The organism is Pectobacterium betavasculorum (assembly GCF_000749845.1).
Classification (GTDB): domain Bacteria; phylum Pseudomonadota; class Gammaproteobacteria; order Enterobacterales; family Enterobacteriaceae; genus Pectobacterium; species Pectobacterium betavasculorum.
The window spans coordinates 1-57,671 of the sequence record NZ_JQHM01000017.1; the positions used below are offsets into that span (position 1 = coordinate 1).

The window sequence follows — 57,671 nt, forward strand, 5'->3', positions numbered from 1 at the left end:
TATACCCGTCATACTTCAAGCTGCTTGTGCGTTGGCTGCCTTTGCTCACCCCAGTCACTTACCTGAGTAAGCTCCTGGGGATTCTCGCAGTTGCCGCCTTCACGCAACTCGAATTATTTAGGGTATATCTCCGTAATAACGGATCCCCTTTCTGACTCGGTGCCGGTAATAAGGAAGTGGCTTCATGCCTGCATTTATTGTTTCGCTTTGGCACCAGATTTTTCTGTCGTTACCTCTCTTCGTTCTTATCGCGCTCGGCTATAGCCTGATTCGCTACGGTAAATGGCCGACCACCGTGACCGATGGCATGACGCGCTTTGTCTTCTCTGTGGCAATGCCCGCGATGCTGTTCCGCCTGATGTCGGATTTCTCCAAACGCCCGGTGGTGGATGCCCGGCTGCTGATCGCTTTTTTCGGCGGCTGCCTGCTGGTGTTTGTTCTTGGCCGTATTGTGGCGCGTAAAGTTTTTCATCTCGACGGTGTCTCCGGTTCGCTTTTCGCACTAAGCGGCATCTTCTCCAACAACGTGATGCTGGGACTGCCGATTGCCACACTAATGCTGGGTGAAGAGGCAATTCCGTCCGTCGCGCTGGTCGTGGTGTTTAACGGACTTATTCTGTGGACGTTGGTAACGGTGTCGGTGGAATGGGCGCGTAATGGGGCGCTGTCGCTACAGGGCTTTACCAAAACCGCACTAGGCGTGCTGAAGAACCCGCTGATTATCGGCATCTTGTCCGGTACGGTATTCAGCCTGACGGGCTTACCGTTGCCGTCGTATGTCGATCAGCCGCTTGCCATGCTGGGGCAGATTGCCGCGCCGCTGTCGCTGGTGGCGCTGGGAATGGGGCTGGCGGAATACCGCGTGCGCGACGGCTGGCAGATCAGCACCGCGATTTGCACGATCAAACTGCTGGTTCAGCCGCTGGTGATCTGGGGGATTGCCGTCGCGCTTGGCCTGCCGGAAATGGAGACGCGTGCGGTCGTGCTGCTTGGGTCGATGGCGGTGGGCGTTAACGTTTATCTGATGTCGCGCCAGTTCGATGTACTGGGCGGCCCGGTGGCATCGAGCCTGTTGCTATCAACGGCGATGGCGGCATTAACCACGCCGTTGATTCTGACGCTGATGGGTGTGCGGCTATAGCCATCCACGCTTGGCTGAGGAAGCCTGTGGTTAGGCACTCTGTTAGTGTTATGTAATGTTTCGTGCGCGTTTGCTCTCGTGGTTTTCTGCAACCGTTGTCGCATGCGCCCGACACGGTGCGGCTCAATCGCCGCCGCCCCGTGACCCCCGGCTTTTCGCGGCGTCCATGCCGCTCATCCGGCGGTCACGCCCACCTCAGCGTAATTCTTTACGCGCGTAAGATAATAAAAATCAAAAGAGCAGACCCGTTGATCAGGGGTTCTGTTTAATCGGCGGCGGTGGTGTGGTTCTCTGTGAGCGCTGTAAATCCTTCTGTAGCTGCTGCTGGCGCTGTTGTTGCAACTGCTGATTGCGCTGCTGGAGCTGCTGATTCAATTGCTGTTGCTGCAATTTCTGGCTCTGCTGCATATTCTGCTGCAACTGTTTCTGGCTGCTGATGCCGTTCTCAAACTGCTGCTGAGGTGTGGGCGCTTGCGGCGTGTTAGCGCTTGCCAGAAGCGGCAGGCCGAGCAGCACAGCACAGGCCAATAATGTCTTAGGGTGTTTCATTAAACCTCCACACAAGCCTTCGGCCTGTCGATAAGCCATTTGTGAAACGCAAACAGCGATAATGAGATAGAAGAGTAAAGCGTTTGCGCCATGGATGGCGCAATCCGAGCGTACAGGGATGTATTCACAGCGTCTTTACGATCTATCCATTATCGCTGCTCGAACGCCTTTTTCCGTAAGATCAAGTGTAATCGCTGTGGATGAAAACGTCGTGCAGAGTAATCCGCAATCCTGCGTGCACAGGTTTTGGGTTGCCCTGTGGGAATGCGTTATACTGCGGCGGAATTTTTCTTCGTGGTTGACGCTATCTCATGTTCCATATCGCGCTCTATGAGCCTAAAATTGCACCGAACACCGGCAATATTATCCGATTGTCTGCCAACAACGGCTGTACGCTTCATTTAATTGAACCGCTAGGGTTTGATTTTGAAGAGAAGAAACTGCGCCGCGCAGGACTGGATTACCATGACCTAGCGAACGTCAGCCGTCATAAAAACTATCAGGATTTTCTGGCCGCGGTTCCCGGAAAACGTATCTTCGCCTGTACGACTAAAGGCAGCCGTCCCTACGATCAGCCGACCTACCAGCCGGGCGATGTGTTGCTGTTTGGATCGGAAACGTCAGGGCTACCAGACGAGATTCGCAACGGCTTCGAGTCAGATTTTCGTATCCGCATTCCAATGCAGTCCGACAGCCGCAGCCTGAATCTGTCCAATGCGGTAGCGATCATCAGCTATGAAGCCTGGCGGCAAAATGGTTTTGGTGGCTGCCTGTAGTTAGCTGTAGTTACATGTAGCTACTCTGTTCTACTGCTGCGCGATGGTGATTTCTTCGATAGCGGATTCACCAAAAATACCACTTCTCCGCGATAATACGGTGAAGTGGCAAGGCGTTGTTGCCACTGTTGCTCCCACTTGCCGTTTTGTACCAGCCCCACCCGGAAAGGCAGAGTCAGCTTCATCAGCGCGGGCAGGTACTCGGCGTAGTGGGTAATGGTGCTGCGCCCCTGATAGGTCTGCACCACCACTTCATCCAACTTACCCTGTAAGCGGTTCAGCGCAGAGACATCACCGGTTTTCGACCAGTCGAGCAAACCCGTGATACTGAGCTGACAATCTTCGGGTAAACGCTTGCGCAACTGTGTCAGAAATGCGACATAGCCTGCCAGTTGATAACTTTTCGCGTCAAAATCGATCTGGATTCCGACAACTTGATTGCCGTGGCGCCGCCACTTTTCCCGTAACTTTAGTATCCGGTTCAGGTGACGATCGGAAAGCTCCAGCGTGGTCATACGGAAAGCCAGCCAGACGCGGTTAACGCGCAGCTGGCTGGGCGGAATCCCCTGACGCAGGAAAACGACTTTGCCCTGACGGCGGGCGATTTCTCCCTGATGCAGATACAGCGTCTGTGCCTGATGCAGAATCGGCTGTGGTCGCACCGCTGCCCACAGCCAGAAATCCTGATAGCGTGTCGCATCGACGATGGTGGGGGCCGTGTTGATGGCTGAAAGTGCAACGTTAACGGAAGCGGCCTGCGTACAGAACGAGAGCAGGCCAGCCAAGGCAATTAACGGCGTTACCAGTAATAATCGAGCTTTTCTGCCCACTCGCTGCCTTTGTACTTGGTTTTCAGTTGGGTAAACCAGGCTTTACGCGTTGCCTTGCTGATTTCCTGTGGGCCACAGTCGTTATAGCCGCTTGGCGCATAGCAGTAGACCGCGCGATACAGGGCGTAAGTCTTGTCTTCCGGCGGCGCTTTTGGATCGGCTATCACCCGTACATAACCATCCAGACGATTATATTCAGTGCCCGCGAACTGGGTAGGTGCATTGGTGAGTCCGCTCAGCATAGTGCTTTCACCCCAGTCGAAATCCACGCTGTTATTGGTGCGGAGGAAAAACTCGCCGAGGCAGTTAATCGCGCGGGCATCATTAGGACGCTGGTTCAGCGTCGTGACCACGTCTCCCAGCGCTGGACACTGGTAGCCTTCCTCGGTGTCGCTGCCGTCCCAGTCAAATGCCGTCAAATCTTCCTGATTCCAACTCTGGTTTTCGCTGCTGACCAGCGGCGTGATGTCTTTTCTCAACTTAACATCTTTGAGATAGCTGGCGTAATCACCGTGGGTCAGTGATTTAGTTAATAGCGTATGTAGCGCGATAGCCCGTTCTTCATGGGTTTGCTGTGAGCCAGTTTGCTGACGGAGCAGATCGGCGTTAGCGCTGGTTTTCAGCACCGCAGAACGAAAACGCAGATTCTTCACCGGGCTGTCAGCGGTAAAGATGCGCTCCGGGTGTCCCGCTTTGACCAACGTTTCCGCCAGTGCCAGCTGTAGGAACTGATTTTGGCTATATCCCATATTGTGCGTTAACAACTGACGCCAGTGCGCTTCAGCCTCATCCCAACGCTCCAGACGTACCAGCGCTCGACCGCGTAATACTTGCAGGCTGAAACGCACGGTATCTGTCAGATCGTTCGCCTGTGTCGCGGGAACGCTGTTAACCACGGCGGTGTAATCTTTTTGACCATAAAACAGCTGCGCTGCCTGAAGGTAGCTGAACGCTTCCTGCATGTTGTCCTGCTCGAACAGCGGCTTCTGCGCGGTCAGCTCATCAGTGGATAATGCGGGTAATACCATCCATCCTTCATCTGAACGCAAGCGTTTGAGATCTTGCACCATCGTCAACGGCGCACTGCCCGGTGCACTGGTGAACTGCCGATTTTCCAGCAGCTTGTTGTCGATCTCATCGCTCAACTCAAGGAGGGTTTCGACGTCGGAGGTATTGTCCAACTCGTGTTGGTACGTTTTCGCTAAGGCATTCACATCGTCCATTATCCAGTAAGCGCGGCGGTATAACCCGTTAGCGGATTCGATGTATTGCCCGTCTGGATACTGTTTCAGATAGTCGCCAATCTGCTGAACGGCCAGTTGTGCGGCGGCTTTATCGGCTTTGCTGGCATCGAACATGTTGTATTCATCTAGCGCGTTTTCCATGGCTTTATTGATTGCCACACGAATCAACATATAGCGTGAGGTTTCCGCGACCCACGGCTGCGGTGAAGACGTTAACGCCTGAAATCCGCTTTCTGCCTCATCGAAGTGGCCCTGATAAAACGCCAGAACTGTGACCAGATATTGCTTGAGTGCGCCAGCATGCCCCTCATCCGGCAAACTGGTGAGGCCGGCTACCAGCGCCTCTTTTGCATAAAGCGCGTTGAGGAGATTCACACGCTGATGTGCCAGCAGCGTGCGCTGCTCATCAGTGAGCTGTGTATCAGCCAGCAATACGTCAAAAAATGCTTCCAGCGTGGAGAGATCATTGGAAATATGCCGTCCTTCGTTATCGTCAGCCGAAAACGTGGAAATAGTGCCCTGAACGGGTAAAGGAAGATTGAGTCGCTTTGCTTTGTTGAGCGTTGAAAGGTAAGGCGCATCTGCTGTGACATCTTCCCCCGACGGCAAAACCGCTTCCGTGGCCGCAATCCCCATGACTCTGTAGGCCGTGAAAGGGTCGATACGTGAACGCGTTTGATCGGGTAAAGGGTGGGGTAACGGAAGCGACATGTTATGAAGGCGACTTTGCAGCAGCATCAGATTAGCACGCGTGTCGTTGCCCGGCTGCAAATAGGGTAGGGCGGATACGCCACATTCTGAGTCGGAAAAGCCGCAAACTCCATCGCTGGAACTGAATGCCTGACTGCTCATTAACGCGCTCAGTACGCCAGCCAGCAGCGCTACTCCTTTCATGGTTAGTATCCTTCATTCAACACGGGTCTTGCCTGTTTTCGGCATGAGTGGGATCACTCTACGCAATCGCGTAAAAAACTCAATGCTGGGGAGATAAGCATAATGTGACAGGTGCCCGTGCGGGCACCTGAGAGGATGTTGCGGTAGGAACGATTTTGCCTGATTTATCGCTGATGCAACGGCAGCCAGATGATTAAGCGTAACCCGCCTAGTGGGCTGTCCTCCGCTTTTACCCAGCCTTTGTGCTGCATAATGGCGGTTTCCACGATGGCAAGCCCTAAACCGCTTCCGCCAGATGCGCGGTCACGTGCTTCATCCGTACGGTAGAAGGGGCGGAAAATCTGTTCACGATCTTCCGGGCTAACGCCGGGGCCATCGTCATCCACTTTGATGGTGATGCCCTGATTATCCACTGAGAAGGCCACTTCGATGTGGTTGTGGGAATAGCGTAGCGCGTTGCGCACGATATTTTCTAACGCACTGTCGAGCGAGGCAGGGTTGCCAAAGAGTGTCCACGGTCCCGGAGGATAGGGCACTTCCAGCGTTTTGCCCATCTGCTCGGCTTCAAAGGCGGCATCGTCCAGCACATCGCCCCACAGTTCATCGGCACGCAGGAACTCACGGGTCAGTTCGTTCTTGTGTTGATTACGTGAGAGTACCAGCAGATCGTTAATCATGCTGTCGAGCCGCTGCGTTTCCATCTCAATGCGGTTCAGCTCATTGCCTTCACCTTGACGCCGACGCAGCAGCGCCGTCGCCAACTGTAAGCGTGTCAGCGGCGTGCGCAGCTCGTGAGAGATATCCGACAGCAGCCGTTGCTGTGCGGTAACCATTCGCTCCAGCGCGCTAACCATCTGGTTAAAGCTGACGCCCGTCGCCAGAAACTCCTGCGGGCCGGACTCTAACTCAGGATGCTGACGTAAGTTGCCTTTGGCGACTTCGTCGGCAGCGTGTTTGAGCTTACGTGCGGGTTTCGCCAGGCTCCAGGCGAGCCAAAGCAACAGCGGTGAACTGATCAGCATCGTGAAGATCAGCAGCAGCAAAGGGCGGTCAAACAGCAGACTAATAAAATCGGACTGCGGACTGCTGGCAGGACGAATCAAGTAAAGCTGGTAGTTGTCATCACCATCGCGGATTGCAAAGGGACCGAGAAGCTCAATGCGGCCATAATTCTTCTTTTGCGGATGGTCGGCGTTATCTGACAGCCCGATAAAATTACGCACGATCGGGGTTTCGTGCTTCTCTGCGCCGAAAATACGACCTTCGCTGGTGACCAGGAAAAGACGTTGCCCCGGCGGAGCCCACTTTTCCAGCACCCAAAACAGCCGCAACCACCAGCGCAGATCGTTGGCTGGTGTGTTGGCGAGGTCTGCTTCAATGTGCTGTTCCAGCATGATGCCCTGCCGCTGCTCATTTTCCAGCAGGGCGGTAAGCTGGCGCGAGTCCAGCTTGGGCACCATCAGTACCAGCATGAGTACCAGCGCCAGCGTTAACCAAAAAATGGCAAAGATACGGGCGGTCAAACTATTGATCATGCAGCCGATACCATCAAATAGCCTCGTCCACGCAGCGTTTTAAACCAGGGTAAGCCATCCTTACGTTCTGGCAATTTACGCCGCAGGTTCGAGATATGCATATCGATCGCACGGTCAAACGGCGTCAGTCGTTTCCCCAGCACTTCCTGACTTAAATGTTCGCGCGAAACCACCTGTCCCAGCCGCTGTGCCAGCAGATAGAGCAGCGTGAACTCCGTGCCCGTCAAATCCAGCACGATATCGTCAAAGCTGGCTTCCTGCCGTCCGGGGTTCAGACGCAGGCCGTCGACTTCCAGCGTCGGCGCGCTGTTATCGCCTGCCTGCTGTTGATCGGTCCAGTTGGAACGGCGAAGAATCGCGCGAATCCGCGCCACCAGTTCTCTGTCGTTAAAAGGCTTCGGCAGATAATCATCTGCACCCAGTTCCAGACCAAGAACGCGGTCCAGTTCACTGCCGCGGGCGGTCAACATGATGACCGGTGTTTGATGCTGCTGTCGTAGTTCTTTTAATGTATCGATACCGTTTTTCTTCGGCATCATCACATCCAGTAATAACAGGTCAATGGTGTTATCTAATACCTGTAGGGCTTGCTCGCCGTCGTAGGCGACAACGACGTTAAAACCTTCCATTTCGAGCAACTCTTTCAATAAAGCAGTCAGCTCTCTATCGTCATCAACCAGCAGAATTTTATTCATGTTTTCTCTACCTCCAAGGGCAAAATACGACATAGATTAGCGCTATTCCATGACTTTACGTAGTTTTACATCCTCTGACGCATGTTTGCAGCAAGATGCGTAGACTCATGCTCATTGATTCACAAAATGACGTACCGCTCTGGAGAGTTATTGATGCAACAGTTCGCAACCTTATCTCTTGCTTCACTGCTTATGTTAGGCACTTTTACCGCCTTTGCAGCAGAAAGTGGAGACGCCCCGGCGAGCGGCTGGCATATCGATGATTCCGCCACAAAAGGGGCACCCGGCCAGCAAGGTATGTTCGATGGCGTGAGGCTGACAGAGCAACAGCGTCAGCAGATGCGTGATTTGATGCACCAGAGTCGTCAGGACAAACCGGCGTTTAATGCCGAAGATGTTAAAGCCATGCACAAGCTGGTGACGGCAGAAACGTTTGATGAAGCGGCGGTGCGAGCGCAGATAACCCGAATGATGGGTGTGCAAATTGAGCGTCAGATTCAGATGACCCGAGTGCGCAACCAAATGTACAACCTGCTGACGCCAGCGCAGAAAGAGATCTTAGAGCTGAAGCATAAGCAACGCATGAAAGAGATGCAGCAGCAGATATCCATGTTTAACCAGATGGCCGCGCCATCATCAGGTACAGCAAGTCATCCCGAGTAGTCGCGTGAGTGTAGTAAGTTGTAACGTAGTGCAGTCCGAGTAGTAATGTGTAGTAGGTACACACCCTGTTTTTCCTTGCCATAGACACCATCCCTGTCTTTTTGCCCTCCATGATGGAGGGCTTTTTTTTGCCTAAAATTCGGCACGAAAAAAGACAGCGTAAGGGAGTGGTAACGCGTAGAATATGACCATCAAAAATGATGCTCATGAATGTTCCCTGACCTGTCTTCAGACTTTTGGCGACATCTTCATAAAAGCACGCTGAAACACCGTTGGCCGCTCGCCGTTACATGGCGATGTCATACTTTCCCTGTACTATTGCTTCACCGCGTGAGTCTCTGCCTGACAGCGGGCGGCGCATTCTTTTATTTTAACTTTTGATGTCAATACCATGACCCGTTCTCCCCGTTCGACCGCCTGGTTACGCGTCGTCAGCCTTTCTCTGGCGGCATTCATTTTTAACACCGCTGAGTTTGCCCCTGTTGCGCTACTGTCAGACATTGCCGCCAGTTTTTCCATGAGCGCCGCGCAGGTTGGGCTGATCATTACGATTTATGCCTGGGTGGTTGGGCTGATGTCGCTGCCCTGCATGCTGCTGTCCAGCGATATGGAACGGCGCAGCCTGCTGATCAAAATCTTTATCCTGTTCGCCATCAGTAATGTGTTGTCCGGTCTGGCCTGGAATTATTGGGTACTGGTCATGGCTCGTATCGGTGTGGCGCTGTCTCATGCGGTATTCTGGTCGATTACGGCATCGTTGGTGGTACGTCTGGCGCCTGCGGATAAAAAAGCGCAGGCGTTGAGCCTGCTGGCGACCGGAACGGCGCTGGCTCTGGTACTGGGGTTACCGTTAGGGCGTGTCGTCGGGCAGTATCTGGGTTGGCGCGTGACGTTTGTCCTTATTGGCCTGATCGCTGCGGTGATTATGCTAGGCCTGATAAAGCTCCTGCCCGTGTTGCCGAGCAGTAACTCTGGTTCATTGAAGAGCCTGCCTCTACTGCTTAAACGTCCGGCTTTACTGTGCGTGTACGGCCTGACCGTCATGATCGTAACGGCGCATTTTACCGCCTACAGTTACATCGAGCCGTTTATTCAGAAAGTCGCATTGCTGAGTGAAAACTTCACGACCATCCTGCTATTAATTTTTGGCGGTGCTGGAATCATTGGCAGCATGTTGTTTAGCCGCTACAGCAGCACGTATCCGGCGGGCTTCCTGATTGTGTCGTTCGCGTTTCTGGCGGTGTGTTTGCTGTTATTGCTGCCCTTGTCGTTCAGCGCTTGGAGCCTGTCGACGCTGTGTATCGTCTGGGGGATCGCCATTATGGCGCTGAGTCTGGGCATGCAGGTCAAAGTATTAACGCTGGCATCGGATGCAACCGACGTGGCGATGGCACTCTATTCGGGGATTTATAATATCGGGATCGGCGGCGGCGCGCTGCTTGGTAATCAGGTGATTGTTCATCTGGGACTGCCTGATATCGGCTACATTGGCTCTGCGATGGCAATACTGGCGACGGTGTGCTGTATTTTTACGTTTGTTCGCTATTCCCGTGTGTTAAAAACATCATTAACGAACTGAATACGGGCAGCGACCCAGACGATCTGTTTTCTGTGAGGGCATGATGAATCCACACTATGCGCGTCTGGTGACGCTGGCGGCGGTGAGTGCAACGACCGTTGCGCTGGTGCTGTTTGTGATGAAAGTGCTTGCCTGGTGGCATACCGGTTCGGTCAGCCTGTTGGCATCGCTGGTTGATTCGCTGGTGGATATCGCCGCATCATTGGTGAACCTGCTGGTGGTGCGCTATTCGTTGCAGCCAGCAGATACTGAACATGCGTTCGGCCACGGTAAGGCAGAATCGCTAGCTGCGCTGGCGCAGAGCATGTTTATTTCCGGTTCGGCGCTGTTCCTGATCCTAACGGGGCTACAACATTCGCTGGAGCCACAGACGCTGCACGCGCCGGAAGTCGGCATGTGGGTGACACTCATTGCGCTGGTGGCTACGCTGCTGCTGGTGTCGTTCCAACGCTGGGTGGTCAAGCGCACGCACAGTCAGGCGGTACGGGCGGATATGCTGCATTATCAGTCTGACCTGTTGATGAATGGAGCCATTCTGGTAGCGTTGGCGCTCAGTTGGAGAGGCATTACGCACGCCGATTCCCTCTTTGCGTTGGGTATTGGCGGCTATATTTTATATAGCGCACTGCGTATGGGGTACGACGCCGTGCAGTCGCTGCTGGATCGTGCGCTGCCGGATGACGAGCATCGCGCTATTACTGAGGTGATTGTGAACTGGCCGGATATTCGCGGCGCACATGCGTTGCGCACCCGACGTTCAGGACAGACGCGCTTTATTCAGCTGCATCTGGAAATGGATGACGCTCTGCCGCTGGTTGAGGCGCATCAAATCGCCGATGAACTGGAACAGGCCTTACGTAAACAATTTCCAGGGGCTGATATTATTATCCATCAGGATCCGGTTTCCGCTGTACCGGAAAATCAGCGTGGGAGGTTGACGGCGTAGCTGGTGGTGTTTTCAGCATTTATGTTAAAAACGTGATTGGTCATGAAAATTTATACACAATTTAGCCTGACCTGAATCAATTCAGCTTCGGGTGTTTGTTATAATATGCTAATAAAAGAATAAGGCGTTGCTGCCTGTGTAACGGCGGCGGTGAATTTACGATAGAAGAATCCTGCAAAATTACATCTACAGGTCCAGAGGTTGTCATGATTAGAAGAATCGGAGTGTTGACGAGCGGTGGCGATGCACCAGGTATGAATGCGGCAATTCGTGGTGTGGTTCGTGCTGCATTGTCGGAAGGGCTGGAAGTCTACGGCATTTATGATGGCTATCAGGGCTTGTACGAAGATCGCATGGAGCAGTTGGATCGCTACAGCGTATCGGATGTGATTAACCGGGGCGGTACGTTTCTTGGTTCCGCGCGCTTCCCACAGTTCCGTGATGAAGCCGTGCGTCAGGTCTGCGTGGAAAACATGAAGAGACGCGGTCTGGATGCGCTGGTGGTTATCGGCGGTGATGGTTCTTATATGGGTGCCAAACGTCTGACGGAAATGGGCTTTCCCTGTATCGGGTTGCCGGGCACGATCGATAACGACGTGGCGGGTACAGACTACACCATCGGTTACTTCACCGCGCTGGAAACCGTGCTGGAAGCGATTGACCGCCTGCGCGATACCTCCTCTTCCCACCAGCGTATTTCCATTGTTGAAGTCATGGGACGCCACTGTGGTGACCTGACGCTGGCGGCAGCGATTGCTGGCGGCTGTGAGTTTATCGTCCTGCCGGAAGTGCCGTTCAGCCCGGAAGATCTGGTTAGCGAAATCAAAGCGGGCATCGAGAAAGGTAAAAAGCACGCGATTGTGGCAATCACCGAGCTGGTATGCGACGTCGATGAGCTGGCGAAATATATTGAGCAAGAAACGGGACGTGAGACCCGTGCGACTGTACTCGGTCACATTCAGCGCGGCGGTTCGCCGGTCGCGTATGACCGTATTCTGGCTTCCCGCATGGGTGCCTATTCGATTGAGCTGCTACAGCAAGGCTACGGTGGCCGCTGTGTCGGTATCCAGAATGAAAAAATGGTGCACCACGACATCGTGGACGCCATCGAGAACATGAAGCGTCCTTTCAAAGGCGACTGGTTAGAGACGGCGAAAAAGCTGTTCTGATCTAGGAAAGCCTGGGGTCACGGGGCGAGCGGCGTTTGAGCCGTCCCGTGTCGGGCGCGTGCTACGAGGTAGCATAAAAATAACGTCATTATCGCGCACGAAACTATTCCCCAAGTTACATAAAACATATGATCAAGAGACAGCACTAAGTGGAGATGCTATCTCCGTTGCTTCCCCCATTACATCAACCGCCTTAGATATATAACTAGTGAGCATATAAACACCGGTTTTATTATTTTTTCTGCGTGACCAGACCTGCTAGCCTGAAAATTCCTTCCGTCCTGATGACACACCCATTGCCGCCATGAATATCGATCTTCGCCAACTGCGCCATTTTATTGCCCTGATTGAGCATCGCAATTTTACGTCGGCGGCACAGGCGATGAAGCTGTCCCAATCCGCTTTCAGCCGCAGTATCCAGTCGCTGGAGCAGACCGTCGGCACCCGCCTGATCGATCGTATGAACCAGTTAGAACCGACGCCGAAAGGGCTGGTGGTGCTGGAGCATGCACGCCGTTTGATTAATCAGACACACGATCTGTTTAACGATATTCAGCAGTTCAATGAGAAAGAAGCGGGCGAAGTGAATTTTGGCTGTGGTCCGGCACCCGCCGCCTGGCTGATGCCGCAGGTGATCGGGGCTTTCTCCCGGCTGTACCCTAAGGTGCGGATGGTCTTTCGCGTTGATAACTGGCAGGCACTGGGCCATCGGCTCATGGCCGAAGAACTGGATTTCATCGTGGCGGACATGCGTAACTTTGAATTCGATACCCGCTATCGGGTCCAGCCGCTGAGCCAGCATCGCTGGGGATTTTGCTGTCGTAGCGGGCACCCGCTGGCGGCGCAGGAAGAGATTACCGTCGAGCAGTTCTTTTCCTATCCGCTGGCAGCAACGATTCGTCCACCCAACCTGCACCGTGCACTGGTGCAACTGAGCGGTAAGCTGGATATTCGCACCAGTATTGAGTGTGAAAATGGCTATAGCCTGTTGGACGTGGTGCGCCATTCGGATGCTATTGGGACGACCAATCATTTCAATGAGCCTGATAGGCACGGCATTCATATGTTGAAGATTGCGGGTCTGGACGACAACACCGACGAATTTTATACCCATTACGGCATCATTTATCTGGCGGACGCCCGTCTGTCTCTGCTGGCGCGTAAGCTGATCGACACCTTCGTGCAGGTCGATGGTGACCTGCACGGTGCGCCTGCGTCGCCTACAGCGGAGTGATGCTGAACTCGCTGATTTTCTGACGTGAAAATACCGTCCGAAAGCCGAAATAGCCCGGAGCAGGCGTGTTCGGATAGCTCGCGTGGAAATAAAGCACATCATCAACCCAGAAACGCGTTTCCCGTCGATCGACTTCAATCACGATACGATAGCGATGATTAGGACGTAGCAGATGCGCGGCATCGGTGTATTCGCCAAGCAGCAGGCGCTCTCCGTAACCGTCGTAATAGCGAAAGCGCGTGGTGCTGTTCCAGTTGCCGCCCATGCCGACATAATACAAGTTTAGGCTGTCATAGTCGTTGAGCTTACCGTGCCGGGTAAACAGGTTTGGGTGATGCAGGTCGCGTGCAGCCCAGAACTGATTGAGGTCGGACACACGGTCATAAGGCCGATCCGCGACCTGAATCTCTCGTGTGAAGGCGATGCGATAAGTGCCCGAGAGCGGGGCATCCAGCCAGAGCGTTAGCCCAGCGGCGCTCTCCAACGTCAGATGTTCAGGCGTGGTCTGGATTGCCGTGCGCTCAGGATCTTCCTGCTCCACCTGCCAGCGTAGCGGTTGACCAGTGGAATCCGTGGACCAGATAAGCGCCGAACGGTGCGGGGAATCGATAATGTCACGCGTGTCGTTTACCTGCGGTGAGAGGAGGAGTGTGTTTTCAGTACAGCTTGGGTCAATCATGATGATGTCCTGTAACGTGCCGTCGGGTGGCGGCATTAAGAAGAAGGAGGAATGTCATCCAACACGGCTAATAGGGCGATGGCGGTTAATCCCCACTGGGCAACGGCGTTGGTCGCCAGATTGGATGCCGTGGTGCTGCCTGAATGTTTATCAATGGTGGAGTCAATCACCGGCTCGTTGATCGGAGAGAGCACTTCAGGGGGCATCAGGTGTCGTTGCGTGAGCGTCGGGTTGGCAATGCCGCCGCTACCTGCCGTAAATTCTGCCCACGCGCGCTGCGCCAGCGTATGGTCATTCAACTGCCGTGCGGCAAAGGCGGTCAATCGGGCATGGCCTTGAGCCAGATTGAGTTTTTTCACCGTTTTACCTACTTCTGCACTTAATGCGGCTGGATCGTTATACAGCCGACAGTAGTCGAGCCACGCGCGCGTAAAGGCGGGATCGGGCAGCACCTCAACCAGCTCGCTACAGATTTCAGTCAGACCAAAAACTGCACTCAAATGTGAGATTTCCACCTGATCCGCAGGAGCGGGAAGAAATTTGCCGGTATCGGGATTGATGGCGGCGCTGCCCGTGAAAAAACCGTGCGGCTGGGCGGCCAGCGTCTGCATGCTGTTGAGCAAGCGTTCACGCATCGCTGGGTTGCCGTGACGTTCCCAGGCCGTGAGCCACGCGGCAGAGACGGCACCCCAGTCGGTGCCGAAACCCAGACTGATATGGTTTGGGTTATCGGGATGCGTCTGGCCGATTTTGCGGCTCGGTAGCACCGTGCCTAGCGTGCGCAGCGCCTCAACTTGTTCATCCATCAGTTCACCGATGCGTTCATCGGCGGTGAGGTAGTAGAGAAAACGGCGGTTGGCGACGGTAGAAATACGCAGCTGTTTGGCGCTATCGCCCCAGTGGCGGACATTGTGTCGAGATCCTAACGGACTAAAGCGTCCCAAATGGTGCACGTCGACCTCACCGGTGTGGCGTGTCATGGCTTCCGCCATACGAAACACCTCGGCGCGCCCGCTGTGCAGGAAGTAATACCAGAGCCACAGATCGGTACTCAGCTCCGAGTTATCCCACGCGTAGCCGCCCACGTCATAACGCCAGACGTGACGGTCACTGTCATAGGTATGCATGACGTCACCGAAATCCCAGAAGCCATACCATTTTCGCTGCTCGACCTCCTGCTGGTAGGCGTCGAAATATGCCCCCAACTGCTTCTCCAGACTGGTTCGTGCAGGTGTGGCGGCGGAGGCGGGAGCCCACATCGATCCAAACGCCTGTGCGTGGTATAAATCCTGTGCATCTGCCACCAGCAGTGGCGGTTGTTGCATACGTCGTGCCCGATTCACCAAGTTTTCCGCGTCGGGCGTCGCGGGCAGTACATCAATAAACAGTTCGCTGGTGCGTGCTACGCCGACCGCCGAGCCGAAGCCCGGTTCATAGTCCTCATAGGTGATCGCCAGACCTTCGCGCTGTTTGTCATGGGTATCCTGACCCAGCCCGTCATGATAAAAGCGCATATCCATCGGTTCCGCCCACGGCGACCACAGCCACAGCGTGACGGTCGCCACTTCGGTGTGAGCATTTTCGATTTCCAGACAGGCGGGGTAACTCTGCCAGAAATTGCGCAGGCCGAACGCTACGCCGCCTTTCGGCGTGCCGAGATAGCCGACGCCTGCCGCCCGTTCGCCCGTGGCGGAAAGTAGCCAACCCTGTCCGGCCTCGGTGCGTTTGTGGATCTGGAAACCGTCGGGATGGTGCTGAGTCAGGCGGTAGCTGCCAAACGCGGGGATGTAATCCAGCCGTTTGCCGACCTCCGGTGAAAAATCTGCGATCGGTGGCGTGGCCTGTCCGGCCAACTGTGCCGCGATAACGGTTGCACCGGGATCGCGACGTAGTCCGCTCAGGCCGCGTACCGCCTCACGAAAGATCCCGCCCTGATCCGAGACGAAACGTACATGGCGATCGTGCAGTTCCCCCTGTAATGGAATATCGAACGCTAACCCAAGCCCTTTCAGGCTGAGCTGCTCGTCATCGTTGTCATAGATCAGAGTGTGCACCACGCGTAGCGAGTCGGTATTCGCATAGCTATACAGCCGAATAATAAAGGGGATGCGCTTAGCCCTCTGCTGCTGCGTATGATGCGTGCCGCGTAGCGCAATCACCGTGCGCTGCGGCCCACTTTGCTCCACCGTAACTGTCTCGATCTCGCCCTGATACGTGTCCTGCGCCACTGTACTGTCCGTCTCCGCACCGCGCTGCATGCGCAATACCAGCCTGCCGTTGGTTAACGCCAGACGGTTATCCCGCCAGATTTCGTCGATCAGGCGGGAGCCTGATCGTGGAATCACGCAGCGAATATGGCCAGTATCGACTGTCCAGCCGCGATCGTGCTGGCTAACCATCCCGACGTCCGATGGCGCGCCCGCTTTGGCTGTTGGCCGCAGAATGAGTTTGTCTTCCGGCGGTGTGTCGCCGCTCAGAGCATGTGCCGACCATTTAATCGAACCGTCCGGCCAACGCGCTAGCGGCCAGCTTTGCAGGTCGTAAACCTGCTGCTGGGTGCCGTGTAACTGGAAGTTGCTATCGCTGCGCACTGCCCCCTGCGGCCAGGGTACGCCCCAGGTGACGCCACTGAAGGCGTGAGGCACCTGTCCGTCCAGCCAGCGCAGGCTGACCTGCGGTACGGTATCGCTAGCTTGGTTGGAGGCCGCTGTAAGAGATGCGGCGACCGCAGGTTTCCAGAACGGTGCCGACAGCGCGAGTAGCGTACTGTCGCGCAGGAAACGTCGGCGTGAGTAGGCCATCTTGTTCATGACATCAGCCCTTGAAATCGTAGCCGACTGAGATCCCGACCATGCGCGGTTCGCCAATCACGCCCGTTGTGGCGCTGGAACCTCTGACGGAGCGGTAATAGTTTTTATCCAGCGCGTTTTTCACCCACAGCGACACGTTCCAGCGGTTGTCACCTTGCTTGCCGCTCAGTCCGCTAGACAGATTCAGGACGCCATACGAGGGAATACGGTTGCTCTCGGAATCATCGAGCGTGCCGTAGGCCCAGCTCCGCCATGACCATTGACCGGAAACCGAGGCTTGCAGGTTATTTGGCGTATCCCATTGATAGCGCACGCGCGTGTTGTAGCTCAGCGTGGGGGATTTAAAGACGCGTTTTCCCGACATATCACATGAGACGGCGGAGATTTCTGCCGGGCAGCGGGCGTTAGGGAAGTTCAGGTAGCTGGTATCCAGAACAGTACCGGCGAGACTGATACTCAGGCCATCAACGGGGCGCAGCGTTAACTGCGTTTCGCCGCCGCGCGAGCGGAATTTCCCGGCGTTAATCAGATAGCTGGTATCCGTTTCTTCGTCATAGGCGTTGTTCTGGAAATCTTCGACGACGCTCCAGAACAGCGCGGTATTCCATTCCACTTTGCGCTGTAGCCAGTGGGTTTTGACCCCCAACTCTGCCGAACGGGTTTTCTCTGGATCGACGTACAGCGAGTCGATCCCCAGTTGCCTTGCGGCCCCGGATGACACGTTCAGGCCGCCGGATTTTTCCCCGTAGCCTAACGTGACGTAAGGCGTGACATTTGGTGCAGCGAACCAGTTCAGACTGACGGAGCCAGAAGGCAGGCGGTTGGTTTGCGAGAGTGGGCCAGAGGTAAAGTTTGCGCGGTTCCTGCGGATAAACGTTCCCTCTTTTTTCTCATAGGTCTGCCGCAGACCGACAATCACATCCAGTTTGTCAGCAGCATGCCAGGTTCCGCGGCCATAGACGGAGTAAACGGTATCCTCCAATGTGCCAAAGCGCTGCACATTAATGCCCTGATAGCCATTCCCTACCCACGTCCGTACGCGGTTGTCGTTGTAGTAACGACTGTTTGCCTCGGTATCGAGGTTCTCTCCCCAGTAATCGACGCCCAGTGAATAATCGAATTTATTGCCTTTGGGTGAGTCCAGCCAAAAGCTTTGCGACCAGACGCGATCGCGCACGTCAGCGCCGCTGTCGTGATAGAGCGGAATATTCCAGTTATCCGCTGTGCTGGGTAACACACGGAAATAGCGCAGTGATGACAGTGAATTGACGCTATAACCGCTCTTTAGTTTCCAGTTGGCTTCTACCGAGCCTCCGCCTTGTGCAACGCGAATCACGTTTTCGTCATCCATCGCGACCTGACGACCCCCGACGACCTTGAGGCCAGTCTGTTCCGCGCGGGTGCGGAAAGCGTCGGTTGCACTCACCAGAACTGAAACGGGACGCTGGGTGGAATCGCTGTAGTCGCCAGTAATTCGTAGGCTAAAACTGTCATTGGGCTGATACAGCAACTGGCCGCGCACACCGTTATTGGTGCTGCCTCCGAGCTTATGGCCGTTTTCGATATTCGTGACGTTTCCGCCGCGTTCGGTTCGGGACAGATTGATGCGTCCCGCCCAGTGGTCGCTGAGCGGCCCAGAGGCCATCAGTTTGGATTGCAGATAGCCACGCTGTCCGAACGATTGCTCCAATGAATATTCGGGCGTGAAGGTGGGTTTGCGGGTGCGAATGTCAATCGCGCCGCCGGTGGTATTAAAGCCGTAGGCGGCACCCTGCGGGCCTTTCAACACGCGAGTGCTGTCGATATCCAGTAAATCGTTAGAGATGACGCCGGGGCGGGATAAGTAGACGCCATCGACAAACAGCCCCACGCTGCCTGGCATACCGATGTTGGTGCCGCTTTCTCCGCCGTCGCCAATCCCACGGATGGTCACGGTGGTATCCATCACATCGACGGTATCGACATCCAGCCCTGTCACGAGCTGTGACAGATCTTCAAAGCGGTATATCCGCTCTTCTTCGAGCGTTTTGCCGTCGATTACCGATGCCAGTGTGGTCGGCGGTTGAGCAGTCGCACGCTGAGCGTTCACTTTCACGCGTTTCAACTGAACGGGGGCGGCAGTTGTTGCCTCGGTTCGTGAAACATTATCCGTGGTGATTTGCGTATCGGCTGCTCGCGCTATAGCAGGAAGCGTTAAGACGCAGCTCATTAAAATGCCCGACGTTATTTTGCGTTGGTGTTTTTTTAAATACTGCTGGTGTTTTTTAAAATACATAGCTTCTTCCGAATGTCGTCAATACGCTGCCGATTGCCGTGAATGTCACGGCAATACGTGGGTTATAATATTTGGGGGGAATAAATTACTGTGTTGCTTTTAGATAAGAATCATCCAGCCATTTATCGACATCAACAGGTTGCCGAATAAGGCGTGATTCATAGGCTAATGTGACGGCGCGTTTTAATTTTTCTACGAAGGCGGGATCCAATTCAGGTGAAAGACGCTCGGTTAATGGCGGCAATGTATCCCATTCGACGCGTAATATATTTTCCGGATAACCCGACTGGGTGGCTAAGAGTTGAATAAATTCATCTTTATTTTTATCGTCGCTAGCCCAGTTTGCCGCTTCTCGTTGAACTTTGACTAAGCGGCGGAGAATATCTTCGTTGCCTTTGGCAAATTTCTCATCCACCAACAGGAAGCCGCTTAGCTGGCCCGCACCGTTCAAATCGCGGCTGGATAGCGGAATGTCTGCCAGCCCTTTATCCCGTAGTGAAAGCGTATTGCTGCCGCCCCAAGTGGCATCAATCTGTCCGGCAGCTAAAGCCGCGCTGGCCGCTGCGAAATCGAGATTGATCAGCTTAACGTCAGAGGGCTTCAGACCCTGAGAATCGAGCGCGCTGACGAAGGAAAGCTCGCCCGCCGTTCCACGAAAGAGCCCGATGCGTTTGCCTTTCAGATCGGGGATTTTCTCAATGCCGGAGCTTTTCGCCACCGCCAGATAGTGATTGATACCGCGTGATGCCACGGCGATCACGCGGGTATCCAGACCGCGCGAACGGCCAATAATACTGGCTAAATCCCCCAGATAGGCCACGTCGACCTGATGGTTACCAAAGGCTTCGTTGATGACGGGGCCTGCGCCTTTGATGAACGTCCAACGTACGCTGATCCCATCTTTACTAAACTCGCGTTCCAGTAGCTTCTGACTGTGGATGACGTCAAGCAGGCCGCCGCCGCTGGGCTTTGTGCCCGCGCCAATGTCTGGCGCGGCAATACGAATTTCAGTGATCGCGGAGGTGATGCCTGACCAGGCCATCCCCATTGCCAATAAGCTGGTTACTAACCATTTTCGTCCTGATGTCGTCATTATTTTACCCGCCAGTAATGAAATTGATGAATAGGAATTGTGCTATTGCGCCTGTTTCGAACGGCGTCATATCGTGTGCAGCACCACATTTAAAGGCTTGGCAATAAACTGACTAATACAAAAAAAGCATTATTATTTTGAGTAAATAGCTAAGTCAGTATTCATCGTCTATTTCATCAATATGCAGTAAACGAAAAAAAACTATTCCAACTATGCATTAGCCTGGTGGCAATTTTTACCTTTAGTGTGGAAGTCGATTATTAACGCTATCGTCTTATCAAATAAATAAAGATTGAAATGAATATCGATATGCAGATACATACGTTGACTTTATTAAATAGTCGGGAAGAATCGATTATCAAAACGTTATTTCAGGCGACATAGTCATTGACACCTGCAACGTGAAATAGAGCGCTAAAGATATATTGTCAGGAGCAACCCATCATGACGGAATTACTCTATGCGGGAGCCGTGCCGATACCCCGGCCTTATTCACCGGAACCAGCGCCGCATGCTAGCCGAGTTAGTGGTGCGGCGCAGCAGCGCTTACCGCATCTGAAGACGACGCCCTCGTCCCGACCGGAGCGCTGGCTGGCGGTGGTAGCGACGCTGTTATTGCACGCCGGGGTGCTGGCATTGTTCAACGCCGCGTCGCCGCCGCCCGTTACGGTGCCTGCTCGGCCGCAGCCCGTCAGCGTTGAGCTGGTTTCTATGGTGGCGGAGCCTGTGCAGCAAGAGGTTGTTCCGGTTGCCGAACCTGAGGTGCCAACGCCGCAACGGGTAGAAGAACCAACGATAACCGAGCCGCAGGTGGATGAAAATGCATTGCTGCCCCCGGTTCCGGAAAAAAAAGTACTGGAAAAAAAAGTGCCGGAGAAAAAACCTGAACCAGTACCGAAAAAGACGCCGGTGAAAAAGAGCACTCCCGCGCCTAAATCGACGGCGCAGCCCCAGAAAGAAACTGCATCGGCAACGACACCGATAGCCCCCGCTCCTGTGGCGAAAAATGCAGTCGCGCAGCCCGTTGACGCACCGTTGACACCGCCGTTCGCCAATGCCGATTACCTGCATAATCCCGCACCGTCTTATCCCGACGTGGCGATTAGCCGTGGTTATGAGGGCACCGTGCTGTTGAACGTGCAGGTACGTGCCGACGGTAAGGTACAAACCATTCGGATTCATCAATCAAGCGGCTATCCGTCACTTGATGAGGCCGCCAGAGATACGGTGCTGCGCTGGTCTTTTGTTCCGGCGCGTCGCGGCAGTCAGCCGGTTAGCGGCTGGGTCGTTGTTCCTGTCGATTTTTCGCTGAACTCATGAGGTATTGGTTATGACGCTTGGACACATTGAACTCTTTTCTGCGGAAGGCGCGGTGATCCTGTTGCTACTGCTGTTTTCTCTCGTCACCTGGGGGCTGGGGCTACTGAAATTCGTCCAATATGGGCGTGCGCAGCGGCGCGATCGACGCTTTCGCGCGGCTTTCTGGCAGCAAGATGACGTCAGCCAGACGCCAGAAACCAGCGCAAAACAGCCCGGTTCACTCGCTAATCTGGCGCTGGCTGCGGTCAAAGCGCCGGAGCGAATCAGCGGGCAGCTTGCCCTGAATATTCATCTGCCCGATCGGGTTGAGCGCGCGCTGCAACAGCAGATTCAGCGTGAGCGCCGTACGTTGGAAAGCGGGCTGGCGGTTCTGGCCAGTATTGGCAGCACGTCACCGTTTATCGGTCTGTTTGGTACCGTCTGGGGCATTATGGCAGCGTTGCAGGAGATCGGTCTTTCTGGTTCTGCCAGTCTCGACACTGTCGCAGGGCCGATTGGCAATGCGCTGATAGCGACCGGAATAGGGATTGCTGTCGCGGTTCCTGCGGTGCTGATCTACAACTACTTTTTGCGTCGTCTCAAGCTGGCCGTCGCGGATATGGATGACTTTGCGCATGATGTCTACAGCGTAATGCAGGCGAACGATTTTCATGTCAGTACGTTTCACCCCGGTGAGGAACCCTCGTCCGCTGCTTTCTCCGTGAAGAACCTGAGAGAGGTGGTCTGAGATGGCGTTTACCTCGCGTAATGATGACGATGTGATGAGTGAAATGAATATCACACCGCTCGTGGATGTCATGCTGGTATTGCTGGTGGTGTTCATTGTCACCGCGCCGATGCTGACCAATGCCATTCCTATTCAGCTACCAAAAACGGCGGCAGTAGCCCCGGCCGACCGCACTGATCCAATCGTTATTAGCATTGATGGTGAGCAGCGCCTCTTCATCAATAAAGAAAATCTGGCGCGGGAACAACTGGTACCACGTCTGCAACAGGCTAAAGCAGGTAATGCGGATCTGGTTGTGCAGGTGCAGGCGGATAACGAAGCGAATTACGGTGATGTTGCTGCGCTGCTGGCCGATGTCGAGCAGGCGGGGATTACCCGTCTCTCCCTGCTGACGCAAAAATAACACTGCGGATACCGACGATCATGATGCCCAAATCTCCGCTGCGGATACGTTCTGCTCCTGATACCTCTCTGACCGCCGTTGCGTTGTCGGAGGGATATTCTGCGCTAGCCATTCCACTGATCGTGTCGCTCGTCGTGCCGCTGCTGGTACTTGCTAGCTGGTGGCTTGCGAGTTGGCATGGATGGATGTCTGAACAGATCCTGCCTTCGCCGCTGGCGGTGGTGAATAGTGCACGAGATTTTATTCCTGAAGAGCTGATTCACCAGTTACCCATCAGCCTGATGCGGCTGGTGATTGGTTTCAGCGGCGGCATTGTGCTGGGTCTGGTATTGGGCAGTCTATTCGGTCTGAATCGACGGTTGAATACGCTGTTTATGCCGCTATTTACCGTCATCGCGCAGATCCCGACGTTAGCCTGGATCCCGCTTTTGATGCTGTCACTGGGGATCGGGGAAGCGCTGAAATTGGTGGTGCTGGTGAAATCGGTCACGGTGCCGGTGACGCTCTACACGTGCGCCGGTATTCAACAGACGCCACAAAAATTGCACGAAATGGCGCGTAGCCTGCGTCTATCACCGGCTGCCTTCCTGCGCTATCTGATTCTGCCTGCGATGTTGCCTTATGTGATGACGGGCGTTCGGCTGGCGTTTTCTACCGGATGGGTCGCCTTGATTGCGGTTGAGCTGTTGGCATCCAGCGAAGGGCTGGGCTATCTGTTGGTACAAAGCCGCCAGCTGTTCATGTTGGATTTTGTATTCGTCTGCATTCTGATCATCGGAATATTGGGGTTTGCCGGGGAACGTGTGCTGCTGAAGCTGGAGCGTCGCTGGATTCACTGGCCTGCACCGGTGCTCGGGCGCGATAGCCTGAGTTATGCACTGCCGAGCCTGTCGTTGACGCCTTGGTTAGCGCCATTGATATTGGTTGCCCTGTGGCAGATAAGCAGTGCGCGAGAGTGGGTGAACGTGGCTTTTCTTCCCGCGCCGAGTAGCGTGATTGACGCGCTCTGGGCGGGGGGGATTCAGGGAGGGCTGTGGGCCGATCTCAATGCCAGTCTGCTGCGTGCGCTACAGGGTTTTATGCTGGGGAGTGCGATCGGTGTACTGGTCGGTGCGTTGCTCGGCGGCTGGCGCATCGCCGACAGGCTGTTTAATCCAGCGTTGTCCGCGTTGCGCTGCGTGGCGCTATTTTCCTGGCTACCGCTGATCACGGCCTGGTTTGGTTTAGGCGAGAGCGCGAAAATCGTATTTATCGCTGTGGCTGCATTCTTTCCCGTCATGCTGGCGACCCGTCAGGGAATCGCCCAGCTTCCACCCGCGTTATTGGAAGTGGCACAGGTTCTGCGTTTAACACCAGTACAGACGCTCCGCACGCTGATATTGCCCAGCGTGTTACCGCCGATGTTTTCCGGCCTGCGACTCGCGTTGATGCATGCGTGGACGGGAGCGATTGGCGCCGAGTATTTCATGCCGTCGGGAGAGGGATTGGGCGGCATGATGATTCGCGCACAACAACTGCTTGAATCCGATCGCATCATGGCCGGTGTGGTGCTGATTGCGGTGGTGGCCGCACTATTTTCCCGGTTGATTACCTTGTCTGAACGGCGGCTGACCCGCTGGCGCTTTGCATGACGGCTAACGGAGGAACGATGTCCCTGCATTTTCAGCACATTACCAAACACTTTATCGTCAACGGTGCCCCGCTGACGGTGTTACAGGACATCGACTTGTCGCTGCATGCTGGCGAACTGGTTGCAGTCATTGGTACCAGCGGCTGTGGTAAATCGACGCTGCTGCGTTTAGCGGCTGGGATTGATACCACCGGGCACGGACGAATTCTGATTGGCGATCGGCCTGTAAGCGGCATTCCCGACGAGGTTAGCCTGGTGTTTCAGGAGCCGCGTCTGTTTCCGTGGCTTACCGTGACGGACAATATTCGCCTCGGTATGCTCAACCTCAATCTTTCTTCTGCCGAAATTGCGCAGCGAATTGCACATTATCTCCAGATGATGGGGTTGGAAGACTTTGCCGACGCGTGGCCGCATCAACTGTCAGGTGGGATGGCACAGCGTGTGGCGATCGCCCGTGGGCTGGTGTCGACGCCGCGCATTCTCTTGCTGGATGAACCTTTCGGCGCGCTTGATGCGCTGACCAAACAGCAGTTACAGGAACGTCTGGCGGAGATTCGCCGACAAACGGATTTGACGATCTTGCTGGTGACGCATGATGTGGAAGAGGCCGTGTTTCTGGCGGACAGAGTGGTCGTCATGTCACCCCGTCCCGGTCGGATTAGTGCAATTCTACCGGTCAATTTGGCTTATCCGCGTGACCGAACCAGCACCGCCTTGTTGGAGCAACGCCAAGCGGTCAGTCAGGCGCTGCATCAGGCGGATACCGTTGAAGCCTGAGCGATCGCTTCCTTCCTAATTTTTAGCATCGACAGTCAGGCTGTTGATAAATTTATTTTGCTGAACGAAAACGGTAGTAACGGAATAGAAGAGTAAAGCGTTTGCGCCAGGGATGGCGCAAGCCGAGCGCACAGGGATGTGTTTACAGCGTCTTTACGATCTATCCGTTACTACCGCTCAACGGATTTTTACAGAATCCGCCGTGGAAAAGGCGGTTTTTTCTTTTCTGTTCGCCACGCGAGATCATTCATTTTCAACATAGTGAAGTGCTGTCATTAACTGGCATAATGCGCATGTCATTCTCGGTCAATACCTTAACAGGATATTCCTATTGGGTATGCGCAGGTGTGTTGGCCTATACTCGTCATACTTCAAGTTGCATGTACGTTGGCTGCGTTCACTCACCCGAATCACTTACTTAAGTAAGCTCATCGGGATTCCTTCTCTTGCCGCCTGCCTGAAACTTGAATTATTTAGAGTAGACACTCGTTAAGGCCGCGCCGGTTAATGCCGATGCATAATCGTGACCGAGAGAAACACTTATTGCCGATACTTGCCGGTGAAAAAGGGCGGGTATATATCGTTATTATTGAGGTTTTCGCATGAAAAAAGTTACCGTTGCCGCAACACAAATGGCGTGTTCCTGGGATCTGCCCAAGAATATCGAAAACGCTGAAAAACTGGTGCGACAAGCGCATGCAAAAGGCGCGCAGGTTATCCTGATTCAGGAACTATTTGCCGCACCGTATTTCTGCATCGATCAAAGCCCGGAGCACTATGCGCTGGCGCAGGAGCTGGAAACCAGCCCGCTGATTAAGCATTTCTCTGCACTGGCGGCGGAGCTGAACGTGGTGCTGCCGTTGAGCTTCTTTGAGCGTGCCAATAACGCCTATTACAACTCGCTGGTGATGATTGACGCGGATGGTTCCGTGTTGGACGTTTACCGCAAAACCCACATTCCGAACGGTCCGGCGTATCAGGAAAAGCAGTTCTTCATTCCTGGCGACACTGGCTTTAAAGTCTGGCAGACGCGCTACGCAAAAATTGGCGTGGGCATTTGCTGGGATCAGTGGTTCCCAGAAACTGCACGCAGTCTGGCGTTGCAGGGCGCAGAGCTGATTTTCTATCCGACCGCGATTGGTTCTGAACCCGCTTATCCGGACATCGACAGCCAGCCGCATTGGACTCGCGTTCAACAAGGCCACGCCGCTGCGAATCTGGTGCCGGTAATTGCCTCTAACCGCATCGGTACAGAAGCCAGTAAATACATCGACGGTCTGGAAATGACGTTCTACGGTTCTTCTTTCATTGCCGATCAAACCGGTGCGCTGTTGGCTCAGGCCAATAAGACGGACGAAGCTATTCTGGTGCATGAATTTGATTTAGAAGCGATTGCTGCTCAGCGCGCCTCATGGGGCCTGTTCCGTGACCGTCGTCCAGAAATGTACGACACCATTGCCAGCTCAGACGGCAAGACCCGGAGATAAGTGATGTCACAGTTAGCAACTCCTCATCTCACGACGCCACATCAGGATGGTTTTGCGATGCCCGCCGAGTGGGCACCGCATGATGCCGTGTGGATGATCTGGCCATATCGTACTGACAACTGGCGCGAGCAGGGCGTTCCGGCGCAGAAAACGTTCGCACGCGTGGCGGAAGCCATCGCCCAAAACACGCCTGTTATCATGGGCGTGCCATCACGCTACATGGCAGATGCACAAAAAGTAATGCCGGTAAATGTTACGCTGGTGGAAATGGAGAGCGATGACGCCTGGATGCGCGACACTGGCCCAACCATCGTGCTGAATCAGGCTGGTGAGCGTCGGGGTATCGACTGGCAGTTCAACGCCTGGGGCGGTGAGCTGGGCGGTCTGTACGAAGACTGGCGTCAGGATGAGAAAGTCGCGGTGCAGGTGCTGGATTATCATCAGGCTGCGCACTATGCCGCACCGCTGATTCTGGAAGGCGGCTCGATCCATGTCGATGGTGAAGGCACGTTGCTAACTACGGCGGAATGCTTGCTCAATCCGAACCGTAACCCGCACCTGAGTAAAGCCGAAATCGAACAGCTGATGCGTGATTATCTCAGTATTTCGACGATTATCTGGCTGGAAGAGGGCGTGTACAACGACGAAACCGACGGGCATATCGATAACATGTGCTGTTTCGTGCGTCCCGGTGAAGTCGCGCTGCACTGGACGGATGATGAAAACGATCCGCAGTATGCACGCTCCGTCGCGGCCTATGAGGTACTGTCGGCCGCGCGCGATGCGCAAGGGCGTGAGTTGAAAATCTGGAAACTACCGGCTCCCGGCCCGCTCTATGCGACCAAAGAGGAAGCGCAGGGTGTGGACAGCGGCGATGCGGTTGAGCGCCTTGCCGGTTCTCGTCTGGCAGGATCTTATGTGAATTTCCTGATTAGCAATCAGCAGATCATTTTCCCTCTGCTGGATGAGAAGACGGATGACGTTGCACGCGATCTGCTGCAACAGATGTTTCCTGGCTACGTGATTAGCGGTGTGCCTGCGCGGGAAATCCTGCTGGGCGGGGGAAATATTCACTGCATTACGCAGCAAATCCCAGCGGTGAAGTAGCTATTGAGCCGTTAACTGACGGTTTAAAAGAAGGGCGACGGCAGTGAGTCCGTCATAAAAAAGCCGGTTGGCGCAATAGCGTGAACCGGCTTTTTGATTAGACGAACCTTTGGCCGCCCATTTTCGATAAAGCTTAGCCGCGTTTAGCGTCGGCTGCGGCTTTCACGATAACGGCAAAAGCGTCGGCTTTCAGTGATGCACCACCGACCAGCGCGCCGTCGATGTCTGGCTGAGTGAACAGCTCTGCGGCATTCGCCGCATTAACAGAACCGCCGTACTGAATGATAACTTGCTCGGCAATAGCAGCATCTTGTTTAGCAATGTGGTCACGGATGAATTTGTGAACAGCCTGAGCCTGTGCTGGGGTTGCTGATTTACCGGTACCGATAGCCCATACGGGTTCATAGGCCACAACGGTGTTTTCAAAGGCTTTTGCGCCCAGCGTATTCAGCACAGCGTCCAACTGACGTGCACATACCGCCTCCGTCTGGCCTGCTTCGTTTTCCGCTTCGGTTTCGCCAATGCACAGCACCGGAATCAGGCCCGCGTCTTTCAGCACGCCAAATTTCTTCGCAATGAATTCATCGCTTTCTTTATGGTAGGTGCGGCGCTCAGAGTGGCCGATGATGATGTATTTTGCGCCGATATCTTTCAGCATGTCGGCAGACGTTTCACCGGTGAAAGCACCAGAAAGGTTCACGTCGACGTTCTGCGCGCCCAGTGCAATGCGGCTACCTGCCAGTTGGTGATTAGCCTGATCGAGGTAGATTGCAGGGGGGGCAATCGCTACACCGCAGCCGTCAACGGTGCTGAGCTCTTTGCGCAGACCCGCGATCAGTTCGTTGACCATGTGAGTGCTGCCGTTCAGCTTCCAGTTACCCATAACTAATGGATGTCGCATCTTTTTTCCTCCAGCCGGAATCGCTAATGAATCAATGCATTAATGCATTAATGAAGTAAACAGTACTGCCTATCAGGCAATATAACTTGCCCACAGTATAGAGACGAAATGTGACCGTGGCTCTGTTTTTCGTCATTAATTACTGCATTGATCACGGTTCAGATAGCGTTAGCTTAATCGGTTCAACAGCAAAAGTTAGCCCTTTTTCGCCGTCATCTGCAACGACATAGCGCAAGGCACCTTCCGTTTGCTGGTAAAAGCGCTGTCCTTTGCCTTTCCCCAGCAATTCGGTGACTTTTTTTACACTCTGTTCTTCCGTCAGTGATGGGGCGAACGTGCGTGCGAGTGCTGCCATATAGTCTATGGCCTGTTTGCGACGTGCTGCGGTTTCTTGTTCGCTTTGCGGCTGCGGTAGCCAGGTGATTTGCAGCGTTTTGATTTTTCCTGTGCCTTTCTCCAGTGCGGTTGAAGCATAGAGATGCTCGTTGATCCGGCTGGCGGCACGGGTCAACATGCTGATGTTATTGCCGATATCGACCACCCGAAATTCACCGATCGGCAGCGTGGGGTTGCTCAAGTTGTAGCGAGAACGGAATTGCATGATGGTTTGATCGAAGGTTGGGGCTCCGGCCAACAGGTATGGTGCATTGGCTGATGTCTTGGGAGGAAACGTCGGATCGGCTCCCGCATGAGTCTGGTAGAGCACCAGCGATGATAAAACTAAAAGTGAAGCGATGCGTTTTCGTGTCATAGGGATTCGGGTCAGCCACTTCAGAAGATGTCCAGGCCGATAACGGCAGAATACGTTTGATTAAAGCGGCATTTGTATGTCGTTGTCAAAAATAGTGCACTGTTGCCCGAAATCGCACGGGCCTGTCAAAAAATAGTACGAAGTTGTCAAAAATCGCGTAAAGGTTGCAGGTAACCATCTTGGTTGAGGTAAAATCGCTCAGACTAAAATACAGATTCATTCGGCCAGACAGGCTAATCATTCAGGGCGTTATCGTTAATGACATTACAGCAATGGTGCTTCTCATTTAAAGGCCGTATTGGCCGTCGTGATTTCTGGCTTTGGATGGCTATTTGGGTGGCGCTGATGGCGGTATTGTTTACGCTTTCTGGTCAAAGTTGGCTGGATACGCAATTGACGGCGTTTGGTTTGGTGGTACTGCTGTGGCCGACAGCGGCGATGATGGTGAAACGGCTGCACGACCGTAACAAAAGCGGTTGGTGGGCGCTGCTGTTAGTGGTGGCGTGGATACTGGCCTCAGGGAATTGGTACATGTTTTCTGCCATCTGGCAGTGGGGCATTGGCCGTTTCTTGCCGATCCTGATTATCGTGATGACGTTGCTCGACTGCGGTGTTTTTCTGGGAACAAAAGGGGAAAATCGGTTTGGCGCAGAGGCGGAGCCATTTCGCTTCCGCCGCTGAGCAACGCGTGTTGCTTACCAATAGTTCTCGGCGGTCATATGACCGGGTCTGCGACGCAGGTGCTTGGTCATCTGCCGCTCTTCTTTCAGCAACAGTTGAGTATCACGTACCATCTGTGGGTTACCGCACAGCATGACATGACTGGTGGCGGTATCCATCGGTAAGCCCACGGCGGCTTCCAGTGCGCCGTTGCTGATCAACGTAGGAATACGGCCTGTTAGCGAACCAGGTTCCTCTTCTCGGCTGACCACCGTTTGAATATGCAGTTTGCCGTGGTAGCGCTGCTGTAACTGCTGCATCAGCGGTAGATAGCTCAGGTCGCGTGAGAACCGGGCGGCGTGAACCAGCACGATGTTCTTAAAACGCTCCAGATCCTTGCCTTCCTGAAGGATCGACAGGTAAGGGCCGATGCCTGTGCCAGTTGCCAGCATCCACAACGTTTCACAATCAGGAATCTCTTCCAGCACGAAAAATCCGGCAGCCTCTTTGACAATCATGATTTCCGAACCGGGCTGCATGGCATGCAGATGAGGGCTAAGTTTGCCTTCCGGCACGGTCACCAGATAGAACTCAAACGTAGGATCGCTGGGGGCATTCACGTACGAATACGCGCGTTGCACTTTTTCACCCTCAATCTCCAGCGCCAGCTTGCCATACTGCCCGGCAGTGAATGAATCGATGGGCGCGTGAACCCGAATGCTAAACAGACTTTCCGTCCAGTTTTCCACCTGAACCACTTTGCCTGTCACCCATTCAGCCATATTTTTCTGCTCCTGTTGCTTGCGTTATTCCCGTCATACTTCAAGCGGTATGTACGTTGGCAATACTCGGCTCATCTCTGAGCCTCGCCCTGAGGGGTCGCCGCAAGCGGCGTTCAAATTGGCTAAGCCAATTTGTTCTTACTCACCCCAGTCACTTACTTCAGTAAGCTCCTGGGGACGCGCGCGATTGCCGCCTGCCTGCAACTCGAATTATCCAGAGTATCGATACCACTATTTGTACACGTAAGTCGTGCATCTAAGATACGCTATTTATTAACAATTGTGAAACAATCAGTCAGTTGGGCTGTACTTGCTACAGCAGGAACTCGTGTAGCTTGCGATCCTTACGATCCAGATAGTGCGTCGATTTAATCCGGCGGATCGTGCGAGATTTACCGCGGATCAACAGTGTTTCTGTGGTGGCCATGTTGCCTTTACGTGCGATTCCCTCCAGCAAGTCACCTTTGGTTATGCCGGTCGCGGAGAAAATCACGTTGTCGTTACGCGCCATGTCATCAAGCTTGAGGACGCCACCGGCTTCGATGCCCATTTGCTGGCAGCGTGCCAGCTCATCTTCACCGATACGGCGGTTTTCAGCGCTATCTCCTTTGACCTGATGACGAGCCAGCAAACGCCCCTGCATGTCGCCGTCAAGCGCACGGATAACGGCCGCCGAGATGACGCCTTCTGGCGCGCCGCCAATGCCGTACAGCACGTCAACTTCACTGTCCGGCATGCAGGTGAGAATGGATGCGGCTACGTCGCCGTCTGGAATCGCGAACACTTTCACTCCCAGTTGTTGCATTTCCGCGATGCAGGCATCGTGGCGCGGTTTAGCCAGCGTTGTCACGGTTAATTGGCTGAGCGGTTTACCCAGCTTTAGTGCGACATTGCGCAGGTTGTCCGCCAGCGGCAGGTTGAGGTCAATCGAGCCTTTCGCTTCGGGGCCGACGATTAGCTTCTCCATGTACATGTCTGGCGCGTGCAGAAACGCACCTTTTTCGCCGACGGCCAGTACGGCCAGCGCATTCGCCTGACCCATCGCTGTCATCCGTGTGCCTTCAATCGGATCGACAGCAATATCAACGGCATCGCCCTGACCGGTACCGACTTCTTCACCGATGAATAGCATGGGCGCTTCGTCGATTTCCCCTTCGCCGATGACAATTTGACCGTTGATATTGACCTGATTCAGCATAATCCGCATCGCCTGTACGGCGGCATTATCGGCGGCGTTTTTATCGCCACGACCTAACCACTTATAGCCTGCCAGCGCGGCTGCTTCGGTGACGCGAGAGAACTCAATGGCTAATTCACGTTTCATAAATACCTGTCTGTTGTCGATCGGGAGGGAGTCGCCTCATGTTAGCCATTTAAGCCTGAATTTACTCGCCCAGTTCCCGTGGTCGCCCCGGGTATCTCGGTTCTTAAACGATCAACATTAGGATATGGAATAGGATTTTATCACAACGGGGAAGGGCAGCGGTTAAGTGATGCGGAAAAATCGGGCGCGACAGGCGCGCCCGATAGGGGGGTTACGCGTCGTGATCTTCCCAGTTACGGGCGCGGGCAACGGCTTTCTGCCAGCCGCTGTAGCGAACGTTACGCTCCACGGTTTCGATGCTGGGACGAAATTCACGCTCAATAGTCGCTTTGCTCTTCACTTCATCCAGATCGTTCCAGAAGCCAGTGGCAAGGCCAGCCAGGAAAGCGGCACCCAGTGCGGTGGATTCACGTACTTCCGGGCGTTCCACGCGCGTGCCGAGGATGTCGGACTGGAATTGCATCAGGAAGTTGTTGGCGACTGCGCCACCGTCAACACGCAATGATTTCAGCCGCGTATCAGCATCTGCCTGCATAGCATCCAGCACGTCACGGGTCTGGAAGGCGATGGATTCCAGCGTTGCACGAATGATGTGGTTAGCATTCACGCCACGAGTCAGGCCGAAGATCGCGCCACGGGCATACGGGTCCCAGTAAGGAGCGCCCAAGCCGGTGAAAGCGGGTACAACATAGACGCCGTTGGTGTCCTTCACTTTCGTCGCGAAGTACTCGGAATCCATGGAGTCGCCAATTAGCTTCAGCTCGTCACGTAGCCACTGGATGGATGCACCGCCAACGAACACGGAGCCTTCCAGCGCGTAGTTCACTTCGCCGCGTGGGCCGCAGGCGATGGTGGTCAGCAGACCGTGTTTGGACTGCACCGCTTCTTTACCGGTATTCATCAGCAGGAAGCAGCCCGTGCCATAGGTATTTTTCGCTTGTCCAGGGCTGACGCAGAGCTGGCCGTACAACGCCGCCTGCTGGTCGCCTGCGATACCGGCGATAGGAATACGCGTGCCGCCTTTACCGCCGATGTTGGTCTGACCGTAAACCTCTGAAGAGCCGCGTACTTCTGGCAGCATCTCGCGCGGGATATCCAGCGCTTCCAGCATACGGGTATCCCATTCCAGCGTATGAATATTAAACAGCATGGTGCGGGAAGCATTGGTGTAATCCGTTACGTGAACACGCCCTTGCGTCATTTTCCAAATCAGCCAGGTATCGACGGTACCAAACAGCAGTTCGCCGCGTTTGGCGCGTTCACGGGAGCCTTCAACGTGATCCAGAATCCATTTCACCTTGGTGCCAGAGAAGTAGGGATCGACTACCAGTCCGGTGGTATTGCGAACGTACTCTTCCAGACCGTCTTTCTTTAGCTTCTCGCAAATTTCAGCGGTACGGCGGCACTGCCAGACGATGGCGTTATAAATCGGCTTGCCGCTCTCTTTTTCCCATACGACGGTGGTTTCACGCTGGTTGGTGATACCAATACCCGCGACTTCATCCGCGCTGATATCGGCTTTCGCTAGCACTTCGACCAACGTTGAGCTTTGCGTCGCCCAAATTTCCATCGGGTCATGCTCGACCCAGCCCGCCTTTGGATAAATCTGGGTGAATTCACGCTGTGAAACACTAACGATATTCGCATCGTGATCCAGTACGACAGCGCGGGAACTGGTTGTGCCTTGGTCGATAGCGACAATGTATTTTTTTTCCGGGTTCATAAATCCAATCCTGTAATGATTAACCGTGAAATAGGATGGTCGTGGCGTTAAGTTTAACGGCTTTCACGACGCGTGGTAGCTTCTGCCTCGGGTTCGCATACATCGCATGGCAGATTACGGCCAATCAGTGCGCGATAACCGAAGGCACCCAGACAGGCACCAATGATGGGGCCAAAAATAGGAACCAGGAAGTAAGGGATTTCGCGTGCGCCGGTAAAGGCGACGTTGCCCCAGCCCGCTAGAAAAGCGAACAGCTTAGGGCCAAAGTCACGCGCTGGGTTGAGGGCAAAGCCAGTCAGCGGCCCCATGGATGCACCGATAACGGCAATCAGAATACCGATCAGCAGGGGAGCAAGCGGCCCGCGTGGGATTCCATTACCATCATCGGTCAGTGCCAGAATCAGGCACATCAGAATCGCGGTGATGACGGTCTCAACCAGCAGCGCCTGCATAACGGAAATGTGCGGATTCGGATACGTCGAGAAAATGCTCGCTAAGCTCAGGCTTTCCGTACTGCCGCGCACCATATTGTTGGTTTGTTCAAAATCTACGAACAGATTGTAATACAGCCCGTAGACCAGTGCGGCGGCACAAAATGCCCCTGCAATCTGCGCCACAATGTAAGGCAGAACCTTGCGTCCATCGAAACAGGCAAACAGCCACAGGGCGATAGTGACGGCTGGGTTGAGGTGAGCACCGGAAATGGCTGCGGTCAGATAGATTGCCATCGCAACCCCCAGACCCCAAATGATGCTGATCTCCCACTGTCCGAAGCTGGCTCCCGCCAGTTTCAATGCGGCGACGCAGCCGACACCGAAGAAAATCAGCAGGCCAGTGCCGAGAAATTCGGCGATGCACTGGCCTCTTAGCGTTGAACGTTCTGCTTGGCTCATAATTTTTTTCCTGCTGGGTAACGTACAGAGTGGTAGGCCTAAGGATACCGTCTGGCGGCATCCTCTGTTTTAAATGTATTTATGATGTGAATTTATCGTTAATGAGCGAAAACGAGAAATATCGAAATTAAAATGTGTGTTGCGTGTCAAAAAAATGAGCGTATTCGCTTATAAAATGACTCGTAGTGGTTTTTCGTTCATGGGTGATAGTAACGCTCAGGTTAAATTTATTAACACAATAGACGTAACGGGGAAGCGAACGGGGGCGTTTGCAGTTTGAATCGCTTGTTTTTTGGTTTGTATTGCCCGTTTTTCAGTTTGTACTGATAGTGTTAAGTAAGAAAAGCTGCGACACTCGCGTAGTGGGGGACGTGCGCTAGACAGGGGGCCATTGGCTACATACAATTTCGTTATGGTCTGTCTTGCCAGCCGTCCCGCGGTCAGGACTATGTTTGCGGGCGGATGACGCGACACCGTGAGTGTTGGTTACAGAGTCCGAAAGCCAGCGTTAACCGATCTTTGCCTTGTTGCGATTAAAAGGGGTTTGAAGAATGTCATTTGAAGTGTTTGAAAAGCTGGAAGCGAAAGTTCAGCAAGCGATTGATACCATCACGTTGTTGCAAATGGAAATTGAAGAGCTGAAAGAGCAGAACAACACGCTGTCGCAGGATGTTCAGGCGGCAGCGGGTTCACGTGAAGCGCTGGTGCGCGAGAACGAACAGTTGAAAGAAGAGCAAGTGGTGTGGCAAGAGCGCCTGCGTGCGCTGTTAGGCAAAATGGAAGAAGTCTAATAGGACTTTTGACAGCCTGAGAAGCCTGTTTCACTGAAGTAGAACGGTGATAATGGGATAGAAGAGTAAAGCGTCCGCGCCAGGGACAAAAACGTCAGGAACGTTTTTGAACGTCGCTTGCGACGGCTCTGAAAGGGGGAATCTCAGGGATGAGATTCCTATCTGCGCGGCTCGAGCGTACAGGGATGTATTTACCGCGTCTTTACGATCTACCCATTATCATCGCTCGACGCCATCAATCCCTGACAATTCAACGATATTATTCAATATCCAGCGGATCTTCCGACAGAATAATGCCTGTATTATCGGCATACAGATGGTCACCGGAGAAGAAGGTTACGCCGCCGAAGTTGACGCGAATGTCGCTTTCGCCGATGCCTTCGCTACCTGCGCCGACCGGAATCGCTGCCATCGCCTGAATACCGATATCCAGCTCCGCCAAATCGTCAACCTGACGCACGGCACCATATACGACAATGCCTTCCCACTCGTTTTGGGTCGCCAGCCGGGCGATTTCGGCGTTGATCAACGCGCTGCGCACTGATCCTCCACCATCGATCACAAGTACGCGCCCGAGGCCGTTTTCTTCAAGGAGGTCGAAAAGCAGGCCGTTATCCTCAAAACATTTCACCGTGGTGATTTTGCCACCAAATGAAGTACGCCCGCCAAAGTTGGAGAACAGAGGCTCAACAACATTCACCTCTTCGTGGTAGATATCGCACAGTTCGGAAGTATCGTATTTCATAGGATTAACGTCAGGTTGCCGCCGGAATCATGAGTATATCCCTTTCTGGCCGCTGTTGGCAAAATCATCAAATGTTAACTTGATGCGCATCAGTAAATGAGCGCCGCTTTTCGCCCGCGCTCACTTTACCTGCACTAACTCAATATCACGCCAACGGCGAACAAAATGTTAGTCAGCAACGCGCCTTTCACTGTTTTTTCCAGCATCGGACGCATACTGAACGCGCTGGTTTCACGCAGCACATAGCGCGCCTGTTGAATCAGCAGCGGGAGTGCCAGAACAAACAGCCAGCCCGCCAGACTGTGCAGATAAAACGTCGCAAACAGACCGAGACACACCGGTGCCAGCAGCAGTAGCATCGTATGGTAGAAGCGTGCTTTTTCCGCGCCAAGACGCACCGCCAGCGTGTTTTTTCCACTGACACGATCGTTGTCGATATCGCGCAGGTTGTTGATATTCAGTACCGCTGTCGCCAACAAACCGCAGGCTGTCGCGGGCAGCATCACGATGCTGTCGAAGTGGCCGGTTTGCAGGTAGTACGACCCGGCGACGCTGAGCCAGCCGAAAAAGATCAACACCGAGATATCGCCGAGCCCGATGTAGCCATAGGGTTTATTACCGACGGTATAGGTGATGGCGGCGAAAATAGCCAACAGTCCCAGAATCAGAAAACCGAAGATATCCGCTGGCTTTTCACATGCCAGAATGACCAGACTCACACCAGAAATGATGGTGAGTATCACGGTTACGATCAGCGCATTGCGCAGTTGCAACAGTGTAATGACACCAGTCTGGATGCCGCGCAACGGCCCGATACGTTCCTTGGTATCGCTACCTTTTATCGCATCCCCATAGTCGTTCGCAAGATTGGAAAGGATTTGCAGCAGTCCGGCGGTCAACAATGCCAGTAATGCTACGCCCGGTTTAAAACTGCTATGCCAGCTCGCGATCGCCGAGCCGGTGACGATGGACGCAAAAGCCAATGGCAACGTTTTTGGACGTAGACTATCCAGCCAGGCTTTGGTTTTGCTGCTATGGGTCGATAAGGTCATGGTGTGCTTCAATTTTATTGACGATTCAATTGCGTGAATCATCCGTTTATAAACAAAAAAAGTCAGTGATGGCGGCGTCAGAAACAAAAGTGGGAGGCCTACGCCTCCCACTTTATCGTTAATAGTGCGATCCGCGAAAACGGATTATAAGATAAATCGACTCAGATCTTCATCTGCTACTAATTCATCCAGATGATTACGTACGTAATCTGCGTCAATGGTAACGCTTTGGCCGTTCATTTCGCTGGCGTCGTAAGAAACATCTTCGATCAAACGCTCCATCACGGTGTGCAGACGGCGCGCGCCGATATTCTCGGTGCTTTCGTTCACCTGCCAGGCCGCTTCGGCAATGCGACGGATACCATCGGCGGTGAATGAAATATCCACGCCCTCCGTTGCCATCAACGCTTTATACTGTTCGGTCAGCGAGGCACTCGGTTCTGTCAGGATGCGCTCGAAATCTTCCGTCGTTAGCGCCTGTAATTCCACACGGATCGGCAGACGTCCCTGCAACTCTGGAATCAGATCGGACGGGCTGGCAACCTGGAACGCGCCGGACGCGATAAACAGGATGTGGTCAGTTTTGACCATACCATGCTTGGTCGATACGGTGCAGCCTTCAACCAGCGGCAGCAGGTCGCGCTGAACGCCTTCACGGGAAACATCCGGGCCTGAGCTTTCGCCGCGCTTACAGATTTTGTCAATCTCGTCGATGAACACGATACCGTGCTGCTCAACGGCTTCAATCGCCTGCTGTTTCAGCTCTTCCGGGTTTACCAGCTTGGCGGCTTCTTCTTCTATCAGCAGCTTGAAAGCATCTTTAATTTTGACCTTACGGGCTTTCTGCTTCTGTCCTGCCAGATTCTGGAACATGGACTGTAGCTGATTGGTCATCTCTTCCATGCCTGGCGGCGCCATGATCTCTACGCCAACGGGGGCGGCAGCCAGATCGATCTCGATCTCTTTGTCGTCCAACTGGCCTTCACGCAGTTTCTTGCGGAATGCCTGACGTGCAGCGGAAGGCTCTTGCGTGCTTTCCGCCTGTCCCCAGTTGTTTTTCGCCGGAGGAATCAGTACATCCAGAATACGCTCTTCCGCCATCTCTTCCGCACGGAAGCGATTTTTTTCGATGGACTGGAGGCGCACCATTTTTATCGCGGAATCCGTCAGATCGCGAATGATGGAGTCAACTTCTTTACCTACGTAGCCAACTTCGGTGAATTTGGTTGCTTCCACTTTGATGAACGGCGCATTGGCGAGCTTTGCCAGACGGCGAGCGATTTCGGTTTTACCTACGCCAGTCGGGCCGATCATGAGAATGTTTTTAGGCGTCACTTCATGACGGAGTGCTTCGTCCAACTGCATACGGCGCCAGCGGTTACGCAGCGCGATGGACACGGCACGTTTCGCTTTATGTTGGCCGATGATATAGCTGTCGAGTTCGCTGACTATCTCGCGCGGGGTCATTTCAGACATAGTTGATCCTTACGCCTTGGAGGCTAATTCTTCTATCGTGTGGAACTGGTTGGTGTAGATACAGATATCGCCAGCGATCCCCAGAGATTTCTCGACGATATCACGGGCACCCAGTTCGGTATTTTCCAGTAAAGCACGAGCTGCTGCCTGTGCATAAGGACCGCCGGAACCAATAGCGATCAGATCGTTTTCAGGCTGCACGACATCGCCGTTACCGGTAATGATCAGCGAGGCATTTTCGTCCGCGACGGCTAGCAACGCTTCCAGTTTGCGTAACATTCGGTCAGTACGCCAATCTTTAGCCAGCTCGACGGCCGCTTTCACCAGATGACCCTGATGCAATTCCAGTTTGCGCTCAAAAAGCTCAAAAAGGGTAAAGGCATCCGCCGTACCGCCTGCGAAACCGGCGATAACGCGGTCATGGTAGAGACGACGTACTTTACGCACGTTGCCTTTCATCACGGTGTTGCCCAGAGTGGCTTGTCCATCACCGCCAATGACCACTTGGCCGTTGCGGCGTACGCTTACAATTGTTGTCACGAGTCAGTCCCCGTTTGAAGAAAAAGACCCCCGCATGATTCGGGGCACATTGCTGTTATAGATGGGGGAAAGCGTGGGGTTTTTCAACCCCCGCTGGCAAGAGGAATACAGTTTGATGCGCCCGCGCCCTTAAGACGTTGGATCATGCTATCTGCGGCAGCGCGGTTGTTGTAAGGCCCCAGCATAATGCGGTTCCAGCCACCGTTAGAGGTGATGCGGCTTTCGATACCGGCAAACGCCAACTGTGCCCTCACTGATTCGGCAGGGTCCATGGTTTTGAAGGAGCCACATTGGATCGCCCAGCGCTGGGTTTTTTCGGCTTTTGGCGCTTCAGGCTGTTTGACCGGCTGTTGCTTCGGTGCTTCCTGTTTTGGTGTTTCTTGTCTTGGAATGTCTTGCCTTGGAACAACAGGCGTCGTTTGCGTAACGACTGGTGCACGCGTTGCAGGCTGGGTCGTCACAACAGGCTGCTGTTGCATCGATTGCGTCGGCGGCTTGATCGTCACCTGAGAGCGCGGAACCTGAGTCTGGTCGTTATACGGCACCTCGGAAAGCTGTGTTGGCTGACGCCGCATATCAGACTGCATCTGTTCCAACAGCTGGCGCTGTTCATCTGTCAACTGTACCGGTGACCGGATCTCTCCACCTGCTGAAGGTTCCGTTGGTGTCGTAACGCCCAACTGACGATTTTCCAGCTCTTTGATGTAACGCCAACGTTCTTCCGGTTTGGGGGGCAGCCCATTACCTTTGCCCGTGTTCTGATGCGGCAGGACGGGGGAGTCTTCGGGTTTATTATGGGCGATAAAGTACAGACCGCCCGCGAAGGTGACCAAAACGGCAACAGCGAGCGCAATCATCGTTTTGGACGCACCTGAAGCTTTGCCTTTTTTTCGGCTATTTGTCGTTTTCCGACGCGTTCCTGATGAACGTCCCCGGCTCACGTAGTCTCTTTGTGCCACTGTCGTTTCGCTGTGAATTGATAGGTAAATAACATAATTAGGGGGCCATGTTACTGAACCCTCAAATATTTGACCAGCACCTGAAGTCTTAAAGCCTGTTACGGGCGTAATTTGGGGCAGCGACGCTATCGCGTATGACCAACTCACTGGACAACAGACGGGAACCGCTTTGTACCGTGTTACCTTGCAACTGCTCTAAGAGTAGCAGCATTGCCTCGCGTCCGATCTGGTAACGTGGTTGAGCCACAGAAGTCAGAGGAGGCCAGCAGTACTGCGTCTGTTCTATATCGTCGAAACCGATGATGGAGAGATCGCGCGGGATATCCAGCCCCATTTTTCGAGCCTGCGCCAACACGCCCAACGCCATGAGATCGCTATGGCAGAAGATAGCGCTGGGTGGCTGTGGGTGTTGCATTAGTGCAATCAGGCCATTGATTCCCGTTTCGTAGGTGAAATCGCCCCGAAAGATATACTGGTTATCGATAAGCATTCCGTTGCGGCGCAGGGCTTGAATATACCCTTGCAGACGATATTGGCTCAGATGCATGTGTTCCGGGCCTGCAATGCAGGCGATACGCTGATGGCCTGCAATGCAGGCGATACGCTGATGGCCTGCCTGCTGCAAATAGTGTACGGCTTCAAAGGCGGCAGTCAGGTTATCAATATGCACAGTTGGCAGCGCCAGATCCGGCGAAAACTCATTCGCCATCACCATTGGTGGCAGATTACGCTGCTCTTCCTGGCCTGCGTCAAACGGCAGATTAGAGCCGAGCAGCACCATGCCGTCGATCTGTTTGGTAATAATCAGATCGACGAACGTTTTTTCTTTCTGATGCTGATGAGCGCAATCGCCAATCAACACCAGATAGCCGTGTTCGGCTGCCGTTTCCTCGATCCCACGGAATATTTCGGAAAAATAAGGATCGCAGATATCTGGCACGATCGTTAAGATCGTGCGTGACTCGTTACGCTTGAGGTTTCTGCTGAGTGCGTGAGGCGAATAGCCAACGGCGATGACAGCCTGCTCGACCTTCCTGCGGGTGGTCGCAGAGACTTTCTCCGGGTTCATTAACGTTCGGGATACGGTGGCAGTGGAAACGCCAGCCTCATCCGCCACGTCTTTCATCGTCGCCGTGGTGACGCCTTTCTTCTGCTTCAACGCTTTTCTCCTTGCGTCAGCGTTAACTGGCGCTGACTGCCAGCAGAACGCTCCTGTCCGCTGACTCTCTATATGATTACGGGTAGACTTTCCGACGCAGTATGCTTAGCTAAGTGGCACCAAATCCCAGAATACTGCCTGTGCAAACAGTGATAACAGATTGAACGCAGGTTTTGTTGCTTAATTTGCACAGAAAGTGTGATGAATATCGTGTTTTGGACGCGGCTCGCAAAAAATGCGTGGCAAAAAAACCGAAATGGCCTAACAGGAAACGCTAACCGTCTGTGGGGTCGACATCTAATACCCATTTCACTTTACGTGCCTGCGGCAGTGTACCGATTAGCGCCAACGACGTTCTGACCAGTTTCTGTAACAACGCTCTGGAGGGATGTTGTAGCAAAAGTTGCCAGCGGAAGCGCCCCGCGCGTTTGGGTTGTAAAGCAGGCACTGGACCCAGCAGCCAGAGTGATTCATCCCGCAGCGGGCTCGCCTCCAGCAAATTACGCAATTGCTGGAGGAATAAAGCGGCCTGCTGATTATCGTGGTCGTCAGCGCGGAAGATGATATGGCTGGTAAACGGCGGCAGAAAAACACTTTTTCTTTCGGTAAGCGCCTGACTGGCAAAGGCATCATAGCCCTGTTGTAACAGCGTTTGTAATAGCGGGTGTTCCGGATGGTGAGTTTGCAACGCTACCTCGCCAGCCTTGCCAGCACGTCCCGCGCGACCAGCGACCTGAGTGTAGAGCTGGGCAAAACGTTCGGCTGCGCGAAAATCGGCTGAGAACAGTGAACCGTCAACGTCCAGTAAGGCAACCAGCGTTACGTCAGGGAAATGGTGGCCTTTCGCCAACATCTGTGTACCGATGAGAAGACGTGCGCCTCCCTGCCTGACCTGCGAGAGCTGCTGTTCAAGCGCACCTTTACGACTGGTGGTATCACGGTCGATGCGGGTAATCGGGACATCTGGAAAGATCGGGGCAAGGCTTTGCTCCAACTGCTCGGTGCCCAGACCGACAGGCACCATATTGGTCGAGCCGCAGGAGGGGCACTGTTGTGGAACCGGACGCTGGCTGTCGCAGTGGTGGCAGCGCAACATCTTCTGATGCTGGTGGTAGGTATAATAGTGATCGCAGCGCTGACACTCGGCAATCCAGCCGCATTCATGGCACATCACCACGGGGGCGAACCCGCGCCGATTGAGGAACAAAATAACCTGATTATCGTTCGTCAGATGGTGGCGGATGCGGGTAATCAGCGGCTGGGATAACCCGGCCGTCAGCGGCAGTCCTTTCAGATCGATGACGTGCTGTTTGGCCAGCGCGGCATTGCCCGCTCTTTTGGTCAAATTCAATCGTCGATACTTGCCGATCTGGACATTATATAGCGTTTCCAACGCGGGCGTTGCTGTTCCCATCACGATCGGAATATCTTCTTCTCTGGCACGAAAGACTGCCAAATCACGGGCGTGATAGCGCCAGCCTTCCTGCTGTTTGTAGGAGCTGTCGTGTTCTTCATCGATCACAATCAGCCCCAAACGGGCAAAGGGGGTAAATAGCGCCGATCGCGTCCCGATGACGATCGCGGCTTCACCGCTGCGGGCGCGCAGCCAGACGGCGAGGCGTTCGCTGTCGTTGAGTGCCGAGTGCAGCACATCCACCGGGGCGTTAAAACGTTCGCGAAAGCGGGCGATGGTTTGCGGCGTCAGGCCAATTTCTGGCACTAACACCAGCGCCTGCTTACCCTGTGCCAACACGTTTTCCAACACGCTGAGATAGACTTCGGTTTTGCCCGAACCGGTGATACCCGCGAGCAGCCAGGCGGCAAAATGATTATCTTCACTGCGGATAGCGCCGACGGCGGTGGCCTGCTCAGTATTCAGGCGCAAGCGTTCAGTGGTCATGCTAAAACTTTGACGCCAGTCATGAGGCGTTTGCTCCGCGGCTTTTAATTCGCATAGTCCTTTGCTACGCAGCGCCTGTAGCGCCGTCTCCGTCAACCCGATTTCGCTCACCTGATGGCGATAAAGTGGCGACTGAAGTAAGGCCGCCAGCGCCTGCTGCTGTTTAGCTGCGCGTTTGAGCGTACTGAGTGGTGTCGCTCGGCCTTGTTCGGTGGCAAACCACTGCCAGAGCGGTGCGCGGTGCGCGGGTTTCCCCTGTCGCAGCAATATAGGCAACGCATGGAACAGCACTTCGCCAATCGGGTAGTGATAGTACTCGACTGCCCACAGTAAAATACGCCACAGGCTGGGTGGAAACAGCGGCTGTTCGTCCAACACGTCATGCACGGGTTTTAATTGCTCAAGCGGAAGTGCGCTGGTGTCGCTCAGTGCGGTAATAATGCCGATGGCTTTACGGTTACCAAAAGAGACGCTGACGCGTGTGCCGACCTGCGGAGCCACTCCCCCTGCGGGTAGCAAATAATCGAATGTACGTGCTAGTGGCACGGGCAAAGCGACCTGAGCGACAGACATAACTTCTCCGTGGTAGTGGGCGTGATTTTCGCGGCGATCCATGACATAACCGAGCGGTCTATATCATGCGCGACGCAGGGTGAAAATAATTCAAGGCGCTAGTGTACATGCTGCGAGGGATAATGTGTGGATGCGATTGCATCGGGGTACCAGATTCTGTATGATCCGCCGCCATTGTGTCGTTAGAAGAAATGATCGTGCCGTTCGCGCCAATGGTTATTTCGTTCGCATAATGAACTTAACTTACTCAACTTTCGTGTGGTGTCTGGCGGAACAGGGCTGGATAGCGACACGGCCTTAACAGAGGTTTCCCATGAAAAAAGGTATTCACCCGAATTATTCTGAAGTTACTGTAACTTGCTCTTGCGGTAACGTTATCAAAACCCATTCTACCGTGGGTCGTGACCTGAACCTGGACGTCTGTGGCGAATGCCACCCGTTCTACACCGGCAAACAACGTGATGTTGCAACCGGTGGCCGTGTTGACCGCTTCAACAAGCGTTTCTCCGTTCCAGGCGCTAAAAAATAAGTTTTACTGGCCAATTGGTACAGTAACTTTCTGCAAAGGCACCGAACAGGTGCCTTTGTTGTTTTTGGTGGCTCAGTGCTGTTCATCGGGAAGACGAGATTCGCTCTAATGCCGCCTGCGCGAGAAAACCTGAGCGGCTTTTAAATTCAGGATTACTCGCCACGCAACGATCAATTCGGTCAATCAGTGATTTAGGCAGCGTGACGTTAATTTTTTCTGAACCGCCCATTAAACGCGTCACATCGATATCAACAACCGCCCACGTGTACCCAGCGTATTCTGCGCTTTTTGCCAATTGGCCTACTGAAGACACGGTGGGAATATCCTGACCCATCTCGATCAGTAGTTCGATATGTCCGGTAATCGCCTCTCTAGCATTCGCGATGGCGTCGTCTAGCGTCTCACCCGCAGAAAAACAGCCCGGCAGATCTGGCACTGTTACACCGTATGCGTGGGTATCGTCGCCTGCTTCAATTGCAATCGGATAATACATAATTAAGCCTCTTCGAGTCAGCGATGATCATATTCCTGCCTGTTTCCTGATGCTTTTTACCGTGCCTATCGGTAAATCTTTCTTAGGGTGGGGGATTGTGACTAACCCCGGTTTACCAGGATGCATAAAATGGTGGTGGCTTCCGTTCACTCATATCAGTTCCCACCCATCGGCCTTGATTTCTGCTATTAACGTCCTGCTATCCATCCCTGCCCCCCGTTGCCCTTTAATACGATGAAGATAACCCCAATAACCCCAGTTGGCAATATTTTGGAGTTATTGGAGTTATTTCATCCCTGCTGACGTTTTACCAGCATCCCCAGAACGAAGATGCCACCTAATCCTGCCGTAATAATCCCGATAGGTAATTCCTGCGGCGCGAGTAGCTGCCGGCTGAGCCAATCGCCACCGCACAGCAGTATCGCCCCGAGCACCGCTGTCAGCGGCAGAAGCCTCTTGTGCAATACGCCGCTCAATGGGCGGGCCAGATGGGGAATCATCAGTCCGATAAAGCCGATTACACCAGTCAGCGCGACCAGCAGCGACGTGGCGAACGCGCAGCAGATGAAAATTTCCACCCGTACGCGAGCCAGATTAATTCCCATTGAAGCCGCAGTTTGCCCGCCCGCCAACAGCGCGTCGAGCGCACGCCAGCGCAGGGCGGTGAGGCTAAATAGCAGCAGGACGCTGAACACCGCGAAAGGCAAGGTATCCCAACGGGCAAGGCCCAGCCCACCGAGTGACCAAAAAAGAATCGAGCTAGCAGCGCGTTGATCGCCGGAAAACACCAGATAATTCGTCAGTGCGCCGAACAGAAAAGAGATCGCCAGTCCGCAGATGATCAGACGTTCTGCGCCGCGCGCCTGTTGCAGCAGAAACAGCACGGTTACGGCGACGGCCGATAATATTCCGCCACAGAAGGCTGCTACTGGCAGTGCCCAGTCACCGAGCTGCTCACCAAAACGAGTGATGACGGCGACGGCACCCGCTGAGGCTCCGGCAGACAGGCCGAACAGAAAAGGGTCAGCCAGATCGTTGCGAGTCGCTGTTTGCAGAAAGGCACCGACCATCGCTAAACCCGCGCCACACAACGCTGCCAGCAGGCTGCGAGGAATGCGCAGTTCCAGAATGATGCGTGAGGTCATCGGCGAGACGTCTGCTGACGATAACCCCAATACGCTGGCGACCTGCGTAAGGGGAATCGTCGTGCTGCCTGTCGCAATATTTAACAGCATCAGCCCAACCAATATCAGCAGCGCGATAACAAAGGTCGCAGCATAATGTGAAGACGTTGGGCTCACTTAAAGGCATCCGGGTAAAGGGCACGCGCCAGTTTATCAATGGCTTTTATGTTGGCGGGCCCCGGCGTTAGCTCCGCATATTGCAGCTTCAGATAACGCTGCTGCTGTACGGCTGGGGTGAATTTCATCAGCGGGTGTGATTCCAAAAAGCGTCTGAGCGTCTCTGCGTCGTTACCTGTCTGGTAATCCAGCAAAATGATAACGTCGGGTTCGCGTGCCGCCACGCTTTCCCACGATGTCGAGGCCCAGCTCGTCTCCATATCGTCCATCACGTTCTTGCCGCCCGCTGCCTCGATGATAGCGGTCGGCATGGCGAATTTCCCGCTGGTAAAAGGCTTGTCATCGCCAGAGTCATACAGGAAAATCTTCTGTTTTGGCTGATTGCCGATACGGGTTTGCAGGGCGGCAAGGTGCTGCTTCCAGCCATCGATCTGTTCCTGAGCCTGTTCCTGCTTACCGAAGATTTTCCCCAGTTTCAGCATATCGCCGTAGAGCAGATCCATGCTGGCTTTCGGACGCGGCTGTTGCTGTTCGGTGAAAACACAGCTTTCGCCAAGAACGAGGGTCTGAATACCGTATTTTTTCAGCGATTCTGGCGTGACTTCTCCGCCGACTTTCATGCCGTAGTTCCACCCAGCAAAGAAGAAATCCGGATGTACGGCCAGCAGGTTTTCTGAGGTCGGGTATTTTGCTGCCAGTTCAGGGATCGTGCCCTGCTGCTGGATAAAATCTGGCGTTGCTTTATACCAGCCGGTGATTCCGGTTAGCCCGACGATATTTTTTTGTAAGCCCAGTGCAAACGCCATTTCTGTCATATTCAGGTCATGAATAACGGCTCGCTGCGGCGGCTGAGTGAAGGTTAGCGGTTGCCCACAGCTGTCGACCGTGACCGGAAAACCCGAGGCGTGTGCCCAGCACGACGTCAATGCTAGCAGTCCAGACAGAAGCGTTATTTTCATCAGGGTTCCTTAGTGCAGTTCAGGGGCTTCAAAGATGCGAATGGGCGAGCCGTTTATCGGATGTGGCACCGTAAAACTCTCCATTCCAAATACGGATTTCACACAGTCGGCGCTCAGCGCGTGTGCAGGTGTTCCCCAGCGGAGTAGCGTTCCCTGTTGCAACACAGCGACACGGTCGGCAAAGGGGGTGATGAGTGGCAGATCGTGCAGCACCGCCAGCGTTGAAATACCGCGTTTTCGCACGAGAGACAGTAACTGCGTGCGTGCTAGCGGATCGAGATGGTTGGTCGGCTCATCCAGCAGCAGGAGTTGCGGCGTTTGTGCAAAAGCACGCGCCAGAGCGGCGCGCTGCCGCTCCCCGCCGGAGAGGGTGCCCAGCAGGCGATGGCGCAGCGGTAATAATCCGGTATCGTCCAGTGCTTCTTCAATGAGTTGGCGATCGTGCGCAGGTGTGCTGCATCCGTGGTGCGGGATCCGTCCTAAGGCGACATATTCCGCGACCCTCAGGCGCAGGTCTGGCGCATCGCTTTGCGCCAGAATCGCGATACGCTTTGCTCGCTCATGGCGGCTGAGTGCGTTCAGAGGTTGGCCGTTCAAATGGACACACCCTGCCGTTGCGCTAAGTTCGCTGGTCAGCACGCGTAACAGCGTGGATTTACCGCTGCCATTGGGCCCAACCAGTGCCAGGCGTTCACCTGCGTGCATGGAAAGCGAAATATCACTGATCCTTGGAGCCCGATTGGTGTCGGCAACGGAAACATGGTGAAGTTGTAGCAGCACGGGACTGTTGGAGAGAGGCTCTGTCATGACGCAGCATATCACCGTTATAGATTAAAAAATGGTATGTTATAACATAACAAATTAAATGCAATCCTGATTTATAACGTGAGCGGAAAAGGAAAGGAGCGGAAGAAGATAGGGTGGTTGGTGTCAATAAGGGGTGATGTGTCTCTGCATAGTAAAACCCCGCGAAGAAAGGCGGGGTTAGCTAGAAAATAGACAGCGCAAGCGCGATCAGTATTCCCACGTATCCGGGTCGATACCCATTTCACGCATGATGATTTTCGCTGCTTCAGGAATTTCATCGCTGCGCTCTTTACGCAGGTCTTCATCATTCGGTAACGGTTGACCTGTGAACGCATGCAGAAACGCTTCGCACAGCAGCTCGCTGTTGGTGGCGTGGCGCAGGTTGTTCACCTGACGACGTGTGCGTTCGTCAGTCAGTATCTTCAATACTTTCAGCGGGATAGATACTGTTATCTTCTTGACCTGTTCGCTTTTTTTACCGTGTTCAGCGTAAGGGCTGACATACTCGCCGTTCCACTCAGCCATGGGATACCTTAAAAATTAATCTAATGAAGACAACATCTGTCATGAAATGCCACAATTCTAGCGGTTATTATGCTTATGCTCAATCTATACGCAAAGAAGTTTAGATGTCTAGATGTGTTGACGTCTATTAAAACTGCGTTTACTCTTAAGTTCCTATCTTTCAGCCTCCAGCCAGGAAAAGAGCCGATGACGCGTAAACAGGCAACGATCGCAGTCCGCAGCGGGTTAAATGATGATGAACAGTATGGCTGCGTCGTCCCCCCTATTCACCTTTCCAGCACGTATAACTTTACCGGATTCAACCAGCCACGCGCACACGACTATTCGCGTCGCGGTAACCCTACGCGTGATGTGGTACAGCGTGCGCTTGCCGAACTGGAAGGCGGTGCGGGTGCGGTAATGACGAGCAGTGGGATGTCGGCGATTATGCTGGTTTGCACGGTGTTTCTGCGTCCCGGCGATCTGCTGGTGGCTCCGCATGACTGCTACGGTGGCAGTTATCGTTTGTTTGACAGCCTGAGCAAGCGCGGCGCGTTTCGCGTCAAATTTGTCGATCAAGGTGATACTCAGGCGCTCAACGCGGCGTTGGCAGAAAAGCCTAAGCTCGTGCTGGTGGAAAGCCCGAGCAATCCGCTGCTGCGCGTCGTCGATATTGCTGCGATTTGTCAGGCTGCGCGGGAAGCGGGCGCGGTCAGCGTGGTGGATAACACTTTCCTGAGCCCGGCGTTACAGAAGCCGCTGGAGCTGGGAGCCGACCTGGTGGTGCATTCATGCACTAAGTACCTGAATGGTCACTCCGACGTGGTGGCGGGCGCGGTGATCGCCAAGGATGTCGATACCATCACCGAATTAGCCTGGTGGGCAAACAATATTGGTGTGACGGGCGCGGCGTTTGACAGCTATCTGCTGCTACGTGGCCTGCGTACTTTATCGCCGCGTATGGCAGCCGCGCAGCGTAATGCGCAACAAGTGGTTGAATTCTTACAGACGCAGCCGTTGGTGAAGGCGTTATATCATCCTTCACTGCCGAACAATCCCGGTCATGATATTGCCCGTCGTCAACAATCTGGTTTTGGCGCTATGCTAAGTTTTGAGCTGGATGGAGATGAAGACACCGTGCGGCGTTTTCTGGCCTCGCTGGAGCTGTTCACGCTGGCGGAATCGCTGGGCGGGGTTGAGAGCCTCATCTCTCATGCCGCAACGATGACGCATGCGGGTATGGCACCAGAAGCGCGCGCCGCAGCGGGTATCTCTGAAACATTACTGCGTATTTCCACCGGCATTGAAGACGGCGATGATCTGGTTGCCGATCTGGATCGTGCGTTTCAAGCCGCAGCCAAGAGGTAAGAATGAGTGCATCAGGAGTAGCGCCATCGGTAACGAGCCGACAGCTGCATAAATTTGGCGGTAGCAGTCTGGCTGATGTGAAGTGTTACCTGCGCGTAGCCGGTATTATGGCGGAGTATAGCCACCCCGGTGATTTGATGGTGGTGTCTGCCGCGGGCAGTACCACGAACCAGCTGATTAGCTGGTTGAAACTGAGCCAGAGCGATCGTCTGTCGGCGCATCAGGTTCAGCAGGCATTACGCCGCTACCACAGTGAACTGATTGCCGGGCTTCTGCCTGCGCAGGATGCAGAGGCGCTGACAGCCCAGTTTATTCGCGATCTGGAGCGTTTGGCTGCGCTGCTGGATGGTAAGATTACGGATGCTGTCTACGCCGAAGTGGTTGGGCACGGTGAGATCTGGTCGGCTCGTTTGATGTCCGCCTTACTGAATCATCGGGATATGAATGCAGCCTGGCTGGATGCGCGTGATTTTCTCTGTGCGGAACGTGCCGCGCAACCGCAGGTTGACGAAGGGCGTTCCTGGCCGCTGTTGCAGCAATATCTGACGCAACATGCAGGTCAGCGTTTAGTGGTAACGGGTTTTATCTGCCGCAATGATGCAGGTGAAACGGTGCTGCTGGGGCGCAACGGAAGTGACTATTCCGCGACGCAAATTGGTGCGCTGGCGGGTGTTGAGCGTGTGACCATCTGGAGTGATGTTGCCGGCGTTTATAGCGCCGATCCGCGCAAAGTGAAAGATGCCTGCCTGCTGCCACTGTTAAGGTTGGATGAAGCTAGCGAGCTGGCACGTCTGGCAGCTCCGGTGCTGCATACGCGTACTTTGCAGCCCGTTTCCGGCAGCGATATCGATTTGCAACTGCGTTGCAGTTATCAGCCTGAGCAGGGTTCGACGCGCATCGAACGCGTACTGGCCTCGGGTACAGGTGCCAAAATTGTCACCAGTCATGATGATGTGTGCCTGATTGAAATTCAGGTTCCTTCCGAACATGATTTCGCGTTGTTACAAAAAGAAGTCGAACAACTTCTGAACCGTGCGCAGCTGAAACCGCTGGCGATTGGCGTTCACCAAGATCGTAATCTGTTGCAACTGTGCTACACCTCCGAAGTAGTGGATAGTGCATTGCAGTTGCTGACACAGGCCGAGTTGCCCGTTGAACTCAGCGAGCGTGAGGGGTTGGCGCTGGTCGCGATGGTCGGTGCGGGTGTGGGTAAAAACCCGCTACACAGCCACCGTTTCTATCAGCAGTTGAAAGATCAGCCGATTGAATTTATCCGCCAGGCCGATGATGGCATCAGTCTGGTGGCCGTTTTGCGTGTTGGCCCGACGGAACATTTGATTCGTGGTTTGCACCATTCCCTGTTCCGCGCGGAAAAGCGTATCGGTCTGGTGTTGTTCGGTAAAGGAAATATTGGTTCACGCTGGCTGGAGTTGTTTGCGCGTGAGCAGAGCAACCTTTCTGCACGTACTGGTTTCGAATTTGTACTGGCTGGCGTCGTAGACAGTACGCGTAGCCTGTTTAACTATGACGGGCTGGATACCAGTCGCGCGTTGGCTTTCTTCGAAAGTGAAGCGCAAGAGCGGGATGGCGAAGATCTGTTCCTATGGATGCGTGCGCACCCCTTTGATGATTTGGTGGTGTTGGATGTTACCGCCAGTGAATCGGTCGCCGATCTGTATCTGGACTTCGCTAGCTACGGCTTCCATGTCATCAGCGCTAATAAACTGGCGGGTGCCTCCGGCGGCAATAACTATCGCCAGATCCGCGATGCGTTCGCTAAAACGGATCGCTACTGGCTGTATAACGCCACCGTGGGCGCGGGTTTGCCGGTCAATTTTGCCGTACGCGATTTACGAGAAAGCGGCGACAGTATTCTGTCGATTAGCGGGATTTTTTCCGGCACGCTCTCCTGGCTGTTTTTGCAGTTCGACGGTACTGTGCCGTTCACCGAACTGGTTGATCAGGCTTGCCAGCAGGGGCTGACCGAACCGGATCCGCGCGTTGACCTCTCCGGTCAGGATGTCATGCGTAAGCTGGTGATCCTGGCCCGCGAGGCAGGTTATGACATCGAACCTAGCCAGGTTCGGGTTGAGTCGCTAGTTCCGCCGGGCTGTGAGCAGGGGTCTGTCGATTTCTTCTTTGAAAACGGCGATTCGCTGAACGAGCAGATGCTGCAACGCTTGGAGGCCGCACAGGAAATGGGCTTGGTTCTGCGTCATGTCGCGCGGTTTGACAGCAACGGCAAGGCTCGCGTTGGCATCGAGGCGGTTCGCCCCGATCATCCGCTGGCTTCGCTGCTGCCGGGTGACAATGTGTTTGCGATTGAAAGCCGCTGGTATCGGGATAACCCGCTGGTTATCCGTGGGCCGGGGGCTGGGCGTGATGTGACGGCAGGGGCGCTTCAATCTGACTTAAGCCGCTTGGCGCAGTTACTGTAGAACCTGCTGTAACCGCGGCATCACTGTGGCCGTCTCTTAGTCATATTTTTATACAGACCAAGAGACGGTTTCGTGCGTCACAATTCCGCCATTTTCATGTTATCCCATAGCACGCGCCCGACACTGTCAGCTCAAACGCCGCTCACCCCGTGACTCCAGGCTTTCGCCGCGTCTGTACGGCTCATCCTGAGCCTGCTATCTCCTCAGCATAATTTTTTACGCCAGATGATGGTAAAACCCACAATACCTCTGGGTTTGCGTATAAAAGTCACCATTCCTGATCCATCATGAACTTTTTTCATTTACCGTGAGTAATCATCACCTCCTCTCGTGCTGAAAAGCGTTGACTCTTTGAGCTGATTACGTCATTTTCTATATAGACGTCTAAACGTATAGACGTGTAGCTAATGATAATAACAGTCACGGTCAACGGGGTAGCAGGTATGAGCTTTTTTCACGCAAACCAGCGGGAAGCGCTGAATCAAAGTCTGGCGGAATTGCAGGGACGAATTAATGTGTCATTCGAATTTTTCCCGCCACGTACCAGCGAGATGGAAGAAACCCTGTGGAACTCGATTGATCGACTGAGCAGCCTGAAGCCCAAGTTTGTTTCCGTAACCTACGGGGCGAATTCTGGCGAGCGTGACCGTACTCACAGTATTATCAAAACGATTAAAGAACGTACCGGTCTTGAAGCTGCACCCCACCTGACCTGTATTGATGCCTCGCGTGAACAACTGCGTGAAATCGCGCAGGATTACTGGCAGAGCGGTATCCGCCATATTGTCGCGCTGCGCGGCGACCTGCCTTCAGACGGTGGTAAACCGGAAATGTATGCTGCGGATCTGGTTTCTCTGCTAAAAGAGGTTGGTGACTTCGATATTTCGGTTGCCGCCTACCCTGAAGTGCATCCTGAAGCTAAAAGCGCGCAGGCTGACCTGATCAACCTGAAACACAAGATTGATGCTGGCGCGAATCGCGCGATCACACAGTTCTTTTTCGACGTAGAAAGTTATCTGCGGTTCCGTGACCGCTGCGTGGCTACGGGCATCGACGTAGAAATCGTGCCGGGCATTCTGCCGGTATCGAACTTCAAGCAGTTGCAAAAATTTGCCACGATGACCAATGTCCGCGTGCCGAACTGGATGACAAGCGTGTTTGACGGTCTGGATAACGACCCGGAAACTCGCAAAATGGTCGGTGCGTCTATCGCGATGGACATGGTGAAAATCCTGAGCCGCGAAGGGGTAAAAGATTTCCACTTCTATACGTTGAACCGTGCTGAGCTGAGCTATGCCATCTGCCACACGTTGGGTGTCCGCCCTGACGTGGCACGCTGAGGCGACGCGCAAGATTTCAGGAAGAAAAAGGGTTGTCACGCAGTTGCGGTAGAATCAGGTATTGGAATACCCGTCACTACGGCTTGTGGGAATCTTGAAAGGGAGGAGTCTCAAGGATGAGATTCCTATTTGTCAGGTTCTGCTGACAGCCATTGATCTGAACCACGTTTATCTCTCGAGTTCATTTTTATCACCCATCATTTTTATTTCTAATAACAGTATGATGACCTCCCGCAGACGTTACTAGCCATACTCTCTGAATATTCGAATTCTATTTTTCTACCCAGCTATTCCCGTATTGTTAATGGTTTTGCCTGCTGGTCAGATTTCCTGATGTGGATCGCAAAGGTATCGTTGGCCGACGCACACAAAATGCTGTCGATGCCAAATCGCTTGAAGACATCAGTCCGCTTGTTATAGCGTGGCTGAAGTTGGTAGGTATGCCCTGGTGGTACCGAAACCGTAAAATATTGTTTTATTCTTGTAGAAGTAAATAGATACGCTTCGGTGGGATATATTATTCATTTTGGATGTTGATAGGGATTATCGTTCGTTGATATCCTATTTATCGCTGCTAGCTATCATATTAAGGAGAATAATAATGAATATTCGGGACTTAGAGTATCTTGTCGCGCTGGCGGAGCATCGCCACTTTCGACGTGCGGCGGATTCCTGCCATGTAAGTCAGCCAACACTCAGTGGACAGATTCGTAAGCTGGAAGATGAGCTAGGCGTGATGCTGCTTGAACGAACCAGTCGCAAGGTATTGTTTACGCAAGCTGGGCTGCTGCTGGTCGAGCAGGCGCGAACGGTATTACGTGAGGTCAAGGTACTCAAAGAGATGGCTAGCCAGCAGGGTGAAACCATGTCCGGGCCGCTGCATATTGGCCTGATCCCCACGGTCGGGCCTTATCTGCTGCCGCAAATCATTCCGATGCTGCACCGCACATTTCCTAAGCTCGAAATGTATCTGCACGAAGCGCAAACACATCAACTACTGGCTCAGTTGGACAGCGGTAAACTGGACTGCGCCATTCTGGCGATGGTGAAAGAGTCTGAGGCTTTTATCGAAGTGCCGCTGTTTGACGAGCCGATGAAACTGGCGATTTATCAGGATCACCCTTGGGCGAACCGCGAACGTGTGGCAATGTCCGATCTGGCGGGTGAAAAGTTGCTGATGCTAGAAGACGGCCACTGTCTGCGCGATCAGGCGATGGGGTTCTGCTTTCAGGCCGGGGCGGATGAAGATACACATTTCCGGGCGACCAGCCTGGAGACTCTGCGCAACATGGTCGCCGCGGGAAGCGGTATTACGTTGCTGCCGTCGTTATCGGTTCCGCGTGAGCGTGAGCGCGATGGCGTCTGCTATTTAACGTGCTATAAACCGGAGCCTAAGCGCACCATCGCGCTGGTGTATCGCCCTGGTTCACCGCTGCGCGGACGCTATGAGCAGCTTGCTGATACCATCCGCGAGCATATGCAGGGCTATATGGAAAACCTGTCAAAATAAGCGATTAAGTCCGTTCAACGCCGCCACGCGGTAAGCTTCTGCCATGGTTGGATAGTTGAAGGTGGTATTAACGAAGTATTCGATAGTATTACCTTCACCTTTCTGTTCCATGATGGCCTGCCCGATGTGGATAATCTCGGCAGCGCGCTCACCAAAGCAGTGAATACCCAGAATTTGTTTCGTTTCGCGGTGAAACAGAATCTTCAAACTCCCCACATTCATCCCAACAATCTGCGCCCGTGCCAGATGTTTGAACTGTGCCCGACCCACTTCATAAGGCACTTTCATCGCGGTGAGCTCTTGCTCGGTTTTCCCTACGGAGCTGATTTCTGGGATGGTATAAATGCCGGTCGGAATATCTTCGATCAGATGCGCGCTGGCGTCACCTTTAATGATCGCCTGTGCGGCGAGCCGCCCCTGATCGTACGCCGCTGATGCCAGACTGGGATAACCGATGACATCACCGATGGCATAAATATGAGCCAATGCGGTCTGGTACATACTGTTGACCTTGAGCTGGCCGCGGCTGTCAGTGCTCAGGCCGATATTTTCCAGCCCCAGCGTCTCCGTGTTTCCCGTACGTCCGTTGGCATAGAGCAGGCAGTCTGCCTTCATCTTTTTGCCTGATTTCAGATTGACGATGACGCCGTCAGACAGCCCTTCAATACTTTCAAACTCTTCGTTGTGACGGATAACCACGCCGTTATTCCAGAAATGATAGGACAGGGCATCCGACATTTCCTGATCGAGAAAGGCCAGCAGCCTATCGCGGGTATTGATTAAATCGACCTTAACGCTCAGGCCGCGAAAGATGGAAGCGTATTCGCAGCCGATAACGCCTGCACCATAGATGATGACATGTTGAGGTTCGTGGTCGAGTTGCAGAATAGAGTCGCTGTCGTAAATGCGCGGATGGTTGAAGTCGACTTCTGCCGGATGATACGGACGTGAGCCGGTCGCGATAATGATATTCGCGGCGGTTAGCGTTTCATGGGTATTATCTGGATAGTGAACGGCAATCGTATGGGCGTCAATGAAGCTGGCTTCACCGGAGAACAACTCACACTGATTACGCTCATAAAATCCTTGTCGCATACGGGTTTGCTGACCGATGACGCTGTCGGCATGGCGCAGAATATCGGAAAAGGATGAGTGAATAATACGGGAGTTGTCACTGTAGAGAGGGTTTTGATTGAACTCGATAATACGGCTGACGGCGTGGCGGAGGGCTTTGGAAGGAATCGTCCCCCAGTGGGTACAACCGCCGCCGACATTGTAGTGACGTTCAATCACCGCAATTTTGGCACCGTGCTTGGCCAATCCCATCGCTGCACCTTCACCGCCGGGACCGGAACCAATAACGATGGCATCATAATCGAATTGATGTTCTAGAGTCATGGTAGGTTAAACCTGTTTTTATACAAATTAATAACTCGAATGTAACATTATGCGATTGTAGCATTGACTGTGGCAGAACCCAATCATCCCTGCCTTTACTATGGAAACAGATTCTCACATTCTTAATATGGCAAACTTTGTCTCATTCTGCGGACACTAAAGTTTGCTATAGTGCTCCTCTGGAAAGGGGAGAGATCATTTGGGCAGCATAATGGGTGTCAGAGCACAACAAAAAGAACGGACTCGTCGTTCCCTTATCGAAGCTGCATTTAGCCAGTTAAGCGCTGAGCGCAGTTTTGCCAGCTTGAGCCTGCGTGAAGTCGCCCGCGAAGCGGGTATTGCGCCGACATCTTTCTATCGCCACTTCCGTGACGTGGATGAGTTGGGGCTGACAATGGTTGACGAAAGCGGGCTGATGCTGCGTCAGTTAATGCGACAGGCCCGGCAGCGTATCGCCAAAACGGGTAGCGTGATCAGGACATCGGTTTCTACCTTCATGGAGTTTATCGGTAATAATCCGAATGCGTTCCGGTTATTACTACGTGAACGTTCAGGAACGTCGGCGGCTTTCCGTGCGGCCGTCGCACGGGAAATTCAGCATTTTATCGCTGAACTGGCGGATTATCTTGAGGTGGAAAACCACATTCCCCGCAGCTTCGCAGAAGCGCAGTCAGAAGCGATGGTCACCATTGTTTTCAGTGCGGGAGCGGAAGCCTTGGATGTGTCGCTGGAACAGCGTAAACAACTGGAAGAACGGCTGGTACTGCAACTGCGGATGATCGCCAAAGGTGCCTATTACTGGTACAGAAAAGAACACGACAGTAGCTTTACCGTGTCATAAATCCTCTACACCAACATGAGAAGGAGAAACCATGACAGAAAAACCTCACCAAGAAAAAGGTACGCTGGTTTTGGCGCTGATTGCAGGGTTATCCGTCAACGGTGCGTTCGCCGCCTTGTTCAGCAGTATTGTTCCGTTCTCGATTTTCCCTTTGATTGCGCTGGTATTGTCCATCTATTGTCTGCATCAACGTTATTTGCACCACAGTATGCCGGAAGGCATTCCGATGCTGGCGGCGGCCAGTTTCCTGCTGGGCTTATTGATTTACAGCGCCATCGTGCGCGTTGAATATCCCGCCATCGGATCGAACTTTATTCCTTCAATCCTGTGCGTGGCATTGGTTTTCTGGATTGGTCTGAGACTGCGCCGCAGAAAAGCGACGGAGTCGGTA

Annotated in this window: 52 protein-coding genes (1 of these 52 running past the window's edge); 23 read left to right on the top strand and 29 right to left on the bottom strand. The window is 53.8% G+C overall.

All coding sequences use genetic code 11. The annotated features are described in order from the left end of the window. Positions 1-184 precede the first annotated feature (184 nt). Positions 185-1,141, top strand: coding sequence for an AEC family transporter (locus KP22_RS18940; protein WP_012821968.1), 957 nt, complete (start codon positions 185-187; stop codon positions 1,139-1,141). Between the two features lie 252 nt (positions 1,142-1,393). On the opposite strand, the gene KP22_RS18945 is transcribed toward KP22_RS18940, so the two are convergent. Next, the gene (locus KP22_RS18945; protein WP_039307868.1) at positions 1,394-1,690 is read right to left on the bottom strand and encodes a hypothetical protein; all 297 of its coding nucleotides are present in this window, start codon (positions 1,688-1,690) and stop codon (positions 1,394-1,396) included. Positions 1,691-2,001: 311 nt separating this feature from the next. On the opposite strand from KP22_RS18945, the gene KP22_RS18950 reads away from it, so the two are divergent. Then, a complete protein-coding gene (locus KP22_RS18950) occupies positions 2,002-2,466 on the top strand; it encodes a tRNA (cytidine(34)-2'-O)-methyltransferase (protein ID WP_039325796.1) in 465 nt (154 codons plus the stop codon). Positions 2,467-2,486: 20 nt separating this feature from the next. On the opposite strand, the gene KP22_RS18955 is transcribed toward KP22_RS18950, so the two are convergent. The 4 genes from KP22_RS18955 to cpxR form a co-directional block, all read right to left on the bottom strand. After that, positions 2,487-3,296 (bottom strand): DUF3142 domain-containing protein, encoded by an 810-nt coding sequence (locus KP22_RS18955; protein WP_039325798.1) that lies wholly within the window; start codon positions 3,294-3,296, stop codon positions 2,487-2,489. Further along, a complete protein-coding gene (locus KP22_RS18960; protein WP_039325799.1) occupies positions 3,266-5,434 on the bottom strand; it encodes a PA5441 family protein in 2,169 nt (722 codons plus the stop codon). Before KP22_RS18960 ends, KP22_RS18955 begins: the two co-directional genes overlap by 31 nt. Before the next feature lie 164 nt (positions 5,435-5,598). Continuing rightward, a complete protein-coding gene (gene cpxA, locus KP22_RS18965) occupies positions 5,599-6,969 on the bottom strand; it encodes an envelope stress sensor histidine kinase CpxA (RefSeq protein WP_039307855.1) in 1,371 nt (456 codons plus the stop codon). After that, positions 6,966-7,664: an envelope stress response regulator transcription factor CpxR gene (cpxR, locus tag KP22_RS18970; protein ID WP_010281574.1), complete on the bottom strand. Its 699-nt coding sequence runs from the start codon at positions 7,662-7,664 to the stop codon at positions 6,966-6,968. The genes cpxA and cpxR overlap by 4 nt, the downstream gene beginning before the upstream one ends. A 153-nt stretch (positions 7,665-7,817) precedes the next feature. On the opposite strand from cpxR, the gene cpxP reads away from it, so the two are divergent. The 5 genes from cpxP to KP22_RS18995 all read left to right on the top strand — a co-directional run bounded on the left by cpxP (position 7,818) and on the right by KP22_RS18995 (position 13,255). Beyond that, positions 7,818-8,327: a cell-envelope stress modulator CpxP gene (gene cpxP, locus KP22_RS18975; RefSeq protein ID WP_039307852.1), complete on the top strand. Its 510-nt coding sequence runs from the start codon at positions 7,818-7,820 to the stop codon at positions 8,325-8,327. Between the two features lie 391 nt (positions 8,328-8,718). Beyond that, complete coding sequence (locus tag KP22_RS18980) at positions 8,719-9,906, top strand: sugar transporter (RefSeq protein WP_039307849.1); 1,188 nt, start codon at positions 8,719-8,721, stop codon at positions 9,904-9,906. Positions 9,907-9,949: 43 nt separating this feature from the next. Then, the gene (gene fieF, locus KP22_RS18985) at positions 9,950-10,852 is read left to right on the top strand and encodes a CDF family cation-efflux transporter FieF (RefSeq protein WP_039307847.1); all 903 of its coding nucleotides are present in this window, start codon (positions 9,950-9,952) and stop codon (positions 10,850-10,852) included. A 206-nt stretch (positions 10,853-11,058) separates the two neighbouring features. Next, positions 11,059-12,021 (top strand): 6-phosphofructokinase, encoded by a 963-nt coding sequence (gene pfkA / locus KP22_RS18990; protein WP_039307844.1) that lies wholly within the window; start codon positions 11,059-11,061, stop codon positions 12,019-12,021. Between the two features lie 304 nt (positions 12,022-12,325). After that, the gene (locus KP22_RS18995; RefSeq protein WP_039307841.1) at positions 12,326-13,255 is read left to right on the top strand and encodes a LysR family transcriptional regulator; all 930 of its coding nucleotides are present in this window, start codon (positions 12,326-12,328) and stop codon (positions 13,253-13,255) included. On the opposite strand, the gene KP22_RS19000 is transcribed toward KP22_RS18995, so the two are convergent. The 4 genes from KP22_RS19000 to KP22_RS19015 form a co-directional block, all read right to left on the bottom strand. Beyond that, positions 13,242-13,970, bottom strand: coding sequence for a DUF6250 domain-containing protein (locus KP22_RS19000; protein ID WP_039307839.1), 729 nt, complete (start codon positions 13,968-13,970; stop codon positions 13,242-13,244). The two genes, KP22_RS18995 and KP22_RS19000, sit on opposite strands and share 14 nt — an antisense overlap. Beyond that, a complete protein-coding gene (locus KP22_RS19005) occupies positions 13,970-16,744 on the bottom strand; it encodes an exo-rhamnogalacturonan lyase family protein (protein WP_039307836.1) in 2,775 nt (924 codons plus the stop codon). Before KP22_RS19005 ends, KP22_RS19000 begins: the two co-directional genes overlap by 1 nt. A 4-nt stretch (positions 16,745-16,748) precedes the next feature. Beyond that, complete coding sequence (locus tag KP22_RS19010; RefSeq protein ID WP_039307833.1) at positions 16,749-19,019, bottom strand: TonB-dependent receptor; 2,271 nt, start codon at positions 19,017-19,019, stop codon at positions 16,749-16,751. 85 nt (positions 19,020-19,104) lie between these two features. After that, positions 19,105-20,112: an ABC transporter substrate-binding protein gene (locus KP22_RS19015; RefSeq protein WP_039325800.1), complete on the bottom strand. Its 1,008-nt coding sequence runs from the start codon at positions 20,110-20,112 to the stop codon at positions 19,105-19,107. A gap of 444 nt (positions 20,113-20,556) precedes the next feature. Here KP22_RS19015 and KP22_RS19020 point away from each other — a divergent pair, with 444 nt between their 5' ends. From KP22_RS19020 to aguA, 7 genes are all read left to right on the top strand, one after another. After that, entirely contained in the window at positions 20,557-21,432 is an 876-nt protein-coding gene (locus KP22_RS19020; RefSeq protein ID WP_039325801.1) for an energy transducer TonB, read from the top strand. Positions 21,433-21,442: 10 nt separating this feature from the next. Continuing rightward, positions 21,443-22,159, top strand: a complete 717-nt coding sequence (locus KP22_RS19025; RefSeq protein WP_039307825.1) for a MotA/TolQ/ExbB proton channel family protein — start codon at positions 21,443-21,445, stop codon at positions 22,157-22,159. Between the two features lies 1 nt (position 22,160). Next, positions 22,161-22,562 (top strand): ExbD/TolR family protein, encoded by a 402-nt coding sequence (locus tag KP22_RS19030; protein WP_039307823.1) that lies wholly within the window; start codon positions 22,161-22,163, stop codon positions 22,560-22,562. Positions 22,563-22,582: 20 nt separating this feature from the next. Further along, positions 22,583-24,193, top strand: a complete 1,611-nt coding sequence (locus KP22_RS19035) for an ABC transporter permease (protein ID WP_039325802.1) — start codon at positions 22,583-22,585, stop codon at positions 24,191-24,193. 17 nt (positions 24,194-24,210) lie between these two features. After that, positions 24,211-24,969 (top strand): ABC transporter ATP-binding protein, encoded by a 759-nt coding sequence (locus KP22_RS19040; protein ID WP_039325804.1) that lies wholly within the window; start codon positions 24,211-24,213, stop codon positions 24,967-24,969. 602 nt (positions 24,970-25,571) lie between these two features. Then, entirely contained in the window at positions 25,572-26,456 is an 885-nt protein-coding gene (gene aguB, locus KP22_RS19045; RefSeq protein WP_039307814.1) for an N-carbamoylputrescine amidase, read from the top strand. 3 nt (positions 26,457-26,459) lie between these two features. Then, the gene (gene aguA, locus KP22_RS19050) at positions 26,460-27,563 is read left to right on the top strand and encodes an agmatine deiminase (protein ID WP_039307811.1); all 1,104 of its coding nucleotides are present in this window, start codon (positions 26,460-26,462) and stop codon (positions 27,561-27,563) included. A gap of 133 nt (positions 27,564-27,696) precedes the next feature. Here the strand turns inward: aguA and tpiA are convergent, their stop codons facing one another. Both tpiA and KP22_RS19060 read right to left on the bottom strand, forming a co-directional pair. Next, a complete protein-coding gene (gene tpiA, locus KP22_RS19055; protein ID WP_039307810.1) occupies positions 27,697-28,464 on the bottom strand; it encodes a triose-phosphate isomerase in 768 nt (255 codons plus the stop codon). Between the two features lie 151 nt (positions 28,465-28,615). After that, the gene (locus KP22_RS19060) at positions 28,616-29,215 is read right to left on the bottom strand and encodes a YiiQ family protein (RefSeq protein ID WP_039307807.1); all 600 of its coding nucleotides are present in this window, start codon (positions 29,213-29,215) and stop codon (positions 28,616-28,618) included. 258 nt (positions 29,216-29,473) lie between these two features. Here KP22_RS19060 and KP22_RS19065 point away from each other — a divergent pair, with 258 nt between their 5' ends. Continuing rightward, complete coding sequence (locus KP22_RS19065) at positions 29,474-29,896, top strand: DUF805 domain-containing protein (RefSeq protein WP_039307805.1); 423 nt, start codon at positions 29,474-29,476, stop codon at positions 29,894-29,896. Positions 29,897-29,910: 14 nt separating this feature from the next. Here the strand turns inward: KP22_RS19065 and fpr are convergent, their stop codons facing one another. From fpr to KP22_RS19085, 4 genes are all read right to left on the bottom strand, one after another. After that, complete coding sequence (gene fpr, locus KP22_RS19070; protein WP_039325805.1) at positions 29,911-30,657, bottom strand: ferredoxin--NADP(+) reductase; 747 nt, start codon at positions 30,655-30,657, stop codon at positions 29,911-29,913. 313 nt (positions 30,658-30,970) lie between these two features. Beyond that, positions 30,971-31,981, bottom strand: coding sequence for a class II fructose-bisphosphatase (glpX, locus tag KP22_RS19075; protein ID WP_039307800.1), 1,011 nt, complete (start codon positions 31,979-31,981; stop codon positions 30,971-30,973). Between the two features lie 211 nt (positions 31,982-32,192). Continuing rightward, complete coding sequence (gene glpK, locus KP22_RS19080) at positions 32,193-33,704, bottom strand: glycerol kinase GlpK (protein WP_039307799.1); 1,512 nt, start codon at positions 33,702-33,704, stop codon at positions 32,193-32,195. A gap of 53 nt (positions 33,705-33,757) precedes the next feature. After that, positions 33,758-34,597, bottom strand: a complete 840-nt coding sequence (locus tag KP22_RS19085; RefSeq protein ID WP_039307796.1) for an MIP/aquaporin family protein — start codon at positions 34,595-34,597, stop codon at positions 33,758-33,760. 551 nt (positions 34,598-35,148) lie between these two features. Here KP22_RS19085 and zapB point away from each other — a divergent pair. Further along, complete coding sequence (gene zapB, locus KP22_RS19090) at positions 35,149-35,388, top strand: septal ring assembly protein ZapB (RefSeq protein WP_005973326.1); 240 nt, start codon at positions 35,149-35,151, stop codon at positions 35,386-35,388. Between the two features lie 259 nt (positions 35,389-35,647). Here zapB and rraA read toward each other — a convergent pair whose 3' ends face one another. From rraA to priA, 7 genes are all read right to left on the bottom strand, one after another. Then, positions 35,648-36,133 (bottom strand): ribonuclease E activity regulator RraA, encoded by a 486-nt coding sequence (gene rraA / locus KP22_RS19095; RefSeq protein ID WP_039307792.1) that lies wholly within the window; start codon positions 36,131-36,133, stop codon positions 35,648-35,650. Between the two features lie 134 nt (positions 36,134-36,267). After that, the gene (locus KP22_RS19100) at positions 36,268-37,185 is read right to left on the bottom strand and encodes a 1,4-dihydroxy-2-naphthoate polyprenyltransferase (protein ID WP_039325806.1); all 918 of its coding nucleotides are present in this window, start codon (positions 37,183-37,185) and stop codon (positions 36,268-36,270) included. Positions 37,186-37,329: 144 nt separating this feature from the next. Next, the gene (hslU, locus tag KP22_RS19105; RefSeq protein WP_039307788.1) at positions 37,330-38,661 is read right to left on the bottom strand and encodes an ATP-dependent protease ATPase subunit HslU; all 1,332 of its coding nucleotides are present in this window, start codon (positions 38,659-38,661) and stop codon (positions 37,330-37,332) included. Between the two features lie 9 nt (positions 38,662-38,670). Next, positions 38,671-39,201 carry an ATP-dependent protease subunit HslV gene (gene hslV, locus KP22_RS19110; RefSeq protein ID WP_005973334.1) on the bottom strand — a complete coding sequence of 177 codons (531 nt, stop codon included), beginning with the start codon at positions 39,199-39,201 and terminating at the stop codon, positions 38,671-38,673. Positions 39,202-39,284: 83 nt separating this feature from the next. Further along, positions 39,285-40,160 (bottom strand): cell division protein FtsN, encoded by an 876-nt coding sequence (gene ftsN, locus KP22_RS19115; RefSeq protein WP_072012613.1) that lies wholly within the window; start codon positions 40,158-40,160, stop codon positions 39,285-39,287. Positions 40,161-40,248: 88 nt separating this feature from the next. Beyond that, positions 40,249-41,319, bottom strand: coding sequence for a DNA-binding transcriptional regulator CytR (locus KP22_RS19120; RefSeq protein ID WP_039325807.1), 1,071 nt, complete (start codon positions 41,317-41,319; stop codon positions 40,249-40,251). Between the two features lie 274 nt (positions 41,320-41,593). Next, positions 41,594-43,792: a primosomal protein N' gene (gene priA, locus KP22_RS19125; RefSeq protein WP_039325808.1), complete on the bottom strand. Its 2,199-nt coding sequence runs from the start codon at positions 43,790-43,792 to the stop codon at positions 41,594-41,596. Between the two features lie 313 nt (positions 43,793-44,105). Here priA and rpmE point away from each other — a divergent pair, with 313 nt between their 5' ends. Beyond that, positions 44,106-44,321 (top strand): 50S ribosomal protein L31, encoded by a 216-nt coding sequence (gene rpmE / locus KP22_RS19130; protein ID WP_039307778.1) that lies wholly within the window; start codon positions 44,106-44,108, stop codon positions 44,319-44,321. 82 nt (positions 44,322-44,403) lie between these two features. On the opposite strand, the gene KP22_RS19135 is transcribed toward rpmE, so the two are convergent. The 6 genes from KP22_RS19135 to metJ form a co-directional block, all read right to left on the bottom strand. Next, positions 44,404-44,814 carry a type II toxin-antitoxin system HicB family antitoxin gene (locus KP22_RS19135; protein WP_039307775.1) on the bottom strand — a complete coding sequence of 137 codons (411 nt, stop codon included), beginning with the start codon at positions 44,812-44,814 and terminating at the stop codon, positions 44,404-44,406. 27 nt (positions 44,815-44,841) lie between these two features. After that, the gene (locus KP22_RS22025) at positions 44,842-44,964 is read right to left on the bottom strand and encodes a type II toxin-antitoxin system HicA family toxin (protein ID WP_231566894.1); all 123 of its coding nucleotides are present in this window, start codon (positions 44,962-44,964) and stop codon (positions 44,842-44,844) included. A 140-nt stretch (positions 44,965-45,104) separates the two neighbouring features. After that, on the bottom strand, positions 45,105-46,115 hold the full coding sequence (locus tag KP22_RS19140) for a FecCD family ABC transporter permease (RefSeq protein WP_039307772.1): 1,011 nt from the start codon (positions 46,113-46,115) through the stop codon (positions 45,105-45,107). After that, positions 46,112-47,074: an ABC transporter substrate-binding protein gene (locus KP22_RS19145; RefSeq protein ID WP_039325809.1), complete on the bottom strand. Its 963-nt coding sequence runs from the start codon at positions 47,072-47,074 to the stop codon at positions 46,112-46,114. Before KP22_RS19145 ends, KP22_RS19140 begins: the two co-directional genes overlap by 4 nt. A gap of 9 nt (positions 47,075-47,083) precedes the next feature. Beyond that, on the bottom strand, positions 47,084-47,881 hold the full coding sequence (locus KP22_RS19150) for an ABC transporter ATP-binding protein (protein WP_039325811.1): 798 nt from the start codon (positions 47,879-47,881) through the stop codon (positions 47,084-47,086). 207 nt (positions 47,882-48,088) lie between these two features. Next, complete coding sequence (metJ, locus tag KP22_RS19155; protein ID WP_005973355.1) at positions 48,089-48,406, bottom strand: met regulon transcriptional regulator MetJ; 318 nt, start codon at positions 48,404-48,406, stop codon at positions 48,089-48,091. A 186-nt stretch (positions 48,407-48,592) separates the two neighbouring features. Here metJ and metB point away from each other — a divergent pair, with 186 nt between their 5' ends. The 4 genes from metB to oxyR all read left to right on the top strand — a co-directional run bounded on the left by metB (position 48,593) and on the right by oxyR (position 55,041). Further along, positions 48,593-49,753, top strand: coding sequence for a cystathionine gamma-synthase (gene metB / locus KP22_RS19160; protein WP_039325813.1), 1,161 nt, complete (start codon positions 48,593-48,595; stop codon positions 49,751-49,753). 2 nt (positions 49,754-49,755) lie between these two features. Beyond that, on the top strand, positions 49,756-52,191 hold the full coding sequence (locus KP22_RS19165; protein ID WP_039325814.1) for a bifunctional aspartate kinase/homoserine dehydrogenase II: 2,436 nt from the start codon (positions 49,756-49,758) through the stop codon (positions 52,189-52,191). 443 nt (positions 52,192-52,634) lie between these two features. Further along, on the top strand, positions 52,635-53,531 hold the full coding sequence (gene metF, locus KP22_RS19170) for a methylenetetrahydrofolate reductase (RefSeq protein ID WP_039307757.1): 897 nt from the start codon (positions 52,635-52,637) through the stop codon (positions 53,529-53,531). 601 nt (positions 53,532-54,132) lie between these two features. Then, on the top strand, positions 54,133-55,041 hold the full coding sequence (oxyR, locus tag KP22_RS19175) for a DNA-binding transcriptional regulator OxyR (RefSeq protein ID WP_039307755.1): 909 nt from the start codon (positions 54,133-54,135) through the stop codon (positions 55,039-55,041). On the opposite strand, the gene sthA is transcribed toward oxyR, so the two are convergent. Then, complete coding sequence (gene sthA, locus KP22_RS19180) at positions 55,033-56,439, bottom strand: Si-specific NAD(P)(+) transhydrogenase (protein ID WP_039307752.1); 1,407 nt, start codon at positions 56,437-56,439, stop codon at positions 55,033-55,035. The two genes, oxyR and sthA, sit on opposite strands and share 9 nt — an antisense overlap. A gap of 211 nt (positions 56,440-56,650) precedes the next feature. Here sthA and fabR point away from each other — a divergent pair, with 211 nt between their 5' ends. Together fabR and KP22_RS19190 are read left to right on the top strand one after the other, a co-directional pair. Continuing rightward, positions 56,651-57,280, top strand: coding sequence for an HTH-type transcriptional repressor FabR (gene fabR / locus KP22_RS19185; protein WP_039307749.1), 630 nt, complete (start codon positions 56,651-56,653; stop codon positions 57,278-57,280). A gap of 31 nt (positions 57,281-57,311) precedes the next feature. Further along, positions 57,312-57,671 carry the 5' portion of a YijD family membrane protein gene (locus tag KP22_RS19190; RefSeq protein ID WP_011095711.1) on the top strand. The gene runs 27 nt beyond the window's last position, so the window shows 360 of its 387 coding nt (coding positions 1-360); the start codon lies at positions 57,312-57,314; the stop codon falls past the right edge of the window.

Bases quoted from the DNA above. Each gene is read 5' to 3' on its own strand.
- KP22_RS18940 (WP_012821968.1), top strand. From the start codon at position 185: ATGCCTGCATTTATTGTTTCGCTTTGGCACCAGATTTTTCTGTCGTTA.
- KP22_RS18945 (WP_039307868.1), bottom strand. From the start codon at position 1,690: ATGAAACACCCTAAGACATTATTGGCCTGTGCTGTGCTGCTCGGCCTG.
- KP22_RS18950 (WP_039325796.1), top strand. From the start codon at position 2,002: ATGTTCCATATCGCGCTCTATGAGCCTAAAATTGCACCGAACACCGGC.
- KP22_RS18960 (WP_039325799.1), bottom strand. From the start codon at position 5,434: ATGAAAGGAGTAGCGCTGCTGGCTGGCGTACTGAGCGCGTTAATGAGC.
- cpxA (WP_039307855.1), bottom strand. From the start codon at position 6,969: ATGATCAATAGTTTGACCGCCCGTATCTTTGCCATTTTTTGGTTAACG.
- cpxR (WP_010281574.1), bottom strand. From the start codon at position 7,664: ATGAATAAAATTCTGCTGGTTGATGACGATAGAGAGCTGACTGCTTTA.
- cpxP (WP_039307852.1), top strand. From the start codon at position 7,818: ATGCAACAGTTCGCAACCTTATCTCTTGCTTCACTGCTTATGTTAGGC.
- KP22_RS18980 (WP_039307849.1), top strand. From the start codon at position 8,719: ATGACCCGTTCTCCCCGTTCGACCGCCTGGTTACGCGTCGTCAGCCTT.
- fieF (WP_039307847.1), top strand. From the start codon at position 9,950: ATGAATCCACACTATGCGCGTCTGGTGACGCTGGCGGCGGTGAGTGCA.
- pfkA (WP_039307844.1), top strand. From the start codon at position 11,059: ATGATTAGAAGAATCGGAGTGTTGACGAGCGGTGGCGATGCACCAGGT.
- KP22_RS18995 (WP_039307841.1), top strand. From the start codon at position 12,326: ATGAATATCGATCTTCGCCAACTGCGCCATTTTATTGCCCTGATTGAG.
- KP22_RS19000 (WP_039307839.1), bottom strand. From the start codon at position 13,970: ATGCCGCCACCCGACGGCACGTTACAGGACATCATCATGATTGACCCA.
- KP22_RS19005 (WP_039307836.1), bottom strand. From the start codon at position 16,744: ATGAACAAGATGGCCTACTCACGCCGACGTTTCCTGCGCGACAGTACG.
- KP22_RS19010 (WP_039307833.1), bottom strand. From the start codon at position 19,019: ATGTATTTTAAAAAACACCAGCAGTATTTAAAAAAACACCAACGCAAA.
- KP22_RS19015 (WP_039325800.1), bottom strand. From the start codon at position 20,112: ATGACGACATCAGGACGAAAATGGTTAGTAACCAGCTTATTGGCAATG.
- KP22_RS19020 (WP_039325801.1), top strand. From the start codon at position 20,557: ATGACGGAATTACTCTATGCGGGAGCCGTGCCGATACCCCGGCCTTAT.
- KP22_RS19025 (WP_039307825.1), top strand. From the start codon at position 21,443: ATGACGCTTGGACACATTGAACTCTTTTCTGCGGAAGGCGCGGTGATC.
- KP22_RS19030 (WP_039307823.1), top strand. From the start codon at position 22,161: ATGGCGTTTACCTCGCGTAATGATGACGATGTGATGAGTGAAATGAAT.
- KP22_RS19035 (WP_039325802.1), top strand. From the start codon at position 22,583: ATGATGCCCAAATCTCCGCTGCGGATACGTTCTGCTCCTGATACCTCT.
- KP22_RS19040 (WP_039325804.1), top strand. From the start codon at position 24,211: ATGTCCCTGCATTTTCAGCACATTACCAAACACTTTATCGTCAACGGT.
- aguB (WP_039307814.1), top strand. From the start codon at position 25,572: ATGAAAAAAGTTACCGTTGCCGCAACACAAATGGCGTGTTCCTGGGAT.
- aguA (WP_039307811.1), top strand. From the start codon at position 26,460: ATGTCACAGTTAGCAACTCCTCATCTCACGACGCCACATCAGGATGGT.
- tpiA (WP_039307810.1), bottom strand. From the start codon at position 28,464: ATGCGACATCCATTAGTTATGGGTAACTGGAAGCTGAACGGCAGCACT.
- KP22_RS19060 (WP_039307807.1), bottom strand. From the start codon at position 29,215: ATGACACGAAAACGCATCGCTTCACTTTTAGTTTTATCATCGCTGGTG.
- KP22_RS19065 (WP_039307805.1), top strand. From the start codon at position 29,474: ATGACATTACAGCAATGGTGCTTCTCATTTAAAGGCCGTATTGGCCGT.
- fpr (WP_039325805.1), bottom strand. From the start codon at position 30,657: ATGGCTGAATGGGTGACAGGCAAAGTGGTTCAGGTGGAAAACTGGACG.
- glpX (WP_039307800.1), bottom strand. From the start codon at position 31,981: ATGAAACGTGAATTAGCCATTGAGTTCTCTCGCGTCACCGAAGCAGCC.
- glpK (WP_039307799.1), bottom strand. From the start codon at position 33,704: ATGAACCCGGAAAAAAAATACATTGTCGCTATCGACCAAGGCACAACC.
- KP22_RS19085 (WP_039307796.1), bottom strand. From the start codon at position 34,597: ATGAGCCAAGCAGAACGTTCAACGCTAAGAGGCCAGTGCATCGCCGAA.
- zapB (WP_005973326.1), top strand. From the start codon at position 35,149: ATGTCATTTGAAGTGTTTGAAAAGCTGGAAGCGAAAGTTCAGCAAGCG.
- rraA (WP_039307792.1), bottom strand. From the start codon at position 36,133: ATGAAATACGATACTTCCGAACTGTGCGATATCTACCACGAAGAGGTG.
- KP22_RS19100 (WP_039325806.1), bottom strand. From the start codon at position 37,185: ATGACCTTATCGACCCATAGCAGCAAAACCAAAGCCTGGCTGGATAGT.
- hslU (WP_039307788.1), bottom strand. From the start codon at position 38,661: ATGTCTGAAATGACCCCGCGCGAGATAGTCAGCGAACTCGACAGCTAT.
- priA (WP_039325808.1), bottom strand. From the start codon at position 43,792: ATGTCTGTCGCTCAGGTCGCTTTGCCCGTGCCACTAGCACGTACATTC.
- rpmE (WP_039307778.1), top strand. From the start codon at position 44,106: ATGAAAAAAGGTATTCACCCGAATTATTCTGAAGTTACTGTAACTTGC.
- KP22_RS19135 (WP_039307775.1), bottom strand. From the start codon at position 44,814: ATGTATTATCCGATTGCAATTGAAGCAGGCGACGATACCCACGCATAC.
- KP22_RS19145 (WP_039325809.1), bottom strand. From the start codon at position 47,074: ATGAAAATAACGCTTCTGTCTGGACTGCTAGCATTGACGTCGTGCTGG.
- KP22_RS19150 (WP_039325811.1), bottom strand. From the start codon at position 47,881: ATGACAGAGCCTCTCTCCAACAGTCCCGTGCTGCTACAACTTCACCAT.
- metJ (WP_005973355.1), bottom strand. From the start codon at position 48,406: ATGGCTGAGTGGAACGGCGAGTATGTCAGCCCTTACGCTGAACACGGT.
- metB (WP_039325813.1), top strand. From the start codon at position 48,593: ATGACGCGTAAACAGGCAACGATCGCAGTCCGCAGCGGGTTAAATGAT.
- KP22_RS19165 (WP_039325814.1), top strand. From the start codon at position 49,756: ATGAGTGCATCAGGAGTAGCGCCATCGGTAACGAGCCGACAGCTGCAT.
- metF (WP_039307757.1), top strand. From the start codon at position 52,635: ATGAGCTTTTTTCACGCAAACCAGCGGGAAGCGCTGAATCAAAGTCTG.
- oxyR (WP_039307755.1), top strand. From the start codon at position 54,133: ATGAATATTCGGGACTTAGAGTATCTTGTCGCGCTGGCGGAGCATCGC.
- sthA (WP_039307752.1), bottom strand. From the start codon at position 56,439: ATGACTCTAGAACATCAATTCGATTATGATGCCATCGTTATTGGTTCC.
- fabR (WP_039307749.1), top strand. From the start codon at position 56,651: ATGGGTGTCAGAGCACAACAAAAAGAACGGACTCGTCGTTCCCTTATC.